This window comes from Bacillus atrophaeus (assembly GCF_039519175.1).
Lineage (GTDB): Bacteria > Bacillota > Bacilli > Bacillales > Bacillaceae > Bacillus > Bacillus atrophaeus.
Window position 1 is genome coordinate 4,024,467 of sequence record NZ_CP154443.1, and the last position, 56,966, is coordinate 4,081,432.

The 56,966-nt window shown below is 39.3% G+C and carries 57 protein-coding genes, 12 pseudogenes and 1 other annotated feature (2 of these 70 cut by a window edge); of the genes and pseudogenes, 21 read left to right on the forward strand and 48 right to left on the reverse strand.

Annotation, left to right across the window (positions count from 1 at the left end; genetic code table 11):
* Positions 1-347, reverse strand: partial view of an SAM-dependent methyltransferase gene (locus AAHT65_RS20285; protein WP_343310727.1) — the 5' portion only. Its footprint begins 112 nt before the window's first position; 347 of the gene's 459 nt are visible here — the first part of the coding sequence; it begins with the start codon at positions 345-347; its stop codon lies off the left edge, out of view.
* 136 nt (positions 348-483) lie between these two features.
* Here AAHT65_RS20285 and AAHT65_RS20290 point away from each other — a divergent pair, with 136 nt between their 5' ends.
* Together AAHT65_RS20290 and sigK are read left to right on the forward strand one after the other, a co-directional pair.
* Complete coding sequence (locus tag AAHT65_RS20290; RefSeq protein WP_063638571.1) at positions 484-1,110, forward strand: TVP38/TMEM64 family protein; 627 nt, start codon at positions 484-486, stop codon at positions 1,108-1,110.
* A 134-nt stretch (positions 1,111-1,244) separates the two neighbouring features.
* Complete coding sequence (gene sigK / locus AAHT65_RS20295) at positions 1,245-1,973, forward strand: RNA polymerase sporulation sigma factor SigK (RefSeq protein WP_174522092.1); 729 nt, start codon at positions 1,245-1,247, stop codon at positions 1,971-1,973.
* A gap of 99 nt (positions 1,974-2,072) precedes the next feature.
* Here sigK and AAHT65_RS21730 read toward each other — a convergent pair.
* Together AAHT65_RS21730 and AAHT65_RS20305 are read right to left on the reverse strand one after the other, a co-directional pair.
* A pseudogene (locus tag AAHT65_RS21730) lies at positions 2,073-2,321 on the reverse strand (recombinase family protein); the annotation flags it as partial.
* Between the two features lie 41 nt (positions 2,322-2,362).
* Complete coding sequence (locus AAHT65_RS20305; protein ID WP_343310728.1) at positions 2,363-3,745, reverse strand: PLP-dependent aminotransferase family protein; 1,383 nt, start codon at positions 3,743-3,745, stop codon at positions 2,363-2,365.
* 348 nt (positions 3,746-4,093) lie between these two features.
* Here AAHT65_RS20305 and AAHT65_RS20310 point away from each other — a divergent pair, with 348 nt between their 5' ends.
* Positions 4,094-4,792 carry a GNAT family protein gene (locus tag AAHT65_RS20310; protein WP_343310729.1) on the forward strand — a complete coding sequence of 233 codons (699 nt, stop codon included), beginning with the start codon at positions 4,094-4,096 and terminating at the stop codon, positions 4,790-4,792.
* Between the two features lie 48 nt (positions 4,793-4,840).
* Positions 4,841-5,233, forward strand: a pseudogene (locus AAHT65_RS20315) (GNAT family N-acetyltransferase); the annotation flags it as partial.
* 315 nt (positions 5,234-5,548) lie between these two features.
* On the opposite strand, the gene AAHT65_RS20320 reads toward AAHT65_RS20315, so the two are convergent.
* The gene (locus AAHT65_RS20320) at positions 5,549-6,718 is read right to left on the reverse strand and encodes an MFS transporter (protein ID WP_343310730.1); all 1,170 of its coding nucleotides are present in this window, start codon (positions 6,716-6,718) and stop codon (positions 5,549-5,551) included.
* A gap of 656 nt (positions 6,719-7,374) precedes the next feature.
* Here AAHT65_RS20320 and AAHT65_RS20325 point away from each other — a divergent pair.
* A pseudogene (locus AAHT65_RS20325) lies at positions 7,375-7,681 on the forward strand (sigma factor-like helix-turn-helix DNA-binding protein); the annotation flags it as partial.
* A 171-nt stretch (positions 7,682-7,852) separates the two neighbouring features.
* Here AAHT65_RS20325 and AAHT65_RS21735 read toward each other — a convergent pair.
* From AAHT65_RS21735 to AAHT65_RS20335, 3 genes and pseudogenes are all read right to left on the reverse strand, one after another.
* A pseudogene (locus AAHT65_RS21735) lies at positions 7,853-7,992 on the reverse strand (recombinase family protein); the annotation flags it as partial.
* A pseudogene (locus AAHT65_RS20330) lies at positions 7,953-8,102 on the reverse strand (hypothetical protein); the annotation flags it as partial. The pseudogenes AAHT65_RS21735 and AAHT65_RS20330, both read right to left, overlap by 40 nt.
* A 1,141-nt stretch (positions 8,103-9,243) precedes the next feature.
* Entirely contained in the window at positions 9,244-10,203 is a 960-nt protein-coding gene (locus AAHT65_RS20335; protein ID WP_395939683.1) for a S8 family peptidase, read from the reverse strand.
* 751 nt (positions 10,204-10,954) lie between these two features.
* Between AAHT65_RS20335 and AAHT65_RS20340 the strand changes: the two genes are divergently transcribed.
* Together AAHT65_RS20340 and AAHT65_RS20345 are read left to right on the forward strand one after the other, a co-directional pair.
* Positions 10,955-11,797 carry a sialate O-acetylesterase gene (locus AAHT65_RS20340; RefSeq protein WP_343310731.1) on the forward strand — a complete coding sequence of 281 codons (843 nt, stop codon included), beginning with the start codon at positions 10,955-10,957 and terminating at the stop codon, positions 11,795-11,797.
* On the forward strand, positions 11,794-12,321 hold the full coding sequence (locus tag AAHT65_RS20345; RefSeq protein WP_061669947.1) for a PadR family transcriptional regulator: 528 nt from the start codon (positions 11,794-11,796) through the stop codon (positions 12,319-12,321). Before AAHT65_RS20340 ends, AAHT65_RS20345 begins: the two co-directional genes overlap by 4 nt.
* 378 nt (positions 12,322-12,699) lie before the next feature.
* Here the strand turns inward: AAHT65_RS20345 and AAHT65_RS20350 are convergent.
* A pseudogene (locus AAHT65_RS20350) lies at positions 12,700-12,786 on the reverse strand (DUF6262 family protein); the annotation flags it as partial.
* Between the two features lie 99 nt (positions 12,787-12,885).
* A pseudogene (locus AAHT65_RS20355) lies at positions 12,886-13,038 on the reverse strand (cytochrome P450); the annotation flags it as partial.
* 97 nt (positions 13,039-13,135) lie between these two features.
* Between AAHT65_RS20355 and AAHT65_RS21740 the strand changes: the two are divergent.
* Positions 13,136-13,348: a TetR/AcrR family transcriptional regulator gene (locus AAHT65_RS21740; protein WP_425524836.1), complete on the forward strand. Its 213-nt coding sequence runs from the start codon at positions 13,136-13,138 to the stop codon at positions 13,346-13,348.
* 31 nt (positions 13,349-13,379) lie between these two features.
* Entirely contained in the window at positions 13,380-13,694 is a 315-nt protein-coding gene (locus tag AAHT65_RS21745; protein WP_425524837.1) for a TetR-like C-terminal domain-containing protein, read from the forward strand.
* A 782-nt stretch (positions 13,695-14,476) separates the two neighbouring features.
* Here AAHT65_RS21745 and AAHT65_RS20365 read toward each other — a convergent pair.
* Together AAHT65_RS20365 and AAHT65_RS20370 are read right to left on the reverse strand one after the other, a co-directional pair.
* Positions 14,477-14,752 (reverse strand): barstar family protein, encoded by a 276-nt coding sequence (locus tag AAHT65_RS20365; RefSeq protein ID WP_106360494.1) that lies wholly within the window; start codon positions 14,750-14,752, stop codon positions 14,477-14,479.
* A 74-nt stretch (positions 14,753-14,826) separates the two neighbouring features.
* The gene (locus AAHT65_RS20370) at positions 14,827-15,045 is read right to left on the reverse strand and encodes a hypothetical protein (RefSeq protein WP_425524838.1); all 219 of its coding nucleotides are present in this window, start codon (positions 15,043-15,045) and stop codon (positions 14,827-14,829) included.
* A 176-nt stretch (positions 15,046-15,221) separates the two neighbouring features.
* Here AAHT65_RS20370 and AAHT65_RS20375 point away from each other — a divergent pair, with 176 nt between their 5' ends.
* The gene (locus AAHT65_RS20375) at positions 15,222-15,428 is read left to right on the forward strand and encodes a chromosome partitioning protein ParA (protein ID WP_412094581.1); all 207 of its coding nucleotides are present in this window, start codon (positions 15,222-15,224) and stop codon (positions 15,426-15,428) included.
* A 120-nt stretch (positions 15,429-15,548) separates the two neighbouring features.
* Here the strand turns inward: AAHT65_RS20375 and AAHT65_RS20380 are convergent.
* The 12 genes and pseudogenes from AAHT65_RS20380 to AAHT65_RS20435 form a co-directional block, all read right to left on the reverse strand.
* Positions 15,549-15,639: pseudogene (locus AAHT65_RS20380) on the reverse strand (hypothetical protein); the annotation flags it as partial.
* A 480-nt stretch (positions 15,640-16,119) separates the two neighbouring features.
* A complete protein-coding gene (locus AAHT65_RS20385; RefSeq protein WP_315915443.1) occupies positions 16,120-16,728 on the reverse strand; it encodes an ABC-2 transporter permease in 609 nt (202 codons plus the stop codon).
* A 1-nt stretch (position 16,729) separates the two neighbouring features.
* Positions 16,730-17,590 (reverse strand): ABC transporter ATP-binding protein, encoded by an 861-nt coding sequence (locus tag AAHT65_RS20390; RefSeq protein WP_327853658.1) that lies wholly within the window; start codon positions 17,588-17,590, stop codon positions 16,730-16,732.
* Positions 17,590-17,967 carry a GntR family transcriptional regulator gene (locus AAHT65_RS20395; protein ID WP_106046778.1) on the reverse strand — a complete coding sequence of 126 codons (378 nt, stop codon included), beginning with the start codon at positions 17,965-17,967 and terminating at the stop codon, positions 17,590-17,592. Before AAHT65_RS20395 ends, AAHT65_RS20390 begins: the two co-directional genes overlap by 1 nt.
* A 301-nt stretch (positions 17,968-18,268) precedes the next feature.
* Positions 18,269-18,463: pseudogene (locus AAHT65_RS20400) on the reverse strand (phage terminase large subunit); the annotation flags it as partial.
* Positions 18,456-19,248, reverse strand: a pseudogene (terS, locus tag AAHT65_RS20405) (phage terminase small subunit). The pseudogenes AAHT65_RS20400 and terS, both read right to left, overlap by 8 nt.
* A 45-nt stretch (positions 19,249-19,293) precedes the next feature.
* On the reverse strand, positions 19,294-21,003 hold the full coding sequence (locus AAHT65_RS20410) for an SIR2 family protein (RefSeq protein WP_343310732.1): 1,710 nt from the start codon (positions 21,001-21,003) through the stop codon (positions 19,294-19,296).
* A gap of 94 nt (positions 21,004-21,097) precedes the next feature.
* Positions 21,098-21,325, reverse strand: a complete 228-nt coding sequence (locus AAHT65_RS20415; RefSeq protein ID WP_343310733.1) for a hypothetical protein — start codon at positions 21,323-21,325, stop codon at positions 21,098-21,100.
* Positions 21,326-21,903: 578 nt separating this feature from the next.
* Positions 21,904-22,389, reverse strand: a complete 486-nt coding sequence (locus tag AAHT65_RS20420; protein WP_343310734.1) for a hypothetical protein — start codon at positions 22,387-22,389, stop codon at positions 21,904-21,906.
* Between the two features lie 113 nt (positions 22,390-22,502).
* Positions 22,503-22,871: a hypothetical protein gene (locus AAHT65_RS20425; RefSeq protein WP_343310735.1), complete on the reverse strand. Its 369-nt coding sequence runs from the start codon at positions 22,869-22,871 to the stop codon at positions 22,503-22,505.
* Positions 22,872-23,036: 165 nt separating this feature from the next.
* Positions 23,037-23,492: pseudogene (locus AAHT65_RS20430) on the reverse strand (sigma factor-like helix-turn-helix DNA-binding protein).
* Between the two features lie 91 nt (positions 23,493-23,583).
* On the reverse strand, positions 23,584-24,342 hold the full coding sequence (locus AAHT65_RS20435) for a hypothetical protein (protein WP_343310736.1): 759 nt from the start codon (positions 24,340-24,342) through the stop codon (positions 23,584-23,586).
* A gap of 209 nt (positions 24,343-24,551) precedes the next feature.
* Here AAHT65_RS20435 and AAHT65_RS20440 point away from each other — a divergent pair, with 209 nt between their 5' ends.
* A complete protein-coding gene (locus tag AAHT65_RS20440; RefSeq protein WP_343310738.1) occupies positions 24,552-24,911 on the forward strand; it encodes a hypothetical protein in 360 nt (119 codons plus the stop codon).
* 150 nt (positions 24,912-25,061) lie between these two features.
* On the opposite strand, the gene AAHT65_RS20445 is transcribed toward AAHT65_RS20440, so the two are convergent.
* From AAHT65_RS20445 to AAHT65_RS20455, 3 genes are all read right to left on the reverse strand, one after another.
* Positions 25,062-25,268, reverse strand: coding sequence for an XtrA/YqaO family protein (locus AAHT65_RS20445; RefSeq protein WP_343310739.1), 207 nt, complete (start codon positions 25,266-25,268; stop codon positions 25,062-25,064).
* Between the two features lie 81 nt (positions 25,269-25,349).
* On the reverse strand, positions 25,350-25,805 hold the full coding sequence (locus AAHT65_RS20450) for a RusA family crossover junction endodeoxyribonuclease (RefSeq protein ID WP_343310740.1): 456 nt from the start codon (positions 25,803-25,805) through the stop codon (positions 25,350-25,352).
* A 266-nt stretch (positions 25,806-26,071) separates the two neighbouring features.
* Positions 26,072-26,956, reverse strand: a complete 885-nt coding sequence (locus AAHT65_RS20455; protein WP_106360493.1) for a LysR family transcriptional regulator — start codon at positions 26,954-26,956, stop codon at positions 26,072-26,074.
* 143 nt (positions 26,957-27,099) lie between these two features.
* Between AAHT65_RS20455 and AAHT65_RS20460 the strand changes: the two genes are divergently transcribed.
* From AAHT65_RS20460 to AAHT65_RS20470, 3 genes are all read left to right on the forward strand, one after another.
* Positions 27,100-27,846, forward strand: a complete 747-nt coding sequence (locus tag AAHT65_RS20460; RefSeq protein WP_343310741.1) for an acetoacetate decarboxylase — start codon at positions 27,100-27,102, stop codon at positions 27,844-27,846.
* A 13-nt stretch (positions 27,847-27,859) separates the two neighbouring features.
* On the forward strand, positions 27,860-28,888 hold the full coding sequence (locus tag AAHT65_RS20465) for a 2-dehydropantoate 2-reductase (RefSeq protein ID WP_343310742.1): 1,029 nt from the start codon (positions 27,860-27,862) through the stop codon (positions 28,886-28,888).
* A gap of 304 nt (positions 28,889-29,192) precedes the next feature.
* Complete coding sequence (locus AAHT65_RS20470; protein ID WP_317615641.1) at positions 29,193-29,324, forward strand: hypothetical protein; 132 nt, start codon at positions 29,193-29,195, stop codon at positions 29,322-29,324.
* A gap of 185 nt (positions 29,325-29,509) precedes the next feature.
* Here AAHT65_RS20470 and AAHT65_RS20475 read toward each other — a convergent pair whose 3' ends face one another.
* Positions 29,510-29,956, reverse strand: coding sequence for a hypothetical protein (locus tag AAHT65_RS20475; RefSeq protein WP_343310744.1), 447 nt, complete (start codon positions 29,954-29,956; stop codon positions 29,510-29,512).
* A 38-nt stretch (positions 29,957-29,994) separates the two neighbouring features.
* Here AAHT65_RS20475 and AAHT65_RS20480 point away from each other — a divergent pair.
* Positions 29,995-30,306: pseudogene (locus AAHT65_RS20480) on the forward strand (sigma factor-like helix-turn-helix DNA-binding protein); the annotation flags it as partial.
* A gap of 282 nt (positions 30,307-30,588) precedes the next feature.
* Here the strand turns inward: AAHT65_RS20480 and AAHT65_RS20485 are convergent.
* Entirely contained in the window at positions 30,589-31,344 is a 756-nt protein-coding gene (locus AAHT65_RS20485) for a metal-binding protein ZinT (protein ID WP_343310745.1), read from the reverse strand.
* A gap of 337 nt (positions 31,345-31,681) precedes the next feature.
* Positions 31,682-32,911 carry an MFS transporter gene (locus tag AAHT65_RS20490; protein ID WP_343311566.1) on the reverse strand — a complete coding sequence of 410 codons (1,230 nt, stop codon included), beginning with the start codon at positions 32,909-32,911 and terminating at the stop codon, positions 31,682-31,684.
* 77 nt (positions 32,912-32,988) lie between these two features.
* Positions 32,989-33,225 (reverse strand) — a binding site (T-box leader).
* Between the two features lie 260 nt (positions 33,226-33,485).
* On the opposite strand from AAHT65_RS20490, the gene AAHT65_RS20495 reads away from it, so the two are divergent.
* On the forward strand, positions 33,486-33,794 hold the full coding sequence (locus tag AAHT65_RS20495) for a YrhK family protein (protein WP_277713646.1): 309 nt from the start codon (positions 33,486-33,488) through the stop codon (positions 33,792-33,794).
* A gap of 33 nt (positions 33,795-33,827) precedes the next feature.
* Here AAHT65_RS20495 and AAHT65_RS20500 read toward each other — a convergent pair whose 3' ends face one another.
* Entirely contained in the window at positions 33,828-34,727 is a 900-nt protein-coding gene (locus tag AAHT65_RS20500; RefSeq protein ID WP_343310746.1) for a LysR family transcriptional regulator, read from the reverse strand.
* A 119-nt stretch (positions 34,728-34,846) separates the two neighbouring features.
* Here AAHT65_RS20500 and AAHT65_RS20505 point away from each other — a divergent pair, with 119 nt between their 5' ends.
* Together AAHT65_RS20505 and AAHT65_RS20510 are read left to right on the forward strand one after the other, a co-directional pair.
* Complete coding sequence (locus tag AAHT65_RS20505; RefSeq protein WP_151290396.1) at positions 34,847-36,043, forward strand: MFS transporter; 1,197 nt, start codon at positions 34,847-34,849, stop codon at positions 36,041-36,043.
* Positions 36,044-36,220: 177 nt separating this feature from the next.
* A complete protein-coding gene (locus AAHT65_RS20510; protein ID WP_343310747.1) occupies positions 36,221-36,847 on the forward strand; it encodes a 3'-5' exonuclease in 627 nt (208 codons plus the stop codon).
* A 194-nt stretch (positions 36,848-37,041) separates the two neighbouring features.
* On the opposite strand, the gene AAHT65_RS20515 is transcribed toward AAHT65_RS20510, so the two are convergent.
* The 8 genes from AAHT65_RS20515 to AAHT65_RS20550 all read right to left on the reverse strand — a co-directional run bounded on the left by AAHT65_RS20515 (position 37,042) and on the right by AAHT65_RS20550 (position 44,209).
* A complete protein-coding gene (locus tag AAHT65_RS20515; protein ID WP_343310748.1) occupies positions 37,042-40,209 on the reverse strand; it encodes a bifunctional cytochrome P450/NADPH--P450 reductase in 3,168 nt (1,055 codons plus the stop codon).
* Between the two features lie 37 nt (positions 40,210-40,246).
* Positions 40,247-40,816 (reverse strand): TetR/AcrR family transcriptional regulator, encoded by a 570-nt coding sequence (locus AAHT65_RS20520; protein WP_003325349.1) that lies wholly within the window; start codon positions 40,814-40,816, stop codon positions 40,247-40,249.
* Positions 40,817-41,074: 258 nt separating this feature from the next.
* A complete protein-coding gene (locus AAHT65_RS20525; protein ID WP_088117643.1) occupies positions 41,075-41,650 on the reverse strand; it encodes a class I SAM-dependent methyltransferase in 576 nt (191 codons plus the stop codon).
* A gap of 210 nt (positions 41,651-41,860) precedes the next feature.
* On the reverse strand, positions 41,861-42,016 hold the full coding sequence (locus AAHT65_RS20530) for a hypothetical protein (protein WP_010789309.1): 156 nt from the start codon (positions 42,014-42,016) through the stop codon (positions 41,861-41,863).
* A gap of 176 nt (positions 42,017-42,192) precedes the next feature.
* Complete coding sequence (locus tag AAHT65_RS20535; protein ID WP_003325347.1) at positions 42,193-42,342, reverse strand: YrzI family small protein; 150 nt, start codon at positions 42,340-42,342, stop codon at positions 42,193-42,195.
* A gap of 148 nt (positions 42,343-42,490) precedes the next feature.
* Complete coding sequence (locus AAHT65_RS20540; RefSeq protein ID WP_262982775.1) at positions 42,491-42,613, reverse strand: hypothetical protein; 123 nt, start codon at positions 42,611-42,613, stop codon at positions 42,491-42,493.
* A gap of 160 nt (positions 42,614-42,773) precedes the next feature.
* Positions 42,774-43,574 (reverse strand): formate/nitrite transporter family protein, encoded by an 801-nt coding sequence (locus tag AAHT65_RS20545; RefSeq protein ID WP_003325345.1) that lies wholly within the window; start codon positions 43,572-43,574, stop codon positions 42,774-42,776.
* Between the two features lie 266 nt (positions 43,575-43,840).
* Entirely contained in the window at positions 43,841-44,209 is a 369-nt protein-coding gene (locus AAHT65_RS20550) for a DUF2294 domain-containing protein (protein ID WP_343310749.1), read from the reverse strand.
* A gap of 315 nt (positions 44,210-44,524) precedes the next feature.
* On the opposite strand from AAHT65_RS20550, the gene fdhF reads away from it, so the two are divergent.
* Positions 44,525-47,467, forward strand: a complete 2,943-nt coding sequence (fdhF, locus tag AAHT65_RS20555; RefSeq protein ID WP_106046793.1) for a formate dehydrogenase subunit alpha — start codon at positions 44,525-44,527, stop codon at positions 47,465-47,467.
* A 20-nt stretch (positions 47,468-47,487) separates the two neighbouring features.
* Complete coding sequence (locus AAHT65_RS20560; protein ID WP_003325341.1) at positions 47,488-47,967, forward strand: DUF1641 domain-containing protein; 480 nt, start codon at positions 47,488-47,490, stop codon at positions 47,965-47,967.
* Positions 47,968-48,008: 41 nt separating this feature from the next.
* Here AAHT65_RS20560 and AAHT65_RS20565 read toward each other — a convergent pair whose 3' ends face one another.
* The 5 genes from AAHT65_RS20565 to AAHT65_RS20585 form a co-directional block, all read right to left on the reverse strand.
* Positions 48,009-48,239 (reverse strand): YrhC family protein, encoded by a 231-nt coding sequence (locus tag AAHT65_RS20565; protein WP_003325340.1) that lies wholly within the window; start codon positions 48,237-48,239, stop codon positions 48,009-48,011.
* 87 nt (positions 48,240-48,326) lie between these two features.
* Entirely contained in the window at positions 48,327-49,466 is a 1,140-nt protein-coding gene (locus AAHT65_RS20570; protein ID WP_003325338.1) for a bifunctional cystathionine gamma-lyase/homocysteine desulfhydrase, read from the reverse strand.
* Between the two features lies 1 nt (position 49,467).
* Positions 49,468-50,391 carry an O-acetylserine dependent cystathionine beta-synthase gene (locus tag AAHT65_RS20575; protein ID WP_343310750.1) on the reverse strand — a complete coding sequence of 308 codons (924 nt, stop codon included), beginning with the start codon at positions 50,389-50,391 and terminating at the stop codon, positions 49,468-49,470.
* Between the two features lie 62 nt (positions 50,392-50,453).
* Positions 50,454-51,149 carry a 5'-methylthioadenosine/S-adenosylhomocysteine nucleosidase gene (mtnN, locus tag AAHT65_RS20580; protein ID WP_343310751.1) on the reverse strand — a complete coding sequence of 232 codons (696 nt, stop codon included), beginning with the start codon at positions 51,147-51,149 and terminating at the stop codon, positions 50,454-50,456.
* A gap of 19 nt (positions 51,150-51,168) precedes the next feature.
* Positions 51,169-51,810, reverse strand: a complete 642-nt coding sequence (locus tag AAHT65_RS20585) for a class I SAM-dependent DNA methyltransferase (RefSeq protein WP_010789314.1) — start codon at positions 51,808-51,810, stop codon at positions 51,169-51,171.
* A 195-nt stretch (positions 51,811-52,005) separates the two neighbouring features.
* Between AAHT65_RS20585 and AAHT65_RS20590 the strand changes: the two genes are divergently transcribed.
* The gene (locus tag AAHT65_RS20590) at positions 52,006-52,209 is read left to right on the forward strand and encodes a YrzA family protein (protein ID WP_343310752.1); all 204 of its coding nucleotides are present in this window, start codon (positions 52,006-52,008) and stop codon (positions 52,207-52,209) included.
* 49 nt (positions 52,210-52,258) lie between these two features.
* On the opposite strand, the gene AAHT65_RS20595 is transcribed toward AAHT65_RS20590, so the two are convergent.
* The 5 genes from AAHT65_RS20595 to AAHT65_RS20615 all read right to left on the reverse strand — a co-directional run.
* Positions 52,259-52,957, reverse strand: coding sequence for a YrrS family protein (locus AAHT65_RS20595; RefSeq protein ID WP_010789315.1), 699 nt, complete (start codon positions 52,955-52,957; stop codon positions 52,259-52,261).
* Positions 52,958-53,029: 72 nt separating this feature from the next.
* Complete coding sequence (locus AAHT65_RS20600) at positions 53,030-54,778, reverse strand: peptidoglycan D,D-transpeptidase FtsI family protein (protein WP_106270889.1); 1,749 nt, start codon at positions 54,776-54,778, stop codon at positions 53,030-53,032.
* Positions 54,779-54,830: 52 nt separating this feature from the next.
* On the reverse strand, positions 54,831-55,307 hold the full coding sequence (gene greA / locus AAHT65_RS20605; protein WP_003325331.1) for a transcription elongation factor GreA: 477 nt from the start codon (positions 55,305-55,307) through the stop codon (positions 54,831-54,833).
* A gap of 248 nt (positions 55,308-55,555) precedes the next feature.
* Entirely contained in the window at positions 55,556-56,191 is a 636-nt protein-coding gene (gene udk / locus AAHT65_RS20610; RefSeq protein WP_003325330.1) for a uridine kinase, read from the reverse strand.
* Positions 56,192-56,197: 6 nt separating this feature from the next.
* Positions 56,198-56,966, reverse strand: partial view of a peptidase U32 family protein gene (locus AAHT65_RS20615; RefSeq protein ID WP_088117649.1) — the 3' portion only. The gene runs 500 nt beyond the window's last position; only the last 769 of its 1,269 coding nucleotides appear in the window; the start codon falls outside the window, past its right edge; the stop codon is at positions 56,198-56,200.

A 56,966-nucleotide genomic window follows, 5' to 3' on the forward strand; every position in this document is an offset into this window, starting at 1 on the left:
ATAGCGTCCAGCCCCTTTACTGTAATAGTCTTTCCGCTAAGCTCCACCAGTTCGACAGTTGTAACTCCTAATTTATTCGGTCTGTTTTTCCCTCTCTGTGCAAATATCCCGATCTCCGGGAAGGCTTTGTTGTTTCTCGGATGCCTCGCTTTATATGTAATTTTTTCATCTGATACACCATGGAAATAAAAGATAATATCCACATGTGAAAACTCTTCTATTCCCTGCCACGCTGTGTCAGTTCCATGAATTAGCTCTATTACTGATATAACGGAACCCCAATGGTCATCGGTTATATTATGAATACTGTTTTGGACATATGCTATAGGGTTTAATTTTATTTCCATTGTTTCACCGCTTCCTATTATTCTTTGGTTTACGTTGGACGGCAAAAAGCAGTCAAGTTATACTATCCTAGATGCTATAGATGGCGGAGATTGCTTGCTCCTGACATCAGCACAAGTGGTAGGAGTGAATATTGATATGCTCAAAAAGACTTTTAGCATTTTAGTGATTATCGGAATAATTGCGATCGGCTTTTTTCATAAAGAAGCTTGGTTAGATGTCATAAAAGAAGGTGGAATGGTTTCCATTCTATTTAGTGTGATGCTTATTGCGGCGGATGTTTTTTTCCCTATCGTGCCGTTTGCATTGATTGCCGCTTTAAATGGCGCTGTGTTCGGAATCGCAAATGGCGTATGGATCACACTGTCAGGATCGATGCTAGGCACCGTGATGTTGTTTTTTCTGGCCAGATACAGCTTTAGAGATTGGGCAAGAAAAAAAGTAAATGCCTATCCGGCAATTCAAGGATATGAAGCTTCCTTTAATAAAAATGCCTTTACCGCCGTGTTATTAGGAAGGCTCATTCCTGTTATCCCTTCTCTTGTCATGAACATTGTCTGCGGGCTGAGTGAAGTGCGATGGGGCGTCTTTTTCACCGCTTCATTACTAGGAAAAATCCCCAACATTCTCGTTGTCACTATAGCCGGAGCCAATTTCACCAGCAACAAATTAATGTCTTTCGGCATTTACGGGGCGTACATTCTGATTCTTATGTTCATCATTTATAAAAAGTTCCCTCATCTTTTGAAAATGTCAAAAAAATAAAATGATACTTGCCGCCTCCCAGATTACTGTTTTTTGCGGTCCGCTTATAAATTTCCCTGTACAGACACAAACAACCCGCCCCCCACATACATTTACATATAGGCTTTTGCCTACATACTTTTGTGGAGGTGTCGATGGTGACAGGTGTTTTTACAGCGCTCGGTTTTGTCGTTAAAGAGCTTGTCTTTTTAGTATCTTACGTGAAAAACAATGCCTTTCCACAACCGCTCTCAAGCAGTGAGGAGAAAAAATACTTAGAACTGATGGCCAAAGGGGATGAGCACGCAAGGAACATGCTGATTGAGCATAACCTTCGCTTGGTTGCCCATATTGTGAAAAAGTTCGAGAATACAGGAGAAGACGCTGAGGATCTCATTTCCATCGGAACGATCGGGCTCATTAAAGGGATTGAAAGCTATTCCGCCGGAAAAGGCACAAAGCTTGCAACGTATGCCGCGCGGTGTATCGAAAATGAAATCCTCATGCACCTGCGAGCATTGAAAAAAACGAAAAAAGATGTTTCTCTTCATGATCCAATCGGCCAGGATAAAGAAGGGAATGAAATAAGCCTGATAGACGTCCTCAAATCAGAGAGCGAAGATGTGATTGATACGATTCAGCTTAATATGGAACTTGAGAAAGTAAAAAAATACATCGACATTTTAGATGATCGTGAAAAAGAAGTCATCGTCGGCCGGTTCGGTCTGGATTTAAAAAAAGAAAAGACGCAGCGGGAAATCGCGAAGGAGCTGGGGATTTCCCGCAGTTATGTGTCACGGATTGAGAAACGGGCGCTGATGAAAATGTTTCATGAGTTTTACAGGGCGGAGAAGGAAAAGCGGAAGAAAGCGAAGGGGAAATGATGTAGAAGAGGCCGGATCTAATATTCCGGCTTTCTCTAGTTCATTAAAGTTTCTTTTAAAAGAAATATAGGAAAGTGTTATTAAAAACATTTTTTGTCATCGATGATAAACTCTCCGAGAAAGTCGGTCAGGATCGTAACAAATGACTTGCTTATAAGTCCTTTACTTGCACCCTCCCTCAAGCGATTCAAAGCCGGACGTTCTAAAAGCTCTCCAGAAAATCCTTCATCGGCATACTTCAGCACATCCTTAGTCCCTGCTTTCTTTATCAGGCCTCGATCTGGCTGTCGATGCTTGACCCCTTGATCGCTTGTTCCTCGGTCGATACCCTACATATATCGCCATCATTCTTTAAGCCAATATGTTTTATTACTTACTGTTCTCCCTCTTCATGGGAGGCAGCTAGCAAGTAATCTGACTCCATTTTCAATTTCTTCAATTGATAATCCACCAAATCCCAACATGATATAGGAATCACCTTCGGGGTTTGGATGAAGCCAAAACCTTGACGGAGAATAAACTTTGACACCTTTTTGGAAACCAGCTTCGATCAACTCGTAGGCTGCTACGCCTTTTAGTTTCAATAAGATATGTAAGCCTGACTTTTCTCCAACAATTTTTACTTGAGTGCCCATATACTGTTCAATGCTCCTTAACAGAGTCTGATGTTTTCTTTGATAAATCTTGCGCATTCTTCGTATATGCCTCTCGAATTCACCGGATTGCATAAACAGGGCCATAGCCCTCTGAATAATAGGAGAGGCAGATTGTTTGTAAGCTGCGAACTTTCGTGAATATTGAATCATTAGAGAAGATGGAAATACAATATAACTTAATCGGGCTGAAGGTAGAAATGATTTAGAAAATGTACCTAAATAAATAACCCTTTCCTCTTCATCCAAGGATTTCAGTGAAGGAATCGGCTGTCCCCTGTATCGAAACTCGCTGTCATAATCATCCTCAATAATGTATCCCCCAGTTTGATAAGCCCATTTTAGTAAACGCATTCTTTTCGATATGGACATAATCATACCAAATGGAAATTGGTGAGAAGGCGTTAAATACGCGGCTTTTGCCTTGCTCATTTGAATATGCTCCATTGACAATCCGTCCTTCTCAAGAGGCACTGGTTCAATTTGGCATCCTTGGTCTTTTAAGACTGATCGAACTCCACTGTAACCGGGTTCTTCCATGGCCACGGTTTTTTCCTGGAGTGCTAAAAGACGGCAGATTAACGCCATGGAGGCTTGTGTTCCGGCCGTTACAAGAATCTGTTCTGGTGTAGAGCGTACACCTCTGGATTGCAGTAGATAGTTTGAAATCTCTCTCCTCAATGCAAAGTCACCCTGATTTTCCCCATAATGAAATACTTGATCAACTGCGTCTGACAGACATTTTTTCCACTGCTTCAAGGGAAACTTGTCAAGATCGATGTTTCCATATTTAAAATCCACAAGGACCTCGTTCGATTGTTTACTTTCCAACCTAATAGGATGTTCCACTACAATCGGGTGTAGTAAAGGTTTCTCAATCTCAGCTACCCATATTCCACTTTTAGGGACACTTTCTAGGTATCCCTCTGATTGTAGCTGCTGATATGCTGTCTCAATCGTGTTTCGGCTAACCTTTAAATGAGCCGTTAGCTGACGAATTGATGGCATCTTCATTCCTGGTAAGAGCCTACCTTCCTCAATTTCATTCTTAATCCAATGATACAATTGACTATATAACGGCTCAGACGACTCCCTATGTAAAAATGGGGTAATTTCCACTGTTAACCCTCCATCTGTCCCTATTGTTTTTTTAAATTTTGTCACTTTTATTAGGTACAGAAATTCTCTAAAATGATTTTATCATTTATAAAGAAAGTTGGGATAAAAAATGCATAAGATCCGCCAAGAAATTTAATATGTACAGATAATAAGAGGATTGATTTTACTCAAGATACGATCGGATAAATTGTTTGGATTATTCTTGAACTAGGTACTTTATTGGGAGAATTCTTACGCTGATGGAATCCCCAAAAGTTATAGAAATCAATCTTATTAAACATTCAATGTAATATTAACAAGCATAAGTTTCCTACTTCGTGGGTTGATCTAAGAAAGGATATGTTAAGTATGCAAATTAACCAATTTGGACAAAAAATCGGTGAGCCAGTTGAGGGGTATCAACACCCGCTAGTTCCAAAAAGAAATACAATAGGAGGGAAATACTGTACGTTAGAAAAGGTATCAATGAAGCATTTTGATGATCTGTACAAAAATGTTTATGGGCCCGATAGTGACGATAAACAGTGGACCTATCTGCCAACCGAAAAATTTACAAATGAAAAGGAATTCGAAATTTTCTTATCAAAATTGATAAAATCAGAAGACCCTTTTTACTATGCAATAGTTGACAATGACACTGACGAGGCACTGGGCTGTTTTTCACTAATGCGGATCAATATCGAAAATAGTTCGGTGGAAGTTGGACATGTAATATACTCTAAAAGACTAAAAAAAACTAGAATTGCTACTGAAGCACAGTTTCTACTGGCGCGTTACGTATTCGAAGAGCTGCACTATAGACGTTATGAATGGAAGTGTGATAGTTTAAACGACCCTTCTAGAAAGGCAGCTCTAAGATTGGGATTTCAATATGAAGGAACTTTTAGGCAAGCACTTGTATACAAACAAAGAAATAGAGATACAGCTTGGTTTTCGATAATTGATAAAGAATGGCCCAATATAAAAAATCGGTTCGAAAAGTGGCTTTTGGAAAGCAATTTTGATGAATATGGAAATCAAATTTCAAAACTAGACAACCAGTTTTGAAACGAGAAATTACTTTATCCATTTTTATGATGTTTCAAAACAGATCCGCGGCTTCTTGCTCTCGAAGTTTTTTCATGGCCACCGGGCGTTGCAAGTGGGACTTCCCCCACAGATTTGACTCCACCAACCGTGGCAGAAATCGGTACCTGGTATGCAGCTTCATATCAACGCACTGGTGTTAATACAGAGTGCAAGCTTTTGATGCTTGCCCATGCATTTGATTCGTGGAATACGATAAGAATCACACTGAAAACTGACGCTCGTAACATACGTTCATGTTCTGCTATACAAAGGCTTGGTGCTACTTTTGAAGGCATTCGCAGGGTACACCTCCCTGCAAGTGATGGTAGCATTAGGGATACAGCTTATTTTTCAATCATTGCCGAAGAATGGCCTGCGGTGCGTACAAATCTCAAAGATCGGCTTGAAAAATATAACTGAGTAAAGCGAACGAGAATCAGAGTGTAATGAACATAAGCCGGAGCCTCTTGTTGAGCAGGAATCCGGCTTTTTTATGAAAAGTGGCTTAGCGTGCGAAATCCGCAATTTTTGTAGGTGGTCCACCTTGAAGAAGTCAAATAAAAAAAGTCACCCACATTTGAAAACGTACAGGAAATTTGACTTTTTTAGTTTGAAGTTAAGCTTTGTGCAAAAAATCCACGTTTCCTAATGTCACTTTTGATATCGTGAAATTTGGAAATAAAAACAATCCTATGACCCGTCTCGGCTGAACCCCAAATAGACCTCGTTCCGTGGTCATGTATCTGTTGAAAAAGCTAATTCTTTTTTGGCTTCTTGTACCTTTTGGTTACTAAGCACAAAACTTACGATTGCTGCAACGCTACAAACATATGGAAGTAAAGAATATCCCCAATTAGATATGACATAACCTCCAATCATTGAACCAATGGTAATACCAATATACAGAGCCGTATTATTCCATGCCATAACAATTCCTCGTTCTTTTGGATATTCCACAGCTAATCGTGCTTGGTATGATGTAAATCCTGCATACCCAACTAAAGCCCACATAAAAAGAAAGAAATAAACCCAATCACCAGATGAGAAGAATATCCCTAAACAAATGAGTATTAAAATTAAGAAAATTAGCGTAGCCTTCGAAATTTTCACTTCTCCGAATTTATCTGTTAATTGCCCACTCGTAAGGCTCCCCAAAACAGCACCGACACCATAAAAAGCAACAGCTAGTGCGATTTCTGATGATGAGAATTTATTTTTGGAGTAAAGAGCTGCACCTAGATAAACATAAAGGGTATACATTGAAATCGCCCAAATGGTAGTAACACTTACAGAACCAAGTATTCTTAGCAGATTTCCTTCTAATAGGTTTCTTGTTAAATCATTTTTAGGAATAGATTCCCATGTTTTAAAATTCACTACCGCCAATATGGCTCCTATGATTGCCATTACAACAAATACTGAGCGCCATCCAAGAAAATGCTCTAATAACGTACCGATTGGCGCACCTGCCCAAAGAGCAGTCAAGTGCCCTGAGACAACAATCGAAAGCCATGTACCTCTTCGATTGGGTGGGGCAGTATCTCCAATGATTGCGTATATCAAAGGAGTGATTGAAGCAACGGATAAACCAGCTAAAATACGGCTAACAATCAGCCATAAAAATGAAGGAGAAAATGCAGTTAGCGTATTAGAAATAGCGAACAGCAATAAGCCAAATGTAATCAATGTTCTCCGATTTTTTATATCTGAAAGCCAACCGAAGAAAGGAGCCGAAAAACCATATGTAACTGCAAAAACAGTTACCATCCATCCAGTGGTCGATGCACTAACTTTATATACCTCTGAAATAAACGGTAATAATGGGGATACCACAAATAAATCAGTACCCATTAGAAACAAAGTTATCCAACCAACGCTTAAACTTATCCTCCCTTGCAACTCCATATAATCCCTCATATAAAATATATTTTTACATGTATATTCTCTAGGGGGCATAAAAGAACTTTATGTAAGTGGAATTACCCCTATAATATGAGACAAAAAAACACCGATAGTTTGAAACCACCAGTGTTTTCTCGGACAATTACTTCTCCCATTAGGCCCTGAGTAAATTTGAAGTCATTCATTACATCCATTTACACAGTTTTATATTCATTTTAAGAACAAAATGGGCACAATTCAGGAATCCATCCAAATAGAAGAGGAAGGTCTAATCACATTCCTCTTTATGCACCAACTCGATCTGCGGCAATTTTGAAACCACCATTTGAAGCACTGTCTGCATCAACAAAGTGAATTTTAATAAACTAATCTCCCAATACTGCTTAATTACCCATTGAGAGAGTTGCCATGCAAATCAAAAAGTTATTGCGGTCTCACTGAAAATTTAAATTGCGATGCCCTATTGCCTTTTTCTGCGAACGAAAACTTGTTAATATTCACATTACTAGTAGAGTGCCGGCTTGGGTATTTCATTCCTGCCTCGTTCAATTATTGTTGCACTAGTGTCTACTGGTGATTCACCTTAAACTTTATTTGAGCAAAAATAGCCAAACTCTTTATCACTTTAATGTAACAAAAACGGATAACCTCTAGGAGTCAATGAAATAAGCCTGATAGACGTCCTCAAATCAGAGAGCGAAGATGTGATTGATACGATTCAGCTTAATATGGAACTTGAGAAAGTAAAAAAATACATCGACATTTTAGATGATCGTGAAAAAGAAGTCATCGTCGGCCGATTCGGTCTGGATTTAAAAAAAGAAAAGACGCAGCGGGAAATCGTGAAGGAGCTGGGGATTTCCCGCAGTTATGTGTCACGGATTGAGAAACGGGCGCTGATGAAGATGTTTCATGAGTTCTACAGGGCGGAGAAAGGAGAAGCGGAAGAAAGCGAAGGGACAATAATGCAGAAGAAGCTGGATCTAATATTCCGGCTTTCTCTAATTCATTTACATGCTTCTTCTAAAACTTTTCGAAACTAATGGAGACAGAATATATGAAACCGCTTATCCCACTATCTCAACTCGCCAGCACTGATAAGCTCAATTATCACCGAGAAAGACGGTCAGGATCTTAGCAAACTTTACTTATAAGTCCTTTACTTGCATCCAAAACTCGCCAGAAAAAAATCTTTCATCAACATACTTCAGGACATCCTTAGTCCCTGCTTTCTATATACAGGCCTCGATCTGGCTGTCGATGCTTGACCCCTTGATCGCTTGTTCCTATTACCCTGGATCGCCTTCCTATAAAGTTTTATTAAGTAATGATAGCAATCGTTAATGCATTTGTCAGCTTGCGGTCCCTCGATGATTATCACCTTCATAAAATGCATCACCCCTTGGGTAATGCTATGTAACAACTGTTTGTCCTAATGAGGTGATTTTCAATGAGTATGAAAACATTATAAAAAACCGATAGTTTGAAACCATCGGTTTTTATCTGACATTTACTAATGCCTAAGTCCCCAATAACGATTTTTCTTTTATAACTAGGCAAATAACATGCACTGGTGCCATGTCCACTAAAATAATCACAATAAAAAACTAGCCGTATATTTTAAATCGACTCAATTCTTTTAAAGTAATCACAGGTTCACCCGTTTAGCTACTTAATGACTTACACTGCCAAGCACCATCTCCCGAAAGAGTTATATCCCCTAATGCCTACTTTGAACATATTTAATTGATTTTCATTTAAGAAACAATTGTGGGTTCTGGTTCTCCGTATTTCATACCATGCGGGATTCTAGATTGCTCAAACTTATGTAGAATATCAAAGCTCATCTTCCACAGCCTCTGCATCTGCTCTTTACTTTGTGATGGTGAAGTTTTTCTTGTAATTAACCACAACAAATAATTACAGAATATTCCCTATTTATTGAATACGCAATATCATCAAGAAGAATTTTGATCGTTATATTACTCCTACATAACATAACATAACATATCATTTTGATTCATAAAGTTCATCACAATTAAGCAATTTATAAAACTAAAAATTAACAGACTTTCTTTTTAATTATACATTGTTAGGTAGAACAATTATTGTTAAAGCAAATATGTAAGCTGCTTATGAACAACAGTGTCCTAAAATCTCGAAGAAATGGGCTGATTTAGGGTACAACTCAATCGCCCTTCAAGTAGACTTTTTTAAAATTTATTCTTTAGAAATGAATACTGTATCAGACACATACAGAGGAAACATTGACATAAATAAAGATGAAAAAGGCTTATTAGACATTAGTGTGACAGGAGAAATTAGAGCAAAAATTAAAGCAGATTACGGGTTTATTCAATCAATAAGTGGCTATATTAACGCAGCTATATGATGATAGACTGCTGAAAACCAGTAAAATAATACCCAAAAAAATATCCCTCTCATTGCGAAAAGGGATATTTCTTATTAATTATTCTTCATATCCATACTAAGACGTTTACTCTTAGTTTACATTATAAAATCAGTAATTACTGTTTATCCAACTCAAGTAGACCATTCCCCTCAATCTTCTTGTCATGTCCAAGAGGTTTGGTTCGCTTTATAAGTTGTGCATAAATTTCCGGTTCTGTAAATTTCCGCCCGAATTCCTTTTCACATTGATTGATTATAAGTGATACACCACCAGCAACATGAGGTGCAGCCATTGAAGTCCCTGAGAACTCTGCATGACTTCCACCAGGAATTGTAGACATAATTTTCACACCTGGTGCAACTAGATCAATCTCGAGATTTGTGTTTGTAAAACAAGGCCAATTACCTTCCAAATCTACAGCACCTACTTCAACAACCTCTTGATAAGCTCCAGGAAAGCTAAATTCATCTTTTAAAGGAGAACAATCTCCTCCGCTACGGATATCGCCTTCGTTCCCAGCAGCACACACAATAAGAATATCTTCGTTTACTGCCTCTTTAATAACATCATGCAATTGCGGATCATCTTGAGGACCTCCTAATGACATGTTAATGACTCGAATTCTTTCTTGATTTGGCCCTCTCCATTTAATACAGTGTTTAATTGCTTTTATGATGTCTTTATTAAAAGCTCCAACATCTCCATTACTATCTTTTGTAAAAACTCTTCCAATAAAAAGACTTACCTCCGGAGCTACCCCTACTACGCCCTCATCATTGATTGTGGCGCCTACCGTTCCCGCAACATGAGTTCCGTGCTGATCAATATCAGAAAAATCATCAGGATCACCTTGATCGGTAAAGTTTTTACCATCTATAATCCTTTCCTTTAAATCAGTATGAGTTGGGTCACAACCAGTATCTAAAATTGCTACAACCACTCCTGATCCCTTATCACTTACGTCCCAAATCTCTGGAGCTTTAATCATTTTAACACCTGCTGGAATTTCTTTCACATCTTCAATAACTGATTCAACAGTATATGGAATAAGACGAAAATCTGCCAAAAAACTCACTCCTTAAAATGTTTTCAAACTATGTATGCCCCTTTCAATTTAACCTATACTTAATTAATTAATTTCTCATTATTTTGAACAATGAAGACGAAATTAAGTACATTAATTAAATGGCACTATCAAGATCCAATTGAATGGGTAGAAAAAGGAATAAATCCATACCTAGACTATAGACTGGAATCGTCTAACTTTCTGATGTTAGTCGATATTTTTGTCAAAGATCGAGAATGCTGATCACTTTAACCATTCTGTCAATTATAGACGAGTTTTGGTCATTTTTTTGGTCAAACATCTCAAACTGAACTAATCGTTCTGATGGTATAATATAGTAACTCAGTTAAAAAGGAGGAATCACAGCAAAATCAAATCAATGCTATATAAAATGGGAGTGGGGAAGGCAAAGATCTTTCCGCTTTGGAACGGGGACGGCACAATAACGCTCATAGGATCTGTTTTCTGTAACATTTGTTCGCTGTTATTTACATGACTAATATGTATCACTCCTTTAGTTCTTGTTCAATAATCGTGCCCGATTGTGGAAGATCGTTATTGAACTAAAGCCCCCGATAGTTGGATAAGAAAAAGCAAAAGAACTTGCTATTTCTCAAATACATCCACCAAATTCAATGTTAGTTTGTTTTTCATACATACTAATAATAAAAGTAAAACCTTATTAAAACTTTACAAGACAAACTGAATTGACTATAGTCTAATTAGACTAAAATATTGATGTAAAGAAGTGAAAAATTAGATGATAAAGTCTTTTTTAATGTTGGGGCAGTCGAATATGGCGGGCCGTGGATTTTTGAATGAAGTAGACCCTATCTATAATGAAAAAATAAAAATGCTGCGCAATGGACAGTGGCAGATGATGACAGAGCCGATTAATTACGACCGTCCGGTTTCCGGCGTTGGCCTGGCGGCATCTTTTGCAGATGCATGGTCGAAAGCTCATCCCGATGAAGAAATTGGCTTGATCCCTTGTGCGGAAGGTGGCAGTTCATTGAATGACTGGCATCCGGAAGGCATCCTTTTTCAGCATGCTTTGTCCGAAGCCCGCTTCGCCCTCCGGTCCAGTCAAATTTGTGGAATCCTTTGGCACCAGGGTGAGAGTGACAGTTATCAGTCGCTACATGAAACTTATTACGAGAAATTAACTCTTATCATCGAGACGCTAAGAAACGAGTTGAAACTTGATGAGATACCGTTAATTATTGGAGGGCTTGGTGACTTTCTTGGGAAGACCGGTTTTGGACAGCACGCGACCGAATTTCGACAGGTTAATGAACAATTGCTGCGTTTTGCTAATGAACAATGGAATTGTTATTTTGTTACTGCATCAGGTTTGACTGCGAATCCTGATGGCATTCATTTAGACGCAGCTTCACAACGCAAATTCGGTTACCGCTATTTCGAGGCTTTTTCGAAAAAGTACCATATCCTGAAACCCATTTCGGGAGAGGAGCAATCACTGAAAGTGAATGGTGACTATTCTAAAACAGAACAGATTTACCTTCATAGTATGGATTTGGCTTCGGGTAAAATCACGTATGCGGAATTTGAGGCGCGGATGGCGAAGGTGATGAAACCATAATTCCCTTACTTATCCTTGGCTTGCTAATCCAAAACCCCGGAGCTCACGGCTATGAACTTCTGGCCTTAATGGAAAAACGTCATTACAAATACATTGTTAACTTCACGAAAGGTTCATTTTATTACAATCTGCAGCAACTTGAAGAAAAGTGTTTTATTGAACAGATTCAGCAGAAACCCTCAACCAGTGGGCGTGAAATCCGTAACTTTAAAGTCACAGAATCGGGAAGGGCAGAATTCGAAAAATTAATGATCAAATACGGCACCAAATCGGAATATGTGAACCTGCAATTTTATGGGGCGTTACTCTTTGCCGATGATTTCGACAAAAATAAATTACTGGATCTGATCCAATCACAAATCGACCAGACTAAAACTCGAATCGAGCTCCTTGATGAATACCTGTCCATCACTCAAGAAATTCCCGGCACAATCAATTACTTTCGCCGTATGAACGAAAATTCCCGTTCACATCACTTGGTTAATTTAGAGTGGTTCGAAAAATTGAAAGCAGAAATAGAGTGAACTATTGCATAATAAAAAAATGTAATGTTAAATATATAAGAATATTAGTTACCTTAATATAAAACCTGTGTCGTAGATATCTAGTAACACCATTGATACAGGTTTTATACTCCTTCTTTAATTAAACCAGCTAATAGAGTTGTCAACACTTGCCCCCCAACAAGAGCAAATGAATCTGCTGCGTGTTCTTCTTTTTCAATCCTTCGTATTAATAACCACTTTTTACACCTATTTAGTATTGAAGTAAGTCAACTGATTTTTCTCCTTCTTCCGCTAAACTGCTGCTTTAGTCGAATAAGAAAAAGTGATCTCCCTTAAGGAAGAATCACTTCCTCTAATTGAACAAGCAGTGAAGGTGAACATCGTTCTTGACATAAATTTTTTATATACCTCTGCGTAAGCAACTTTTAATGGATCCCTAAGTTGCTTGTTATTATCTTCTAATTTCTTAATATTACGTTTCAGTGGTCCATCATCAGTATTTGTATCCCAAGTAACATCTATATCTCTGCCCAAATTCTCAAAAAATGAGAAATGTTTGAAAATTACATATCCCCCAAAAAATTAAAAACTGAGCGGCAGTTCTTCAAGTGCTCTCATCAGAAAATTCCCTTTCCATTTAATTTGTTCCTTTTCGCCTTTTATCTGTATATTTGGACAGCGGCGTAATAAAGTGGAAATAGCAATCTTTGATTCTAAGCGGGCAAGCTGTGCACCAAATAATGGTAAGAAAATTTGAGTATCAATCTGCAATTTAGCTGTACATGTTCATAATGAACAATACATGATAAATTGTATATTAACGGAGGACCCTATGGGGGACAGACGATCAATCAAGACAAAAAGTGCTATAAAACATGCCTTTTTAAAGTTGCTTCATGAAAAAGAAATCAACAAAATAACTGTTTCCGATTTATCTAAAAAAGCCGATATAAGCCGAGGCACCTTTTATCTTCACTACAAAGATGTGTTTGACTTGTATGAGCAGATCGAAGACGAGATATTTGAACAGCGGAAGCTTTTATGATTCATCATTTCCAAGTGAGGATCCACTGAGCATGCTGACCTTTATAGAAAAAACTACAGAATACATATATCAAAACGTCGAAATTTTTACATTGTTAACAAAACCAAAAATGAATGCCCTTTCAACCAACAAACTGAAAGAGTTTTTTAAAACGAAAGTAATTGAGGAATTGAGCATGTTACGACAATCAGCAAATTCAATTACGGAAACTGAGAAATTCGAAACAACATTTATCGTTTCAGGTGTAGTAGGAATTATAGAGGAATGGATTAACAATGGGATGATAAAAACACCTACTTGTATCTCTAATATCATTCATCAATTGTTATTAAAATTTGAAGATTAATATGAAAAGAAGGAGACTTCTTGTAAATCCAATAGATTTTTCACGGAGAAGCCCTGTGTTATTCCACATGCATATAACCTTATGAATTTGGTCTCCTTGGGGGAAGAAGAATTGTTTGCTGAAATGCTCGAGTACCTGTGGATATGCTGGTGGTACCGAACGTGTATGACCTGTTTCTTTCAACTGCTGCATAAAGACAATGAAAAAGCGAATCGCGAAACCTGTTCTCGATATTCTATATAGCTAGCTCGGGTAGCCACACGCATGTGCTATTTGTTTCGGAAGACTGCTTAAATAGGTGAAATACAGATTTTTATAACTTTCTTCATCGATTGTGTTAAAAGAAAATGATCCACCATCAGCAATTGCATATTGCAGTTCAAAACATTTGGGAGTTTAACATATTCACCAATTTTATTAGCACTGACTTTGGATACTTTTAATGTTTTTAAGGCAGTAACTTTTGAATCAGCTTTTGCAATAGTAGATATTTTGTCGATGCCTTTTATTCAACTATTGCAAGAATAACAGTACTACCAAAGCTAAAAAAATGAGCATCTAAACCCCTCCCTGCCAAGCGGAAACGACAACGATCGTAAAAATTGCTTGCTTAGGGCTCGTTAAGAAAGGCTGTAGTGATAGGCCATAGTGCGCCAATACATTATTTCAAAGTAAAAAGTATACTTATGAGGACAAGCTTTCTTGAAAATAAAATACCTCAGCAGCATTCTTGAACTCAAGTAACGCCGCTAAGGTACTCTTTTCAAATTCACAAAAAAAGTCTATTCTACTATTATTTTAAACTCATCCTCTAATTCCTCTTGAGCCTCTTGTAAAACTTCTAATGTATCATCAGCGTATGAACCTAAAAACTTTTTACTAAACTCAAAATTTCTCCAGATTATAGTTAACGGCAACTCTATCCACCCTGTAAGACAATCCCATAAAGCATCTAAATTTTCCCCATAGTAGTCTGGGAAGTCTAATTTATCTTTTAATGCATTATGTAACCCTTCTTTATTTTCAAAATCTTTTCCATCTACAATTATTTTTTTCATTAAAAACTATGTCCTCCATCATTTTATTTTTAACTAACGTTTTAGAATGATCTGTTGTTTTATATATTAATCCATCATTCGAATAGAGTAATCTGACATTCCCTCTGTAACCTGTGATAGTTTATATCAGCTTCACGCCACACTGTATTTTTAGCTTCAGTAAGACGTTTTTCTCTGTTTTTGTAAATATCTCCCCCGATACTTTTCCCCGGTGTTACTTTTGATAAATTTACCTTTTTGCTTTCCTGTCCTAATTTTCTTGCTTCTCCTTTATTTATGTAATTATCCGGCATCGGCCATTGATCGCCATCTCATCCATACTGAGCAACACCCCGATTTTACATTAGAGTTGCTGAACCATAGAGCATTCTCTGCAACTGTTGAACCTCTTTCACCATCCAGTGATAGCTGTTGATTAGATTTTCCGTTATCCTATAAGAACTAATATATTTTTAGCAGGGAGCTAGCCATGATTGAAAAATACACAACTGAAGTTTCTTTAGACTTTTTTAATGGTGATGAAACAGATTTAAAGGATACAATTGAGGAGATTAGACTTTTTGCAAAGACATATGAGAACGATAAAGTAACCGTCCTAAGTGTTACTGAAAACGAATCTTCAAAGGAAAAAACTATAAAGTTCTTTTACAGCACGAAAGAGATACAGATAATCTAGGACGTAAATATGAATATGATGAAGAAAAACTATTCGGTTTCTTTGAAGATGAAGAATAGTTATTACCCCGTTAGCGCATATAAAGAACCCACATTTTAGTGGTTTTTTTCAATTATTCATTTACATAACCTTAAAATCTATCTGATGATTAATCCGCGCGAATCACTGTTCTGCCATGCTCAGGAGCTTCTAAGACATGCGCAGTACCCCGTTTGAACATGTATTACAGGAAGCTGACCCAACATTTATTTAATCAATCAGTGATGGAAAATCTATGCTCCCCCCTTTTGTAATTAATAATGAAATCCTCATCATGCATTAACGCGAAATGAAAACAACAAAAAAGACGTGTCCCTTCATGATCCGATCGGGCAGGATATTGATTACGGAGATAAAAATGATAGCTGCATTCGAAAAAGCTATGTATCACTCAGAAACTCATGTTAAATATGTGGATAGCCCATCTCCCTTCTCATAGAAGGAGATGGGCTCTTTTTCACTTCAATATTTTTTGGATTTCGCTTTTTTGGACCGTAAATTCTATCAGGTAATCCAATGTATGAGTAACACCTAACTTCAAAATACACCACAAACATTGATTTAAGATACCGTTCCTTCTACAACATATGAGAATAGGGATGATTAAACCAATCAGTAAAAATCTCTTTCTGTAGAATTCTACACCCTTCCTTTAAAATACTTTATTTCTATAAATACGTATCGATAGAAGCCAAGAACAAACATATAGAATCATAACCGAAAACAGAATTAACAAATAAACATTAAGATTTTGCAATGATAATAATATTCGAACACATTCTCTCATTATATCATTCAAATTTCGGAACAAGGTATTAACTAATACCATATAAATACCAAGTAAGATAAGTGAGCCTTTGAACAAATATTGGCTGTTAAACTGATAACTAAATGGAAAGATAAATGAAGCAGATACCATCACAAGGCATACGATAAACATTAGATCTATCCATGTTGTTAGTTCTCTATGAATGATCAAGTTCCCTATAAAAATTGTAAAAACTACAATCAAAGTAAAAATAAGTACCCCGATGTACTTTGAACTAACAATTTCCCTTCGTGTATAAGGCAGTGAATTCAGCAGAGTATTTATTCGGGCTTTTTCATCCATTGAAAAAGCGTTCATTATTATGCCAATACTAAATAAAAAACCTGACCAGATATATGATATATTTAACGTTAAATAAACAAATAAAGCAGGCAGTAATATCATAAGAGATTTCTTTTGTAAAATGATATCTTTTCTTATTAAGTGAAACACCTTACTTAGCCCCTTTCTTTGTATAGAACATCAGCTCTTCAATCGTTGGTTTTTCGATCAAAACTAAGTCACCAAACACATCTTCTATACGTGCTTTATTGGCTGTTAATGCCTCAAAACAAGCATTAGATTTCCGAATGGAGATGAACTCCTGTTCTGTATCTCGATCTAATAGCTCCGTGCCTCCTTTTACAATGGCGTACTCTTCTTGAATTTGATACGATTTCTTTGTGAAAATATGCTCGCCATTATGAATAAAAGTAATATAATCTGCAATACGGTCTAAATCTGTTGTAATATGAGTAGAAAAGAAGATCGTTTTCTTTCCATCTTGCATTATATTATGTAGTATATCTAGAAACTCCCTGCGAAATATTGGGTCTAATCCCGATGTAGGTTCATCCATAATAATTAACTCTGCATGATGTGACAAGGCTATTGACAAAGAAGCTTTCATCATCATTCCTTTAGAAAATGATTTGATTTTTTTATTTAACGGCAGTTCAAATTTTTCAACATAGTGATTAAATAGGCTGTCATCCCAATTCATATAGCAGGGCCTTATAATCTCCTTCATTTCTGCTAATGTTAAATGTGCGTAGAAAATATTTTCATCAAATACAAAACCAATCCGTTGCTTTATTTCTTTTTCATGTTCTTTATGATCTAACCCAAATATCGAAATCGATCCGCTATCTGGTTGCAATAAGTTCATAATAAGTTTAATCGTTGTAGATTTTCCAACACCATTACCACCAATAAACCCAGTTATAAATCCTTTTTTAACTGTCATTGAAATATCTTTTAGTTGAAAATCACCAAATGATTTATAAACATGTTTTAATTCAATAACATTTTCCACTATTCTTCCTCCCTATATAACAGTGTAAGTATGTCCTTTAATTCTGTAAGTGAGATGCCAATTTCTTTACTGTTTTGAATTGCCGTCAACAATTGCTCTTCAATTACCTTCATTTTTCTTTCTTTAATCATCTCACTATCCTGCTCCGATACAAAAGAACCTTTCCCAACAACCGAATATATGAATCCGTTCTTCTCAAGTTCCTCATAGGCACGTTTTGTTGTAATAACACTTATATCCAAATCCTTCGCTAATTGTCGCATTGAAGGTAAGGATTGCCCTGCATGTAATTCATTGGTCAAAATATGTTTTTTAATTTGAGCATAAATCTGCTCATAAATAGGTTCTTTTGAATGATTTGAAATGATAATTTGCATATAAAACCCCACTATCATATTGTATATACACTTTATATACAATATACACAAACCAATACCAACATACAACTCTTTTTTAATATTATATTTAAATAAACACACCTTTGAGTTTATCGTATGCTATTGGTAAGTGAAGGGCTATAGCATTACTTCGCTCACTCGTATGGTGGTATAATAGCTGCCAAGATAACAGGGGATAATGGAGAATGAAAAAAGAACCTTCAAAGCTAAGGTTCTTTTTTTCGTTCATCACTTTTACTGCCATGATAGTAAAAGTGTATTTCTTCACAATATTTATTTAAAATGTTGAGTCCCTATGTGTGTCGCATATCTCTCTGATAACGAGTGCAGTACGCTTTTCTTTGAGTAATTTAAGAACAATCTTGAGTGCCACATGATAACTTTTGGATGATCCATAACGACCAACGAGAAACTGAAACTTTTGATTCCAATCAAAGAGAAATTCTTTGAAATAGGGATTTACTTGTTTAATCACTGTCATCACCTTTGTTCACAATGGTGATCTCAAAAGAATTATCTTCTTCCATAAGTTCTTCAATCTCTAATTTTTTCTTGTTGATATTTAAACGCATATGCTCCAATTTAAGGCGTCGTTCGTCTTCTGAATGGGCTAATTCGTCAAACTGCTTTATAAGGTTTCTGAGCTCTGCCATTGCCCGTGATTGAGCGTTCAAGAACGTGGCATGACGATCCCAAGAAAACTGGAATTCATACTCCTCCTCTTCGACTTCGTTCGTCTCAGATAGGACAGACTTTTTCTTTTTCAGTTCCTTAATCATTTCTTCCTTATCAGAAACGAACATGATTTTTTGTGCCCTTAATATTGCAGCATATTGGATCTGTATCTGTCCATATCATATCGACAGGTGAACTTTCTTGAATTCCTTTCATGATGGATAGCGTTTCTTCTGGAATGAATTTAGAGAAGAATCCATGAGTTACAGCGTTTTGATTTCTCAGTGGAGCAACACCACCTTTATTTCCTAATGCATTTTTATTTCCAAGCGGTGCTCTTCCTCCCTTGTTTCCTTTTGCATTTTTGTTCCCTTTAGGTGCGCCTGGACGAAAAGAAGCGCTCCCTTTTGATTTAGGAGCACTCCTTTTCATTTTTTCTTCCCATTTATCGTTGGCCTTCCATTTGTGAACAGTGCTGCTTGTGACACCAATCTTCTCAGCAATGTCTTTTAATTTCTTGCTTCCTCCACTTTCTTCCCACAAACGAAAAGCTTCATCTCTTCGGGGATCACGTGGTCTTGGCATTACATCTCACCCACCTCCGGATCTATATTTGAGTTTGAGTTTGTTTTAAAACTTATCTTTGGCCCTAGACTCTCTCATTTCACTTAGTAGCGTTTGGTTTTTCTCTATTAATTCATTAATATTAGTTTTTATCTCCTCTTGATTTACTTTAATCAACTCATCAAGCCAATACTTCTGTAATCTTGATAACAAGTACTCATCCTCAAGCTCTGACTCTAAATAATCTAAAAAGCATTTTATGTGATATGTCGAAATCTCGTGTAATCTGGATTTTAAAGTTCTTCCCCCAGGGTTTGAGCGCAAATATTCTGTAGGATGACAACGAGTAAACATCCTGTTCATATTTTCTCCTACAATAAGATCGTCCTCACGCGAATAATTTTTTTGCTTTAGTTTACTTGATAATGTTATAAAGTCGATAATCCGATTATTAATTTCATAAAAGTCTCCAGTACTGTTAACAAAATCTAAAGAGTCATTAACAATTTCGATGAATTCTTGTGTATCACTCAAGTATCCATATGAGTTCACTAATTTGTTAGTATAATCAAACATATTACTAGCAATTTTTGATTCCAGAATATTCCCTTCGATAGATTTGTTAAAGGGTCTTTTATTTAATATATATGGACCTTTGTAAATTTTATGTAGAGCTTTTAAAATATTCACATTTAAAGTTCTGTCATCACTTAACTTTATATCTTTATTATTTTCTATTACGTCAAGTAGAGTAGTGGTAAATAACTCATTTTCCTCTTCTTGTTTAAAGAGATAACTCAAGTCTGATGATGCCTCAGCTGTTCTGACTTTTTCTGATAATGCTGCAATAAAATCAGGTAAGGTGCTAACTTCTATTACATTAATTTTATAAGAAGCAAGATATCTTTTATAGTAAGGAAAATAAGACTTCCATTTTTCCTTCTCACGTTGAGTAAGCACCATATAAAATTTCTTCTCGCCAAGGCTAGAATCATTATCATAATCACGAATGAATTGAAAATAAATTTGATGGATATTAATATCGTTAAACCCGTAGCCCATCATCAATATGATATTGCTAGAGAGCAAAGTGTATAGTTTACTTCTAAAATATCCAAATTGATGCATAAATTTATAGTATTGAGCGTGTGTAAATATTATCTCATTTTCATTAGTTACATCACCATGAATTTTATATATTGTATTTGAACTGTCATCCCAGTTTAACTCATCACCGTTTCCAAGAGACAATACTTTAAAGCCTTTATTGCTAAATATCTCTTTTTCAAGTACATTATCGTAATTTGTAGTTAATATCTGTTTAAAATGTAAGTCTCCCAATAATTTTAATTTATTAATTTCAGTTTGATTAATTGAAGATGTATCTTTTTTTATTTGATCAAGCACAATTTTTGAAAACTTTCTTTCTAATCTTTGATCAATTTCTTTTTTTATACTGCTTGAAAGATATTGGTTTAACTTATCTCTTATAGAACTTTGATCTTCTGCTATTCCAATCTCTTGTATTAAACTATCCTCAACACTATCGTGATTTTTTTCTTTATAATAATCTAAAAACGATTGTGCCAATTGTAGAGGGTCGGCCTTATTTATGTCTTCAGAGTTCAAGTCTTCTATTCCAATTTTCTGCATAACTTTTTTAAGGAGGTCAACCCAGCCTGGATAACCGAAGGGTCTACTAAAGCCTGCCCCAATAAAAGGTACAACTCTCCCAGAAATTATTTGTGAAATTAAATATTTATCTATATTTTCCATTGTTCACACTCCCACCTTATTATCGGGGAATTAGGAGTGAAATTCTATAGATTTGCAGAATTTGTCGAACAAAAAAAGCACCCTACAGGATGCTTTATTTTCTGCTCTTTATGTAATCTTCTTTATTGATACCTAAAAGCTCCGCAGAATGCTCATCTGCTGAATGTTCTAAATGATGCATTTGATATTTAACGAATTCTTCTTCAGTAAACACCTTTTTATCGATGAGAATATCAATTAGAGCTTCTATTGTGCATTGACGGTTTACCGATCCGCCTGCTAGTTGTCCAAGCAAATGTTGCTGATTAATGGTCTTTTCCATATTCCCCACCTCCACTAAATCCTTATATTGTAAATAAAAAATGTCACTTTCTATGACTTAGTTTTAATTCTCGACCATATACTCCTTTTCTTTTCTCATCTTAATTAGCTCAAATAATTTTAGGACTGATGCTGCTTTTACTCTTTTTTTTACGTTCAATGCTTACTATCCAAACTATACTGATTAACGTTATCCCTGCATAAAACAGAGCAAAGTAACTTCGTTGAATACTGTTGTAAATCTGTAGATATCCAGCAAACAGTGGAATTAAAGCAGGTAAAAACTTCGAATGGTCATACTTACTTTCTATAGTAGTTAAACGACCTATTGCATACTCGAGACATTCAATGTCTAACTCATAAATCAGTGATTGACTGTCTTTATAATCACTTAAAGGATTACCTAAACCAAATTTTTCTTGAAAAAATTAAGTAAATCTTTTTCAGTACTTGTGTAGATTAAAATTTCTAAATCTTCTTTTGTCATTTTATTCTTCAACTCCTTTCTTTTTTATATCGGGACGAAACCAGTTTTTGAGTATGATCCAAATTAAATCAAAAAAGCACCCCTAAGGAATGCTATCTTAAACGGTTTACAACTCTTCCTTTTATTTTTTTTCTAATCCCTTTTTCGTCATTAAAATAAAGTATATAAGAGACTTTATCCGTTGATGAAATTTGGTTAGAATCTCTCAATATCCATGAACCTTCTTCGCCTTTATGTATATCCCTATTTTCTACTAAGAGTTCGATGTTCTCTTCATCGAAAAATAATGGTTTTGATAAGTTTAATGTTAAATTCAAAAGATCTATATTGGAGTTATTTTTTATAGAAAAACCAACTCCATAACTTGTTGAATAAAGTGAAATTATAACTTTGACTTCTTTTTCTCTAGCTGCTCTTTGAGCCTGTAACACAGAATACCACAAACTAAATATTGCGGTTAAAGATGTGAGATACTTTGCAAATATTAGATCTTTCCCAGTATAAGCTATATAAGATAATGATCCAACTGTTAGGATAGTAAATATCCCAAGAATACTATAATTAATTATCTTAGCCATTATATTCCCTCCCACCTTAATATCGGCCGGAGATTTTGACAAAAAACCCTTCGCAAAATTTGTCGAACGATTGAACATAAAAAAGACACCTAATAAGGTGCCCATTGAAAAAATTATTGATTTATGCTATCTCCAATCATACTTTCCAATTCTTTTTCAATCTCTTCTTGAGTCATGTCTTCAACTGGTTTATATTCTCCGTTGGCATTATAATCAGCTGGGTTATCTGAAACCCCATTCTCTGGTACATACTCTCCATCATCATTGTAATCATTTGGATTTGAAGAAGGTGCTTTTGGATCACTCTCTAATTCTTCTTCAGTATAAATTGAGCTATCAGATTCACCATTATCTGTATCTGATTCATCAGATGTATCGTCCGTTAAATCAACTGTTGATGAATTGACAGAGTTTACCGATGTATCGTCAGTCGGATCTTCTGAAGAACTTGCACCAATTACCGCCACAATGCCAACTAACATAAAACAAACAAATCTTTTTCATTTGTCTCCTCCCCCACCTTTATTATCAGTGAACAAAGAGAACAAAGGAACGCTTTGCAGAATTTGTCGAATGATTTATTATCTTGTGTACTATATGGTTTAGGTGGCTCAATAAAATTGTGCCGCGCCGACCTGCCTCGCATTTTACACTACAGATTTTTTCAGATTCAACAAATTCTCAAAGTGGCAATCTTGGCATAATTGGCTGATGAACTCACCTTTCAATTTGCGTACAGTTTCCCTTGAAATGCCAAGGTGAAGACCAATAGCACGGTAGCTCATCCCCTCCATCATGCAATCATAGATGACTTTATGTTGCTCTCCATTGATTTTTTCTGCTCCTAACTCCACCGCATATACTCGTTCTTCATAATATTTAAGACGTTTGAAAAGACGCTCTTCTCTCATATCCATTTGCCGCAACTCAGCCTGACTCTTCCCAGGACTTCCTTATGGCATAGCAGCTTCTAATCCATATTGTGCAACACCCCAATTCTTCATGGGAATTACTGAACCATAGAGTACCCTTTGCAATCGACGAACCTCTTTCACCATCCAGTGATAGCTATTGATTAGATTTTCAATGTCTTTTGGATTCATGATTGTGTCCTCCCTTTCTAAATAAAAAACGAACACCAAACCAACAGCGTAAATGCTGTAGTTCAGTGTCCGCAGGCTCTCCGTCTTGGACTTAGTTACCTTTAACTTTTAGTAAAATTGGCTCGTTATATAAATCTTCTAGTTTTTTCATCTTAGTTTTTTTGCACATTTTAGGATCGCTATCATCCCCCAATAAAATGATTTCCTTGTTTATTGGATATAAGATAAACCATTTTTTATTATTTTCATCTCTTATATACACAGTTTTTTTAGTAGTCCAATTAATCAATCTTAGTACAGGAATAGATATGAAAGGAATTGCTGAACAAAGGACAAAAAACATAATTATTACTGCAATTAACATTCCAAAATCTTTAAACTGAGGGAATGCTATCAGCAAATAAAATTGAATATAAAAAGTGAATAAAGAAATTAAATATATAGTCACAATTATAATTTTAAATAGTTTTTTTGATTTCAGTTTAAAAAACCAACGATTTGGATTTTGAATTTCATTAACAATTACAAGAAAGAAGAATATTCCTCCCAATATTATTTGTGAACAGATAGACACCGCTTCGTTATAATCCCATTTTAGTTTGTCTCTTAGAGTCTCTGATATTGAATAAAAAATACACATCCATGCTAAAGCATACAGTAAATATTTACAAAACTTCACAAAAAACCATCTTTCTTTGGAGAATAGCTTCTGTTCAAATATGTTCGAAGATAATAAAGTAATTGGTTGGAATACTTTGAAAATGTTTATTACTAAGAACACTATTGAAATAACAACAGTGGGTATCCCAAAAGAACTCAATAATTTGTTAAGACTTTCTCCCAAATTCATCAATAGTCACCTTCTTCTTCTTAATCTTCCTTAATTTTATCAACCTGTAAATTCTTCTTCAATGCATCTAATAAAACGCATTGGGTAACAGAGTTGATTATTAAATCAACTCTTATTTCACAAATAGTTAACATTTATTTACAAGGAAAAACTTTACTAATGGTGAACTATTCAAATGCAACACAAAAAAATTAAAGGAGTGTTTCAGAATGAAATTAAGAAAATCTGTAGCATCCCTGCTCGCGGTCTCTGCTTTATCCTTCTCTATTGGTGGTATAGCATCTGCTCAAGAACCAGTTCAATCTAAACAACCCATGCATTTGAATTCATTATCAGAAGATGCTCCTTTTAAAACGATGGCTAGAAGCGTAACTATTAACGTGGGCAAATCTTATCCAATCGATGATAATGCTTCTTGGGCTGTCGTTGTTAAGGGGTCTCAGTATGTCGAAGTATCTGGTCGTGAAATTGTAGGTTTGAAAGACTCAGGTAGTAATAAAGCAGAAGTTTGGATGTATAAATCAAACGGTGCTTTATTAGGCGCACTTTATGTTACAGTTAGAAAATAGGATCTAAAAGCCTCTTTATAGAGGCTTTTATTTACATTCACTTATTAAAAAACATATAGAGTTCTAATAATCCCAACTTCTAACCGGTTAACTGTTAGCCCCAATCAGTTTTATGCTTATTTATGTTAATAGTTATGTTTCCTTAATTTATTACCTCACCTTAAACCCTATCTCATGATCAACCCGTGCAAAGTTGCCCTTTACCGTCTGGATCACCGTTTTACCATGCTCAGGAGCTTCTAAGACATGGGCTGTACCTTGATTCCCATCTAAAACAATGATTTGAACTTTCCCCGGGTCAATCTTCTGCTGAATAGTGAAGTCATTTTTGATGTTTATTTCTCTTGGATTGTACACTCAAAGCGCCCCCTGTGTTATGATATAAGTACCAGTTCATATCAAGAACACTGAGGCTAAGCGCTTCGGTGTTTTTTATTTTTAGGCAGAAACCTCTTTTATCTTGATCTCCACCCTTGGCTCCTCGCTATAAAACTTACTGACTTTCAAATCCACCACCTGACTATCATCTTTATAAATAAGATGGTTTAGAGCATCTTTCACACCCTTTACATAATTATCAACATCGGGCTTTGTAGTCGGCCGCAGAAGACCCTTTTCAGCTTTTTCTTTCTTCTTTGAAGAGTTTGAAACTGATCTTGGCATTGGTCTGTACACTTTGACATCCATTGAGACAGGACCAGTAATAATTGTTTCTGGACGATGCTGAGACGCAACCAATGCCACATACTGTTTAAAATACTTTGATTTCGCTGGATCACGCATATACACCTTTTCATTTCGTATTGATCCACGCGGCCGTCCTTGTGCGACTGGCTCACCATGCAATCCAACTGTTCTTAACCTCCCGTCTAGCTGTTCAGACCGGAAAGCCATCTAAAATTATTAATTTTATAATGTACATTTTGTTACATGATTTTCTTTTTTTAAGGCAATATCAATCCTTTCGAGGCTTCCGGTAAAGGAGAGAGGGTCAAAAATTCCACAAAAAAAAGGATAACTTTTCGCTATCCCTCTCCTTCATTTTTAAGTAATCTTTTCTGAAATTGCCTTTAGATTTTTTCATTATGACGCCCCTGAACGTGTCGATGATGAAATGAATGCATACTAAAAATTTTCAAAAGTACTAAAGGAAGCCTTTATTAAACCTTGAACATCCCATAGTTATCTTTATAGTATGAAATAATAAAATCACGAAAATTTCTTACCGAAGAAGATAATACTTTATGCCTTATCCAAGATAAGCCGACTGGATATGTAGCAGAATTATCAGCAATTTTTATATAATGTAACCCCAATGTTCTACAAACTGAAATAGGTAGTAAAGCAACACCCTGATCAAGCTTTATAATTTCGACCAGTAAATTAGAGTCGACCTCAAATGCATGATTTGGGCTGAAGCCTGCTTTCTCACAAAGTGAGGTTGTAAAACCACTATACTCCTCATTATTGGCAAGTGAAATAAATGGCTCATCAGCGACTTGGCTTAACGAAATTTCAGTTTTATCTGCATATCTGTGGTTCGAGGGTAAAACCAGAACAATATCTTCATTTATCAGCACACAACTCTCTATCTCTTCATCTTGAATAGGATGACTTGCTATTCCTAAATCGATATCCCCTTTTTTTAAACTCGTCATTATTCCGTTTTTTACTCCAATTCCCTGCTGAATTTTTGATTCAGGAAAGCGGTTAATATATTCACTGATTAGCTTGCTAAGGAATCTAGCATTGGAAATCGATATTCTAATGGCATTAGCAATTTGATGTTCCTCTGATTGAATTTCCATTTGTGCATTTTCGATTTCAGTAAAAATCCTGTTTACATGCTTCAACAGAATTTTTCCTGACGAACTCAATTGGATATTTCTCCCTTTCCTCTCAAATAATTTAGTTCCCAATTCATCCTCAAGTCTTCTAATAGTCAGGCTTAAAGAAGGCTGAGCGATATTTAATAGTTTGGCTGCTTTAGACATGTGTTCTGTAAAGGCAACTGTCTGAAAGTATTTTAGCTGAAGTAATTCCATCTATCTAGACCCCTTATTTATTATAATAAATATATATATACATTATTATGTATTAGATTAAATGTAAATATAGATGTAATCTAATTACGTAAGACATGTGAAAAAAGAATCGCTTTTGAGAGAAAAAAGGAAGGTGTCATGACATGAAAATTGATGTAAATAACATAGCAAAAAACCTCAATACACCATTAACAGCTCCATCATATCCCGTACCAACCTATAAATTTGTTAACCGTGAGTACCTTAATATCATTTACCGAACAGATGAAAAAGCTTTACGGGCGGCAGTGCCAGAACCTCTTGAAATCAATGAGCCTTTGGTTAAATTTGAAGTGATGTGGATGCCCGATGTTTCTGGGCTAGGTGCTTATACTGAGGCTGGACAAGTCATTCCTGTTTCATTTAATGGTGAGGAAGGTGATTATGTGCATTCAATGTACGTGGACAACTTCCCCGCAATCGCCAGTGGAAGAGAGCTTAGTGCTTATCCAAAAAAATTGGGAAACCCCAAGCTATATGTAGATTCCGATACCCTTGTTGGTACGCTTGATTACGGTTCACTTCGTGTGGCAACGGCTACGATGGGATATAAACACGTTGAAATGGATAAAGACCAAGCTAAAAGTGAAATTTGCCGACCTAATTTCATGGTTAAAATCGTAACAGATTATAGTGGTAAATTAAGGGTTTGTGACTTGGTAAGAACACAAATTACAGATATTGAAATTAAAGGGGCATGGACAGGTCCCGCACGACTTCAATTGTTCGAACATGCTTTAGCACCTTTAGCTGATTTACCCGTATTAGAAGTCGTTTCGGCATCACATATCTTAACGGATTTGACCTTAAATAATGTACGACCTGTTTATAATTATTTAGAGGAAAAATAAGGAGGATTTTCTAATGAGAATTGCAGTGTTAGGAGCAGGTTCTTTAGGAACCATAGTTGGAGCGTATCTTGCTGCCGGCGGAATGGATGTTGAATTAATTGATACTTATCAGGCACATGTAGATGCTTTAAATCATAAAGGCGCAAAAGTGATCGGTACAACGGACTTTCAAGCAAAGGTGAAAGCCATTACCCCTGAAAACAAGTCAAAAAAATATGATTTAGTCTTACTTCTAACGAAACAATTATATAACGATTCAGTGCTGCAAGAGTTGCTTCCATTTTTAGGGGCCGATAGCATTGTATGCTCCTTACAAAACGGTATACCAGAAGAAAAAGTAGCATCCATTGTCGGTCGTGAACGTACAATTGCAGGTTCTGTTGAATTTGGTGCTACGTTTATTGAACCAGGCGTGTCTCGTCTTACAACCGAATATACTCACTTTAAGAAGTACGCTTTTCAAATTGGAGAGTTAAACGGTGAAATAACAGAAAGAATCCAGCGAATTAAATCTATTTTAGACCTTGTGGGCGGAACGCATATTTCCGACAATTTAGTTGGAACGAAGTGGTCAAAACTACTTATTAATAATGCGTTCAGTGGTTTATCGGCAGCATTAAACGGAAAATATGGAGACATTCTTGACAATGAAATTGGCATTGTTAGTGCAGTTCATATTGCAGATGAGACAATCAAGGTTGGACACGCAAATGGTGTCACATTTGCTAAAATGGGGGGCCTTGATATAGAATCATTGGAATTAACAAGCGAAAATGACCTTCCTGATCGTATCCAAACGTTTAGGGCAGCAATGGAATCATCAAGATTGTTAAAAGCGAGTATGCTTCAGGATATTGAAAAGAAACGCAAAACTGAGATTGATTACATTAATGGAGTTGTTCCAAGATTAGCAGAAGGGAAAGGCATTTCAACTCCTTATAATGATATGGTTGTTAAATTAGTCAAAACAGCTGAACAATATCAAACTGTTCCAAATTTTGATGTCAACATTAAGTTCTTTAAAGATTTGATTCGTGCTTAAATTTCCCCAGTGAAATTTAAAAATTGCTTTTTTTCTTAGTACAACTTCGCCTTCAAAGGGGTTTTGAGAAACCTTATGATGAATAGACATACGATTATTTAAATTTATTTCCACCCTACAGAATAAACAGTTTGTGAAGGGAAGTATACATCTGTAAAACAACGTTATACGTTACTTAGTTAATTAAATGATTTTGAGTAAGTTATTCTTATTCTTGATATTCAACCAGTCAAAATACCTTGTTGAAGCAGACAATTTAATTGTCTGCTTTTCATTTTGCAAAGGTTTTAAGAGATCATAACCCATCGTTCAAGCAGCCATGCACTGGATCACGGATGCGAACATGGTAGGAGCCGTATCAAATGCAGGAGAAATGGGTGTTTTAGGCCCTAACGCTGGTGCAAAATCGACATCCACCCGCTCGACCTGCCTGTAAATAGTGGATATATCTGCCCGCTTGGGTCAGATTCTTTCAGCCACTTTCCATCAACTTTGATATATTTTGCAAGAAAAGGAAAGACTGCTGCTAAATCAGTTTAAATCAGTACACAAAAGAGCCGCAACTGGCGCTTCATTTGTGCAATCCATACTTTAAATAAACTTATAGAAAAATTTCGTTATTTATTGTACAGTACTATAATCAAAAACAATTTCTTTCTTATCTAAATTCCCCTTAAAATTTTCAGCATATGTCATGGTTAAATGTACGCTTTTATCTATCCACCAAGTACCATCATCAGTACTGGTATCCCAAGTAACATCTATATCCCTGCCAAAATTCTCAAAAAACGCCAAATCCGCAATTGCTACTGTTTTTCCGTTAATCTTGTAATATATGAAAACAATTTTTTTATCAAAAATACCCGATCCGTGCTTTACGATTGTTAAACTGTAAGGCTTATTAGGACATTGCTCTTCAAGAACAATTTCTGGATTTAAGAATAAAACATAAAAAATCAATATAATGGGTATAATCATTAACCTTTTAAAAGTTTTTTTGTCGATATTAAACCCCTCCACTCGAACCATTGTTGCAAAAATCCATTTAACAGGATATTCCCCCATCATTTGGACGTTTTTTCTATAAAAAAAGTTGTATCTTCCCTAAGGATAAAGAAGGGAATGAAATAATTCTGATCGACGTTCTGAAGTCAAAAAATGAAGATGTGATTAATACGATCCAGTTCAATATGGAGCTTGAAAAAGTGAAGCAATACATTGACATTTTAGATGACCGTGTGAAGGAAGTGATTATCGGGCGGGTTGGGTTTGATTTAAAGAATGAAAAAACGCAGCGTGAGATTGCCAAAGAACTTAGTATTTTGCACAGCTATGTATCTCGGATTGAGAAACAGGCGCTGATGAAGATGTTTCATGAGTTCTACCGGGCGGAGAGGGAGAAACGGAAGAAATGTGAAGAGGGCAAAAAGCTGCTGACTAGGAGTCAGCAGCTAACACAGGTGCATCTAATTGTAGGGATCCATATAAATAGTGTGTATTAGTAGTTCGCGAATGATGTATTCAATATTCCGCTCAGTATTTCCAACGTTCAGGGGGAAAAAACTTTGACCAATCTTTAGAAAGGGCCAAGGGTGATGAGAAGACGATCAAGTACAAAGATCGCTATATGTCATACATTCAGTGAATCACAGAGTTCAAGCTTCATAAAGATCTAGGCGCGCCCTTTCCTCACTCCCCATTTAATGCGCCATCATCTCGTGGGCAATATCGTGTCCATCCATTTCTGACGGGTAGAATGTAGGCCAGTTTTTGACTTCTTCAAGTAAAGCTTCACGGTCGTCACCCCAATACAGATGGTAATGACTGGATTTAGTCGGATAGATACTATGATCACTAAACTGAATATACTGAGGAAGTCCTTCAGCCTCTTTAGCTCGTTTGAATATGTATCTTACTCCTCTATTGCCCGCATCGTATGTTAGAATTTCGTACCCGTCATACGTATACTCACCAGAATATTCTTTTCCATTTTTGAAGAATGTTACAGTATCTTGTTGAATTAAGATACGTTCAACATCTGTTTTATACCCTTTTTTGTAATACTCTTTATATTCTTCGGCTGTCATATCATCTTCATGTTCTGCTTTATAAGAAAATACTTCGTCAAGAGTACCATCTTGCAGGTATGGATATACAGATTGCCAGTCTCCTTTCCAATCAGAAAGTGAACGATCCTTTACTTGACTGTTTTTAAAATAGCCCTCATAAATTTTTTCTGTTTTCTCATCATGTGCATGACTATGATCGTGAGCATGTTCGTGTGTGTGGCTTTCAGATGTTGGCTCTTGCGTTTTAGAAGAGTCTTCTGTCGCTGACGAGGATGATGTTGTTTTATTAGACTCACCTTCGGATGAACCTGAAGTCTGACATCCTGCCAATACTAGTAACGAACCAATTGTTAATATACCTAACCTCTTTGCCAATAAAATCTTCATTACACCACTCCTTTTATATAAATCGAAAACATTACGATTTATATTATACATATATCTTGTGCAAACATCAAAGGTAAAATGACCCTAATAGCCCTTTAAGAACTTCAGGCTATCGAGAAAATTTCGACAGCCTTCATTTTTCTTAAATGGAAAACAAAAGAACCAAAAACTGGCGGATCTTTTGGTGTATATATAGCATCTGGTAATTTTCCAATCTCTATTTTGAAATAAGGGAAATTGCCAAGGGGAAATGATAAAAGCGACTTCGCTTCATGTCAGTCATCCTTCAAAAACTTGCAGCAGATTAATTGACGTCATATGCTGCTTTTTGCTCTTTCTAAATGTATGTCTCATTCGTGCCAGCCCTTTTCGGCTGAAACAGAAATATACATAATATGATTGAAAATAAAAACATGATGACAGCTCCGAGAATGACAACATACTGAATGGATATAAACTGGGCACCGATGCCAAAACAGAGTGTGGCAATGATTATTAATGCGGCCTCACTCAGCGCATATATACTGCCTACCCTTCCCATCACTTCCGCCGGTATGTTTTTTTGATAAAAGGTCATAAAGCCTGTGTTAGCAAAGGCTAAGAAAAAAGCGAGAACAAAAAAGCCGCATGCCGCCATGAGAAAGAAATTTGAAAAGGCATAGATGATATAGCCGGCTGAGACAAATAATGAACCCAGCCCCATTAATAAAGAAGTGGACAGTTTTTTTACAAAAACAGAATTCACAAAAGCCCCGACGATAATTCCAGCTCCTGCAACACTGACAAGAAATCCGTAGTCTGTGTCAGATAATTGAAGAATTTCTTTACAAAAAGCGGCTTCAAGCGAATCTATAGCTGTCATCATGACTGTTAACACACAAGTGTATAAAAAATAGATACACATGATATAGCTATTTTTGCGGCTGAATCGGATCACAACATTCCAATCTTTTCTTATCAGATTAACAGAAAGCTTTTCTGTTATTTCAGCCCTTTTTTCGAGCTTGGGCATAAACGAAGTTATGACTCCTGATATCAATAAGGCAAACGCATTGATATAGATGGCAAATATCGGGGTGCCTATTAAAAAGAGCATTCCGGCAATAGACGGACCAAGCAGAAAGCCTCCGGAATCAAGCAAGGCGCGAAGAGAGTTAAATCGCTTTCTGTGATCAGGGGGAATTAATTTTGTGATATAAGCCATAGAGGCCGGTCTGAACATAGAATTTGCCATATTGATGAAAAAGACAATGAAATAAATTGAATAGACAGGCCATATGGAGAGAAGGAGCGGAATCACCGCAATACATACAGCTCTTATGAAATCTAATGCAATCATGAGGTTTCGTTGATGTAAACGATCTATTAAACTTCCGGACCAGACATTTGTGAACAGAGCAGCCAGCGGTTTTAAGATATAAAGGATTGACACCGCCAAAGCCGAACCGGTTTCTTTAAGTACAATGAGATTGAGGGATATAAAATAAATCCATTCACCAATAGTTGAAATTCCAATTGCCCCTAAGAGATACGCGGGATATTTCCGAGATTCTATTAATCTTTTCATATGCATCTTCCTTCCCCCTTACGAAAGCTTTCGCCCTTTATACAAAATAAAAAAAATCCCGTCCCAAGACGTCATGTCTTGAGGACGAGATTTTTCCCGTGGTGCCACCTCAGTTTGTTTATATGTCACCATACAAACCTTAGCAGGTAACTAAGATTACCCTTCTCGATAACAGGAGTACCTGTCACACCATCTTCCTTGTAAGGATTCCGATGTGAAGCTGAGAGGCTTGGTTCAATCCTCATGCTCCTTTCCAGCTTCCGGAGCTCTCTGTAAAGAATTAATGTATTTACTCTTCTCTTCATCGCTTTTATATATGGAAATATTTATATTTTTGATTCATTATAAATTACCTTACTTTCCTTTATACGTCAATACAAATTTCTAACAAATGCGTTTACGTCCCCCCTTGCTGCTTATCCGCAGGAGACTGTGTCACTTTGTTTTGATTAGTAACAGACACTCTTTAATATATTGTTCAAGTAAATATTCATAATGATCAATATATTACAAACTTGTTTGTTTAGCAGCAATTTAAAACTGGGAAACAAAAAAAGAGATTGGAGGAAGGTCAATGAAACACAAAGAAGAGCGTGAAATGAAGGCTCGTATGGAACGATATGAGATGTTTTTCAAAAAAAGATATAAAGTCCTCTATACTGTAAATGATTTTATGATTGGCGTATTATTTCTTGTCGGGAGCTTTTTTTTCTTTTCTGAAAAAATGAAGTCTGCGGGAATATGGCTGTTTGTGACCGGAAGCTTCCTGCTTTTGATCAGGCCTACGATCCGTCTGATCCACGATTTTCATTATCGGAAACATCTTAAAAAACAGTATAAGCCACATAAACAAGCAGCTGATCACAGCCAGTCTTTTGATTGATTGGCTGTTTGTATGGAAAGTCAAGACCAGAGCCTACATGAAGCTCTGGTCTTTGTGCTGTCGGTAAAAATCAATGACAAAGCTTTTAAAACGCTGGGCCGCCGGGGGCAAATCCCGGTCCTTCAGCTGGGCTAAGGCGATGGTGCGCTCGCATTTATAATCAGCGACATGACAAAACACAACAGGAAAGTGCTGGTGTTCCGCAGTTTTTGGCAATACAGCCGCGCCTAATCCTGAGGCTGCCAGGCCAAGTATAGTTGAGACCTCTTCCCCTTCAAAGGCGAGCTGCGGGCTGATTTGCAGCTCATTGCACATGAGATCGAACATATATCTCAGTCCATATCCTGGTTTAAAGCCTACAAAGTCTTCATACTGTAAGCTTTGAATCTCAATTTTCTTTTGCTTTGCGAGCGGATGAGCCTCAGGAAGAACCAAATATAAAGGTTCTTTATCTAAAATCGTCCATTCCAGCAAATCGTTTGGAAGGGGCGGTGAGCTCAGGCAAATATCCGCCTCTCCCGTTTCTACCATTTGATGAAGCGTTTCGTTTGCCCCCTGGTAAAGCCTGAAAGTGACGTGCGGATAATGCTTCTTAAATTCTGCAATGAGCTGCGGCATGAGCCGAGAGCCGAGTGTATGTAAAAAAGAAACCGATATTTCTCCATATTCAAGGCTCATGCTTTTTTCAATTTGTTCAATCCCTTCATTAAGCGCGCGCCGCGCCTGTCTTGCTTTTATCAGAAACTGCTCGCCGTGCCTTGTGAGCCTGACTGCTTTCGATGTTCTGGTGAGTAAAGGAACACCCAGCTCTTCTTCAAGTTTCAGAATGGATCTGCTAAGAGCCGGCTGGGAAATTCTTTGCTCCCGTGCGGCGTTTGTAAAGTGCTGATGTTTGGCTACCGCGATAAAGTTATCTATCTGATGAAGCTCCATTTTTGAATCCCCCAATCATAACAAAAACACATCGTATTGATAGCAATTATAAATTAGACACATAACAATGTGAAGCGTAGGATGGATGGTATAACCAAATCTAAGAAATGAGGGACATCATGGGTTTCATTCAGCCTCATACGAACGATTATCGGAGAGCGAGTTGGGCTCTATTTATCAGCGGTTTTGTCACATTTGCCACGCTGTATACGACGCAGCCGCTTTTGCCCTTGTTTGCAAAGGAATTTCATATATCTGCGGCCGCAGCAAGTCTCACGTTGTCAATTTCAACCGGTGTTTTAGCGTTCTCTTTATTGGCTGCCGCGTCTTTATCAGACGGGCTGGGCAGAAAAAAACTGATGGTGATTTCGATGTCAGCCACGTCGATTCTCGGCCTGCTGACCGCCTTCAGTCCCACTTTTTCAGCATTGTTGGCGATGAGAGGGCTGCTTGGCGTCTTTCTCGCAGGTGTGCCCGCTATCGCCATGACATATGTAGGGGAAGAATTTGATCCTAAAGGGCTCGGAAGAATGATGGGTCTTTATATTAGCGGCACGAGCATAGGCGGTATGAGCGGACGGCTGTTAACGGGGCTGCTGACAGACCTTTTCGGCTGGCGGCAAGCGCTGGGGATCATCGGCATATTATCAATTATTTTAAGCTATCTGTTCTGGATTTTCCTTCCTGCTCCCCGGCATTCGGTTAAAAGGCATATGAGTTTGAAAATGGCGTTTAAGGAATACTGCGCTGTTTTTGCCCATAAGCGCCTGCTGCTTTTAATCTCGCTTGGGTTTATTTTAATGGGCAGCTTCGTCACGTTATATAATTACATCGGCTTCCAACTAATGGGCGCTCCTTATCATCTGTCGCAAACAATAATAGGATTCATTTTTGTTGTCTATCTTGCCGGAACCTTCAGTTCTGTTTACATGGGAAAAAAAGCGGACAGTTTTGGCAGCTCTGGAACGATTAAAGTCTCAATCGCCCTAATGGGAGGAGGCGCATTGATGACGCTTTTCCCCCAGCTTCCTCTGAAGATCGCCGGAATCGCAGTCTTTACTTTCGGATTCTTTGGCTCTCACTCTATCGCAAGCTCATGGGTCGGGCGTGCCGCGGCTGAATATCGCGCTCAAGCATCCTCTCTCTATTTGCTGGCATATTATCTCGGCTCCAGTTTGGCCGGATCAATCGGCGGATTCTTTTGGACCCATTTTCATTGGCTTGGAATCATTGCATTTATCACTGGGTTGCTTCTTCTCTCATATCCGGTTATTTTACTCGCTGAATCTGCACATCACAAAGAAAAGCAGGCATAACAATATGGCTGCTTTTCTGTTTCTATGATCCATTTTTTCTTTTGTTGCACTCAGATATTGTGCAATTTACTGTTTAAAAGCAGCAGCAGCCTGTATACTTATGGCTCAGGCAGTTTTTCTGCTTTAACCGCTCAAACGATAGATTATGAAATAGAGAGCTTACTCAGGAGGATCAAAATGAGAGTTGTATCCATTGATTTTGAAACGGCCAATTCTTCCAGAAACAGTGCTTGTTCCTTAGGAATGACCATATTTGAAAATAACAGCATTGTTATGAATCATGAATGGCTGATTCAGCCCAAACAGAATAGATTTCATTCGTTTAATACCGCTCTGCATGGCATTGATGAAAACATGGTGGCGAATGAGCCGCGCTTTGATGAGCTTTGGTCTGAAATAAATCCGTATTTGACAAACGGTCTTGTCATTGCCCATAATGCGAGCTTTGATATCAGTGTTTTGCGAAGCACACTTGATGACTATGGTTTAGATTACCCGGAATTTGAATATACTTGCACTCTGCAAATGGCCAAAAGACACTGGAAGGAACTTGAAAGCTATAAACTTTCCTTTCTCGCAGATCGAATCAACTTCCGATTTAACCACCATAATGCCCGGGAAGACTCGAAGGCTGCCATGCTTATCTTTTTACATATTCAAGAGCAGTATAAAGCCCTTCATTTTACAGAACTTTTGAATCATCTGGACATCAAAAAAGGCACACTGTATGCGGGTGGTTATACACCTTCCCGTCTGATCAAGCCAAAATCAAAGACTAGAAAACCATCCAAACAGAATAGTTAAGTAAAAAGCACAAAAAAATATTAAACTTTTGTATCTTTTGTACGATAATAATATTAAGGCCGGCGCGATACTCCCTATAACTATCCTTTTAATCAGTAGATTTCAAATATCGCGCCGGTTTTTTTATACTTTATACGATAAAAAATCCCGCCATCTTCATCAGATCGGCGGGTTTTATATTACAAATTACCTATTTATACACCTGTCCAGACATCTTTCACATATCGCCCCTCTTCTTGCAGTTTGCTGATCCATTCTGCTGAGGCTTTACGGCTTTCTCCTTTTACAGCTTCAAAAGCTTCACGGAGCGTTTCTTCTACTTCAGGAGCCATTCGGCTGCCATCTCCGCACACGTAAAAATAAGCGCCTTGATCAAGCAGTGCAATGACTTGTTCAGCATCTTGTTTTAACAGATGCTGGACATACACTTTTGATTCCGTTTCTCTTCGTGAATAGCCGCGGTGCACATTTACTAAGCCGGCATCTTCTGCTTGATCAAGTTCTTCTCTGTAAAGATCATCTTGTTCCGGATGGCGGCAGCCGAAGTACAGATGGGCTTCGCCAAGTTTATTCCCCTTCTGTTTCCATACACCTCTCGCTTGGATGAACCCTCTGTATGGCGCAATTCCAGTTCCGGGACCGACCATGATAAGAGGTGTCTCAAAGCTCTCAGGCAGACGAAAGCCTGATTGAGGCGTTCTGATAAAGCAGGCCACACGGTCCCCGGCTTTTAGCCCGGCTAAATAATTTGAGGCGACACCCCGATATTCTCCGCGGCCGCTCCAAGCCGTGGATGCCACGACTCCCACTGTGATACTGACTTTATGTTGATAAACTCTGGGCGAGCTTGATATTGAATAGTAGCGCGCCTTTAATGATGGCAGCAGCTCCAAAAATCGTTCAAACGGCATTTCACATGCCGGATAATCCTCTAATAGGTCAATCATTGTAATACGTTTTTTCAGCACTTGATCTTTATATGTCTGATCAGAAAGAAGCATCTCAAGCTCTTTCTTATGCGGAGGGCACACTGTATATGCGGCAAGCTCTCGAAGCTGCGCCCGTGTAGCCGGCTCCTGCAGTTCTACATTTGACGATAATAGATCAGCTACATTGATCGGCTGTTCTAAAGGAAGGTGGGATACATTCCGGCCGCCGCTGATTTTAACAAGGCTGTGCGGCGCCAGGCCGAAACGCTTGATAACTCTGCCGACAAGCTCCTTGCTGTTTTTCGGAAGGATCCCGATATGATCGCCTTCTTTGTAGTCTTCGGCAACAGGCACTTGTAATTCGATATGCCGCGTGTCGCGAGGACTGGTATTCGTTTGAAGCTTCCGATTTTCTTCGACAATTGCTTCAAAAGCGTCATATGTTTTAGCGAGCGGGGTACCTATCGTTTCACTCATAAACTCAATCGACAGAGCCGGTCTCTCTTCTTTTGCAGATGACGCTTGAAGATGAAAGGCCTTCAGCGTATCTTCCCAAAACCTTTGCTCCCACTCTTCTTGGCTGCTTTCAAAGTCATCCGCTGCATCGCCTTCACCGATCGGTATCAGCCGATTTGCTCCTTTTGCTTCCAGCGTTTCATCAATGAGCCGGGGAATTCGCTGATATGTGCCGGCCCAGTTGCGGTTTCCGCAGCCAAACACGGCGTAGTTGACTCCCTTCAATTCACCTGCTTCAAGGGTTTCAATCCATTTCACAAAGCCTGCCGCATTATCCGGCGGAGCACCGTTGTAAGAGGCGGTCACAATTACCACAGCACCTTTAGCGGGCAGATTTCCAATATAATCATCCAGCGGCGCCGTCTCAGTTTGAAAGCCTTGATAGCGTCCGATATCTGCAAGCTCCTCCGCCAGTCCTTCCGCCGTGCCAAGATTTGACCCATAAAGCACGAGGAGAGGGGTGCCATGAGATGGTTTGCCTGCTGTCTCCGCCCGTTTATTTGTTTGTTCTGGTTGTTCTGCCGTTTGTTTTGAAAACGACTTCGGTGCGCTTTTCTTCGGTTTTACCCTGATTTTGAAATGATCCGGCTTAATTGTTAACGCTTCTTTTATTTTCAGCTCATAATCAGTGTGATCAATCAATTCAAAATGCTTGAGAACAAGCCCGAGAACCATTGTCGCTTCCTGAAGCGCAAACTGCATCCCGATACAGGCGCGCTGCCCGTTACCAAACGGTTTATAGGCGTGATTCGGTATGTCGGACGGGTTCTCAAACCGTTCAGGGCGAAAATCTTCGGCATCTTCTCCCCAGACGCTTTGGTCACGATGCAATTTCGGGACCAGCACAGAAACGGGCTGTCCTTTGCTGATTTGATACTGTCCTCCTAAAACCGTATCTTCCTTTGCATAGACTGAAAATGCAGGAGCTGTCGGATATAGACGGAGGGCTTCATTTAAAACCATCCGGATATATTTTAAATGTTGAATTTGTTTATAAGTCGGTGCATCTCCAGTTAATACCTGCTCTGCTTCTTGGCAGGCTTTTTCTAGTTTATCGCGATTTTTGAGCAGACAATATATAGCGAAGGAAAGCAAGCCGCTCGTTGTTTCGTGTCCCGCAATCAGGAACGTAATAATTTGATGCCGGATATTTTCGTCATCAAGCCTTTCCCCTGTTACCGGATCTTCAGCATGAAGCATCAAGGATAGAAGGTCATTCACGTTTTCATCCGGATTTTCTTTTCGTTCGGCGATAATTCTGTCCACAAGCGCGTTCATGACTTCAATATCATGCTGAAACTGCTGCTTTGCTTTGACCATCAGCTTATCCTGCAGACTGAGCCTTTGCGTTTGGCGCATGGCCTCCTTCAAAGCGCGAAGCATACTTGTAATAAATGGGTGCTGCGTATCCCGATAAAAGCTGTTGAAACGGTAGTTAAATCCGCACAACCCGATTGTATCAAGCGTCAGCCGAGTCATATCTTCGGCAACATCAATCTCTTCATTCGGGTTGAGCCTGCTCCATTTTTGTATCAGCTGTTCAGCAATATCAAGCATCATCGAATGATAGCCTTTCATCGCTTTTTGGCTGAAGCTCGGCAAAAGGATACGGTGGGCTTTTTGCCAATTGTGTTCATGAGTCCAGCTTGTAAATAGACCGTCTCCGGAAAATTCACGGACTTTCTGCAAACTATTGCTCAGGTTTTTATCGAAACGAGATTCATCACACACCTCGGCAACCAGTTCATGGCCGGAAACGAAAACGCCGACGGCTCCCGGAAATTCAAACCGGAAAATCGGTCCGTATTCATCAGCTATCCGCCAAAGGGATTGCGAGACCTTTTCTTTATCTAACTGCGGCAAATTTTTCAAAGGTCCGTATGTTTTCGGCTGCGGAATTAAGCTTGCTTGTTTCATAACCATCTTCCTTTCCATTTATGCTCTTCGCAGAAAATCAGTGAAGTTTAATAGCGTCCCAGCAGCATTGCTCCAACTCAGTGATCAGTTCAGCGTTTATCTCTACATCACCCGCTTGCACTAACTGATATATATTAAGAAAAGCCCCGAGAACAATTGCTATTAAAACATTCGACGGCAAGGAACGAATCACGCCTTCACTTTTTCCACGTTTAAAAAAGTCATCCAGCATATGAAGCAGCTGATCAAGAAGCTGCCTGCTTGTTTGATTTAAATAATGTGAATTCTTCTTTGTTTCCAGAAAGAATAACGCATACTCGCTTTCTTTTGTAAAATCGATTAAGCAATAAAAAATGTGTTCAAAACCTTCCCGTACCGGGATGCTTGAAAAATCCTTCCTCACTTTTTTTGTGAAGCGCTGCACGCTTTCTTGATACAATACATTTACAAGCGTTTCTTTACTGTCAAAATAACGATAAATAGTGCCTGCTCCTACATCAGCCCTTTTGGCTATCATAGGAATCGTGGCGGCGTCAAAGCCTCTTTCAGTAAATAGAGAGAGTGACGCCTTCAAGATCATGTCATACTTATTAAGTGCAGTTGTCATTGAAACCTCCGTATACGCCATTTACGGAATGAATATTCATTCCGCTTGTTCACAAAATGTTTTATCTGGATCACTATCAAGTCTGCTTCTGCTTATAGTCTATATGAAAAAAACTTATTTTAATATAAATGACGGACAGATATTATCAAATTAAGGAAATATACCCAAACTGGCGCCTGCTGGTCACTCCCTCAATACTCCCAGAAGAAAGAGCTGAATGCTGAAATGCAGTTCGGAATATTTCCCAAGAAATTTTTTCTATTTAACTGCGATAATGCAAAGATAATCATCACGCCGTGTAACAGAAATGTCTCTAAAGTATTGTTCACTCAATAACTGTATGATCTTCTTTTCGTCTAACCCTGCTGCCGGTTTGTCTGCCGCGCTTATGCTGATATAAAAACGGCCGTCAACCTGCAGCACCCGGTAAATTTCTTTTAATGCCAGCTTTACATCTGTACACGATTGAACCGTATGTAAAGAAAACACTTTATTAAAGGTACGGTCTGCAAATGGAATGCTTTCCGGTTTACCATATACGATTTCCCCGCGTCCGTTTTTGCAATCATCTGAATTCCTTAGAGTCGCCCGCCTTACTCTTCTTTTAGAAGGCTCAATGCTTTTCAGGCTTCCTTTGTCTAATTTATCAGTTATTTTTTTAAAAACTTCACCGCTTCCGGTGCCAATTTCTAAAATTCGGTCATTTTCCTGTATATCTATAGAATCAATCATCATATATTGAATGATTTTTTTACGTGTATTTTCACGTGCAAAGCATTTTGCCATAATCGTCTTTAAAGCAGCAGTAGGCTTTCTCATTCTATTTTGCAGCATTTGCAACACCCGCTTTTGGTTTCATTGGTCTATTTACTATTTTTATATAATAAAAACTTCTCCTATCTCATCACTTTTGGTTGAGCATTGATGAAGATAACAACTAGACGGTCACTTTTATCGAAATGTTTCGATCTAAGTGAACATTCGTATTTCAAAAGAAGTGCAAATACAAAAAAAAGCGCAGAAAACAATGTTTTCCGCGCTTTTCTAATACCAATAATATGGAGATATATACATTCTCTGCTGCTGCATTGCCGCTAACCTTTGCCGGCGGTACGGGTTGCCATAACCGTGCTTAAAAGAGTGCGGCATGGAAGCATAGCCATGCCCAATCGAAGGCATTCTCTTTTGATTGTTGTTCATGCCATCACCTGCTTAGATAAAATGATACTGCTTTTTTATCATATGCGGGATGGCAAGATATTGACCGCGGCTCTTTATATCACCAGCTAAACCTGGTCCTTCTCCATCGTGTAATGAATCAATAATTCAATTCTAAACATGTGCCATCTCCTCCTTTTGTTTTTTTTCTTTCCCGCCTAGCGCCAATTGGTCAAGTAAAGGTGTTTCAGCTGGGTTTCCTTCGTTTCGTTGTAAAATCGTTCAATCTGCTGTTCCTGTTCATACTCTTCCAGACTTTTACGTCGCTTTTTAATCGTTAATGTTAAAAAGAAAAGGTTAATGGTCATATCGCTCACCCCCTTTCAGTGTTCGCACAAAGCGAAATAACCCGCGGCATCTATCCTTCTGCTGCGGGCAAAACAAAACCGCAGACGAAAGAAGACAATAAAGCTTCTTCTCCTGCGGGGAGTAGCGTATGGTCCGATTAATCCGAGTTTAAAACGTGCAATAAGCATCGGTTAAGGAAGGACACGTACTCTTCCACAGGCTGAATGTATCATGATCAACTGCATAAATATGTCTTGCGCCTTGCATAGGTTCCCATCTCAGCATTGTCATTTGATTCAACCTCCTTTGCTTTTTTTTCTTACTTTGTAAGTATATCCATCAAATTCCTTTTTGTAAACAATTTTTTCAATAAATGGACTTTATTTGTGCCATTCATTCACTGGCTTTGTCCCTATGCCAAGATGTTTGACTGCCGTGGCTCCTTATATGCTTAAGACACTTTCTTCATTTCTTTTGTTGAGCGGTCCTTTTTTTGATAAGCAATAAAATAAATAAGTCCGACGAAAAGCGCTCCCCCGATAACATTGCCGATAAAGGCGGGGATCAGATTGCCAATAAATTGCGTCCACGTAAAGGAGCCTGCAAAAATAGCGGCCGGAATGATAAACATATTGGCGACTACGTGCTGGAATCCAATTGCAACAAAGGCCATTATCGGAAACCAGATTCCTGCTATTTTTCCTACAGCATCGTCAGCGCCGAAAGAAAGCCATACAGCAAGACAGACGAGCCAGTTACACCCTATTCCGGAAATGAGAACTTGGCCGAAAGATAAATCCAGTTTTCCTTGTGCGGCCGCAATGGTTTTAACTGCATAAGGTCCTGTTTCTGTTAAACCGATCAGATGTCCGAAAACATAAGCGACAAACAGAGCGCCGACCAAATTCATCAATGTCACGATTATCCAGTTGATCGCGAGCTGTGATACAGAAATTTTCTTTGAAAATAAGGCCATTGCCACAGACATCATATTTCCTGTAATCAATTCAGCCCCCGCAAGAACAACAAGTATTAATCCAACGGGAAACACCGCAGCTCCCAGAAAGCTTGACAGGCTTCCCCATTCTTTTGGAAGATCTCCGATCACTCTGATATCAAGCAAATAGCCGAGAGCGATAAACGCGCCTCCTAAAAATCCCAATACAAGCAGTGACGGCATAGGAAGATTTACTTTTTTTGCCCCTGCTTCGATCGCAGCATCTGCTATTTCATCCGGTCTGCGAAAAGCCATACTAAAAACGCCTCCATTATCTCTTCATTTTTGACAGTGCACAAAAGAATCGCAATAAAAAAGGCGGCACTCAAATAACCTGTGTAACACAGGAGTTTTGAATGCCGCCTAACTTGTATGCATACCCATACAACAATATCAAGCAGAATTAAGTTTCTGACATAGAACATATACAGAACGTGCATACATTCCATTGCTTTTTCCTTATATGACTGTAGTACGATTATCATATCAAATGTGACAATTTCGTGTCAACAACATTTTAATCAGCTGTTTACCGCTTCTGTTTGATCATCAATCTTTCGGTCAAATACAAAAACAGAGACTGCTATATTCTCCTCAATCTTAATGTCTGAGAATAAATGGACAAGTTTTGCGCCGATCAGTTCCTCCATCCCCTCAGGCGTGTGTTTCGAATAAAGATCTTGAATAAGACTCGTGCGCGCCGCATGCACCATTTCTTTTCCTTCCGGCGTGCGGGCAATAAACTGTTCACTGGCGCTCAAATTGCCATAAAGAGTTGATACTGCCATATGCTCCACAAATACAGTATGAATTCGCTCAGGCCCTTTTCCGAATAATTCTTTTCTAAGCTTACGAATGATATCGTTAAATTCATGAATTTTTTTAGACATCCTTTACCCCTTCCGATTCAAGCCTTTTGATTAGGCATTTTCCCGGTCCCCTGTTTTTACATTTCACTAGGTTAAAATTTTCCTGCCATATTGTATTATAATAAATATCACATTATAATAAAAGCAGTGTTGATGGATTTGTAATAGGAAACGTGTTATGAATCTATCATTTTATAAAAATCAGGATTGGTCTATTAGTAAGACTTGCTAGTGAACTATTCCGCCATGTGTGTTTATACCGCCTTTTGATTTTGATCAGGACCGGTGTATCTATGCATGGCTTTTTTTGACTTCTTATGAAAGATGGAGGGGAATATGATGGACGCAAAGTCGATCAGCGTCAATATAGACGGCACAGAATATCAAGCATCAGAGGGGACTAAGCTTTTAGACATTTTGAATCAAAACGGGATTGAGATTCCTCAAATCTGCCATGTTCCCGAAGTAGATCCAATCCAAACGTGTGATACTTGTATCGTGGAAGTAAACGGACAATTGAAGCGGTCTTGTTCGACCGTTGCTGAAAACGGGATGTCTGTCAGTCTTTCAGGGGAACGAGTGAAAGAAGCACAGACCGAAGCAATGGACCGTCTTCTTGAAAATCATTTGCTCTATTGTACGGTTTGCGATAATAACAACGGCAACTGTACGCTGCATAATACGGCGGAGATGATGGGAATTGAACACCAAAAATATCCTTATACGCCTAAAGAAGATCCTTCATGCGCGGTTGATATGTCACATCCGTTTTACCGCTACGATCCGAACCAGTGTATTGCTTGCGGACAATGCGTAGAGGTTTGCCAAAATCTCCAGGTCAATGAAACACTATCTATTGACTGGGAACGGGAACGCCCGCGGGTCATTTGGGATCAAGGCGTGGCGATTAATGAATCTTCATGCGTCAGCTGCGGACAATGTGTAACCGTGTGTCCTTGTAACGCACTTATGGAGAAATCAATGCTCGGCCAAGCAGGTTTTATGACAGGCATTAAAGAAGATGTCATGGAGCCGATGGTTGATCTTGTCAAAAATGTTGAACCAGGATACAGCAGCATCTTCGCCATCTCTGAAGTGGAGGCCGCCATGCGCGACACACGGACGAAAAAAACGAAAACCGTCTGCACGTTCTGCGGTGTCGGATGTTCGTTTGAGGTTTGGACAAAAGGACGGGATATATTAAAAATCCAGCCTGTTTCTGACGCACCGGTCAACGCCATTTCCACTTGTGTCAAAGGAAAATTCGGCTGGGATTTCGTCAACTCAGAAGAGCGTATTACCAAACCTTTAATCCGGAAGAACGGAACATTTGTCGAGTCAACTTGGGAAGAAGCGCTTGATGTTGTCGCCAGCAGGCTCGGCGCCATTAAGGAGCAATACGGGAAAGGCTCTGTCGGATTTATTTCTTCTTCTAAAATTACAAATGAAGATAACTATGTGATTCAAAAATTAGCGCGTCAGGTCTTTGAAACCAATAACGTGGACAATTGCTCCCGCTACTGCCAATCTCCGGCGACTGACGGTTTATTCCGCACTGTCGGCATGGGCGGCGATGCCGGAACGATTCAAGACATTGCAAAAGCCGGTCTTGTCATCATTGTCGGCGCCAATCCGGCGGAAGGCCATCCGGTGCTTGCCACTCGCGTGAAACGGGCCCACAAGCTTCACGGCCAAAAACTCATTGTTGCCGATCTTCGCAAAAACGAAATGGCAGAACGCTCTGATCTCTTTATCAGCCCTCAGCAAGGTACAGACCAAGTGTGGTTAATGGCTGTGACAAAATACATAATCGACCAAGGCTGGCACGATCAAGCATTTATTGATGAGAACGTAAACTTCTTTGAAGATTATAAGCAAACTTTAGAAAAATATACACTTGAATACGCGGAAAGCATTACAGGCCTTTCGAAAGAGAAGATCATCCAAATTGCTGAAATGATTCGCGATGCAGACGGCACTTGTGTTCTATGGGGAATGGGCGTTACCCAAAACACAGGCGGCTCCGACACATCCGCAGCCATTTCAAACATGCTTCTCGCTACAGGCAATTACCGACGTCCGGGCGCTGGCGCATATCCTCTTCGCGGCCATAACAATGTACAAGGAGCCTGTGACATGGGCACGCTGCCGGGATGGCTGCCGGGTTATCAGCACATTACAGACGATGAGGCGCGCGCAAAATTTGAAGAAGCTTACGGCGTAACCATTGACGGCAAGCCTGGCCTTGATAATATTGAAATGCTTCATTCCATTGAAGAAGGCGGCATGAAAGCGATGTATCTTGTAGGTGAAGATATGGCGCTTGTGGATTCAAACGCCAATCATGTCCATGACATTCTGTCTAGCCTTGATTTCTTTGTTGTACAGGACATTTTTCTTTCAAGAACGGCACAATACGCTGATGTTGTATTACCTGCCGCTCCTTCTCTTGAAAAAGAGGGAACCTTTACAAATACTGAACGCCGTGTACAAAGACTGTATCAAGCACTTCCGACGCTTGGTGAGGCGAAACCGGACTGGTGGATCATTCAAGAGGTTGCAAATCGTTTAGGCGCTAACTGGAACTACAGTCATCCGAGCGACATTTTCTCAGAAATGGCAAGCCTTTCTCCGTTGTTTGGAAAAGCAAGCTATGATGTCCTTGAGGGCTGGAACAGCTTCCTATGGGGCAGCTTCACAGGCGAAAGCACACCGCTTCTTTATGAAGATGGGTTTAACTTCCCTGATAAAAAAGCCCGCTTTGCGCTGGCCGATTGGGTGGAACCGGCAGTATTCCCTGCAGAATACGACCTTCACATTAACAATGGGCGGATGCTTGAGCATTTCCACGAGGGAAATATGACTAATAAATCAAAAGGAATCCAATCGAAAGTTCCGGATGTATTTGTTGAAATTTCCCCTGAGCTTGCAAAAGAACGCGGGGTTTGCGACGGTACAATGGTGCGGCTTGTTTCGCCTTATGGCGCGGTAAAATTAAATGCGCTGATCACAGACCGTGTTCGTTCGAATGAATTGTATCTTCCGATGAATTCAACAGACAAAGATTCGGCCATTAACTTTTTGACTGGTCCGGCATACGATACACGCACTCACACGCCAGCCTATAAGCAAACCAAAGTCCGTATGGAAGTGCTTGGTTCATGTGAGATTCCGCCGCTGCCAAAAACCAATCCGCGGAACAAAAAACGCTATCCGCAAAATGGGGTCGAAGCGGAACGGAAATGGAACCGTCCCGGATATGTCCATCTTACAGACTGACAGAAAGGAGGAAAACGATAATGGCCATACCTATTTCAACGATTCAAAAAGAAACAAAAACAGAGGAGCAAGTAAAGCTTGAAAAACTTGAAGAACTAAAAGCACTGCTTGCGGAAAACGAAGATTCCGTTTCTAAAACGATGAAATTAATGGGAGAGCTTAACAGCCTCGGCGTGTTTGATGCTGCAAACAGCATGCTGCAAGCGAAGGAAGAAATCGCAAAAATCGCGCTCGGTCAAGTTTCTCGAGAGCCTGTCACAAATCTGATCAATACGATGATGGCAGCAGGCGGGGCTTTAACGAAAGCTGATCCTGCCTTTACAGGGAAGCTCTTGGAGAGTGTCTTGGCAGGTACAGAGCAAGCGCAAAGCTTCTTAAAAGAAGATAAAAAGGTAGGCGTTCTTGACCTGTTAAAAGCGATGAACGATCCGGATATTAATCGTGCGGTCGGCTTCGGCCTTCAATTTTTAAAGGGCATGGGAAAAGAATTGCGCGACTAACAAAAAGAGCCATTGTCTTGAAACAGACAATGGCTCTTTTTTTATTCATCCGCTTGTTCTATACGTTTTTTGTAAATAAGTGAACGGTTCACGCAAAAGAAAGCGCCTGTCAGAAACAAGCAATCCGTTATCATCATGATTGATTTTTGGGCTAAGCTCAAGCCTTGATCAGGAAGAACCGCGCCTATATATAAAAAAGTGCTGACTGCAAGCAAGGTAAACGCAAAATGCTTGTAGTCCTCTTTCAAAGATTTCATTCTTTTCTTATCCATAAAAGCGTCACCTGCCATATTCATAGTATATGAATATTATAATATATCCTGACAGGCGACAGAGAATGTAAATCTATCCATTCCTTATCATATAGAAGCGAGGGCTTGCTCCAAATCTGCTAATAAATCTTCCGCGTCTTCTATACCGACTGAAATTCTGACAAGCCCGTCTGTGATGCCAAGTTCAAGGCGGCGCTCCCGCGGAATAGAGGCATGAGTCATTCTGGCCGGAACAGAAATTAAGCTTTCAACCGCCCCTAAGCTTTCTGCAATGGTAAACAGCTTCAGTTTCCCTAAAAAGGCATCTACTTGCTCATCACTTCCGATGTCAAAGGAAATCATTCCGCCAAAACCTGAACCTTGCGCTTTGGCAAGCTCATGGCCCGGATGGTTAGAAGATCCCGGATAATACAATGTGTGAACAGCGGGATGATTCTCAAGAAAGTCTGCAATCTTACGTGCATTTTGGTCTGTTGCTTCCATTCTGAGCCCCAGCGTTTTGATGCCCCGCATGAGTAGCCATGAATCCTGAGGCCCGAGCACGCCGCCGGTGGAGTTTTGCACAAAATGCAATTCTTCCCCAAGCTCCTTCGATGCCGTCACGACTAAACCTCCGACTACATCACTGTGGCCGCCGAGATATTTTGTCGCACTGTGGAGTACAATATCAGCGCCGAATTGGAGCGGCTGCTGGAAGTACGGAGTGTAGAATGTATTATCCACAATGAATAAAACCCCTGCCTGCTTGGCGATATCGGCGATGAGTGAGAGGTTTGTGACTTTTAATAACGGGTTTGTCGGCGTCTCGATATAAATGGCTTTTGTATTCGGCCTGATGGCTTTTTCCACTTCTTCTCTGCTGCTTGTATCAACGAATGTAGATTCGATGCCAAGACGGTTCAGCACCTTTGTCATCACCCGGTACGTTCCGCCGTAGACATCATCTGTCAAGACGACATGATCTCCGCTGTTAAACAGCATCATAACGGCGCTGATGGCTGCCATTCCTGAGCTGAACGCATAGCCCGCCTCACCGCCTTCAAGATCGGCAATAAGGGTTTCCAGAGCCGTCCTTGTCGGATTGGCAGTTCTGGAATACTCATAACCCGTATGCTGCCCTGCCTTTGGCTGCTTGTAAGTGCTCACCTGATAAATCGGCACCGAAACCGCGCCTGTTTTTTCATCACCAGTAATCCCGCCATGAATCATCAATGTTTTTTTCTTCATATTATATTCCTCCTCCGAAAATGTTTTTACTGATATAACGATCACTGCTGTCAGGAAATATAGTGACAATGTTTGTGCCGGCCGGCGCCCGCTTTGCTTCTTCCAAGGCTGCAAAAAGCGCTGCTCCTGATGAGCTTCCGATCAGCAGGCCTTCTTTTTCCGCCGCTTCTTTAACGAATGAAAACGCATTTTCGTCTGTCACCGTGTAAATTGCATCAAAATGGCTTTTATCCATATAATCAGGGATAAATTCCATTCCGATGCCTTCCGTCTTATGGACGTGAGGCTCTCCGCCATTTAAAATGGAGCCTTCCGGTTCGACGATCACCGTTTTTATGTCAGCATTTTTTTCTTTTAAGAAGGCGGCCGTTCCTGCAAAAGTGCCGCCTGAGCCTGCTCCGGCAACAAAGGTATGAATATTGCCGTCAAGGGCTTCCCATAATTCAGGCCCTAGAGTTTTATAGTAAGTCAATGGATTTACTCGGTTTTTAAATTGCAAAACGCAATAGGAATTTTCAATTTCCTTCTCCAGCAAAATGGCTTTCTCAATCGCGCCCTGCATTCCGTCTTTTTTCGGTGTATGGACGATTTTTGCTCCGAGCGCCTGCATAATCTTTTGTTTTTCGATACTGAAATGCTCCGGCACGCAAAAAATAGCGCGCAATCCGTGTTTTCTGGCATTGAGAGCAAGTCCGATGCCCGTATTGCCGGCTGTGGCTTCGATAATGACGCCTCCGGGCTGAACTCTGCCCGAAGCAAGCGCCTCTTGAATCAGCATGTCCCCGAGTCTGTCTTTAATGCTTCCGCCCGGATTCATCATTTCAAGCTTGGCATAAACCGCAACACCCTCCGGGACATGAAAGTTTGTCAGCCGGAGCAGCGGAGTCTTTCCAATCAGCTCAGTTATGTCCGTTATGACATTCATGTATGTCCTCCTCCTTTAAAGAGGTTCGTTTTTAGGGAAAACGGAGGAGAACGCTCCCCCGTTTAATGAATTCGTTTAATTACTTTTAAAACCAGATCTGTTGAGTGACGGGCAGCCTGATCTAAAAATTGATCAAATGATACATCCGACTCTTTTCCTGCTATATCTGATAAAGCTCTGATGACAACAAATGGCGTTGTGAATTGATGGCAAACTTGAGCCACTGCAGCAGCTTCCATTTCAACCGCATATAAATCAGTGAATATGGCGCGTACCGCTTCCACCCGCTTAGGATCGTTCATGAAAGAATCGCCCGTAGCTATTGTTCCTTTTGCGACTTGAATGCCGTTCAGTTCTGAAGCGGCTTCCTCTGTGATATTTATCAGTTTTTCATCTGCAAGATAGGCGGCCGGAAGCCCTGGAACCTGGCCGTATTCATAATCAAAAGCGGTGACATCGACATCATGGTGGCGCACGTCTGTTGAAATGACCACGTCTCCTACATTCAGTGTATGATGAAATCCGCCTGCTGAGCCTGTGTTAATCACGTAATCGGGCTTATAACGATCAAGAAGAAGCGTTGTGCTGATCGCAGCATTTACTTTTCCGATTCCTGATTTTAAAAGAATAACGTCGATTCCTTCATATTGCCCTGTTGTAAATTCACAATGCGCGATTGTTTCTTGTTTCGAATTTTCAAGCTTGCTTCTTAAAATGGTTACTTCTTCTTCCATTGCTCCGATGACTGCTAGTTTCATCTATAACATTCCCTTCACTTTACCGTTTGATCGCCTCCAATATCCAAACAAAATCGTTTTGCTGAATGAATTGCACGGCAAATCCTTCAGCTGAAAAAATCTCTTTCAACGTATCAAGTGTTGGATAATACTCCGTCTCCAAATCCTGTGCCAAATGATGATAACCTTGATGGCGGGCGTTTTGGATAGCCTGCTTATAAGCATCAGTATGTTCAAAGACGGTATCGGCAAACACTATTTTATCATGCCTTTTAAGGTATTTGCCATAAAGCTTTACAGCCGTCCGTTTTTCTTCGTCTGTTAAATGGTGAAAAGCATACGAGCTGACAATCGTATTGACAGCAAAGGGCGGTTCAGGAAAATCTAAAAAATCACCGTCAACAATGAGAGATTGGCCTGACAGCTTGTCAGCCGCTAATTTCCTCATCGCCGGAGACGGTTCGACACCAAATACTGTTTTTCCTGCCTCTAGCAATTTGGCTGTTAAGTTTCCTGTGCCCGGGCCAAATTCTAAAACGTGTGACCCGGAACGGGTGACAATGCCATTAAGAATCTGCTCGTAGCCTCTGAAGGCTTCTTTATATTCAATATCAAATCCGCTTGCGGTTTGGTCGTAGGTAGCTGCCCAATCCTCAAATAAAGGAATAAATTCACGGCCCATTTTCTTCACTCTCCATATTTTATAATTCCTATAAGCATAGTATGAATTATCGATGGAACAGTTCCTATATTACCATATCTTTTTTGAAGAAGGTACTAAAATATCTCAGGTAATGATAATTAAAATATATTGCTTGAATGAAGCGAACCGTTTATACTTTCATATGATCTTGTAAAAGCTGGAGGGTCTGTTAAGATGAATTTTCAATTGGATCTGATCAAAGATAAAGTAGAGTTTTTTGAAGCCGCTTCATTACAGGAGCTTGAAAAGAAAATCAATACCCAAATCGAAAACAATCAGGCGATCTTGCTTCGGGTGCGCTCTGTCTCTCACCAAAGCGCGGTAGTGGATGACAGAATTTATTATAGCGCAGTTGTACACTTTGCAGCTGAGACGTGAGATTTCGAGAACAAAAAAGCAGCTGAGACATCATCCAGCTGCTTTTCGTTTATTTTAATTTCTCTACTTTTGTCGGCTTCCAGCCTTTTTTATCTTCCCACGTAATCGTTACTTGATATTTAGCGCCGCTCGTTTTGTCCAGAATTTTTCCTTTTGCATCCTGAGGGCTTCCGTTATTGCCAAGCCACAGCACCGTCATCTGATCCTTTGAAACCCCTGTGGCGTAAGAAATGGCTTTGAGCATTTCAGACCAGTCTTGTGAAGAAGAGTCATATGTTGCTGTATGTTCTCCGGACTGCTCTGTTCCGACTGCCTTCCAGTCTTTGTTTACGATCGTTTTTTCCACGTTGCCGGATGAACCGCCTTCTGTTACTGTTGCATCTTTAAATGGGTCATCTGTTGTTTGGTCCGAGTCCGTGTCGGAGTCTTTTTTCGAATCGGAATCATCACTTTTCGATGAATCATCTTGTTTTGAATCGGAATCTTTGTCACTGTCAGATGTATCTTTTTTACTGTCTTTTATATCTTCATCTGATTTTTTTTCCGTCTTTCCTGATGCAGGAGATTTCTTTGTCTGGCTCGTTTCAGTATCCTTAGCAACATCATTGGTTGAAGGACTGTTAATGAAGAGGTTAATCGCCACTACTACAATAAGAATAGAAACGACTGCGATTAAAATGTTAAGCACCAAATTTGCTTTTCTGCGCTTATCACGGTTTTCGAATCGAGATTGTTTATGATTGCTCAATAATTCTGCACTCCTTTATATCCCTCTTGGCTCAGCATATATTTTAACATGGGCTGAGACGTTCTTCTATGTCTAGTTTATTTCATTTTCATGTACTTTTTTAACAATATCATAAAACACTGCATTTGTCAGAGCCTTATCTCCCGGCGTGTCCATGTGCAAAACAACCAAAGCGTATTTAGGATGCTCCGCTGGAAAATAGCCGGCAAACCACTTTTGATAAAGCGTTTTTTTATCCTTTGACATCTTTCCTGTCTGTGCCGTACCTGATTTCCCCGCTACTTCATAAGGCAGATCCTGAAACCTTCTGCCTGTGCCTGACTCAGACGTGACGACTTGCCGGAGCACTTTTTGAAGCTGCTGTGCCGTATATCGGTCAATCGTTTTTCCGCCTATCTTTTGGTCTTTAAAATTCACCATGGTGGTCCCATTTTTATATTCAATGTGATCGGCGATTTTCACTTGTTTTTTTTCACCGCCGCGGGCGATGGTTGCCATCATATTGGCGACTTCGAGCGGAGTGACTTTTACATTTTTTTGCCCGATTGCAGTCTGGGCAATGGCCTTTTTCACAGCTTTATCCTTTTGATCCCCCCATATTACGCCGCTTTGTTCATTATAAAATTGGCGAAAATCTGATTCGTGGTACAGTTTCCCTTCCCAGCCGGCACGATCTGTCAGCGCAAGCTTTTCAGACATGTCTTCAATAACTGTTTCGTCTTTCTTCATAAGCTCCTCGGCCAGACTGGTAAATGTGTAATTACAGCTTTGGGCAAAGCTTTCGTCAAAGGTGAGGCTGCCTTTGTCATCACCCGGCTCGCCGTACAGATTGAGGTTGCAGTTAAAAGTTTGATTCGGTTTGACTGCATCACGTTCAATCGCTGCTGCGGCGATAACTGTTTTGAACACGGACCCCGGATAGATCGGATTCAGCATGTAATTTTGCAGTGTGCTTTGCTTTGATACGTCAGCATTCGGTCTGCTTACCATCCCCAATACACTGCTTTTTTCGATATCGAGCAGGACCGCTCCCCCTTTTTTCAGACCTTGTTTGTCAACAATATCTTCCATTGCCTGTTGGATGTCCTGATCTAGTGTTGTTTTGACTTGCAGCGGATAAAACGAATTGGCTTCCGCTGTATATTTGACGTCCATACCGAACAAAGGGTTTCCCTTTCCATCCACATGATACAAAAGCTTGGTGTCTTTTTCCGGAAGCAAAAATTCATCAAAGGTCCGTTCCAAGCCTGTAGTGCCGATTTTGGTTTGAATCGGCAGGTCATTTTTATCGGGATATTTACTCCTGAGCAGCGACGGGTCCTGATTGGTCATTCCTATGGTATGGGAGGCAAGGCTTGGTTTATCGTCCTCTTCCATATATACGCCGTAAATGCCGGGATATTTCAAAGAATTGATTTGTTTGACAGATTGTTTAGAAAGATCTTTTATTGTCCTTTTACTTAAAATGACTGGTTTTTTTGCCTGTTTCAGTTCGTGTTGAAGCTCATCTTGGGAAATGCCGAGAATATCGGCGGCTTTCTTGATCGGCCAATCCTGCGTAATAAGGAAAGGAAATAAGACGATCGCCGGCTGTTTCTTGCCGGTTAACGCCTCGCCATTCCGATCCAGAAAAGAACCCCTGCCGTCAGAAATCAGAACTTCTTCCGTTCGTTGGTTCACGCTCTCCTGAATCAGGTTAATGTTCAGCTTTGAAAAAGATTCTGTGAAAAACAACTGAATTTCCGCGAGTCTTACAAGAAGAAGAAAAAATACAATAAGAAAACAAACCACAACCCGCTTCATTCTTTTAGATACGTTCATAAAAAACACCTCCCCCACATTGTGGACGAGGTGTTTCATTGTTAAACGGATATTATGAAATTTTCACAATTTTCACTAGCATTTCGCCGCCTGGTGTCTGCACGGTCACTTGATCGCCTACTTGTTTGCCTATCAAACTTTTTGCAATCGGAGAATCGTTTGAAATTTTCCCTTCAAACGGGTCCGCTTCAGCGCTTCCGACAATGGTATAAGATTCTTCATCGCCGTCAGGAAGTTCGATGAATGTAACGGTTTTACCTAAACCGACAATGTTTGAATTGCCGCCGTCATCCTCGATGATTTTTGCATTGCGGATCATATTTTCAAGAGTGGTGACGCGCCCTTCCACGAATGCCTGCTCTTCTTTCGCTGAGTCGTACTCAGAGTTCTCAGAAAGGTCTCCGAAACTTCTCGCTATTTTGATACGCTCGACTACTTCTTTGCGTTTAACCGTTTTCAAATACTCTAATTCTTGTTCAAGTTTTTGTTTTCCTTCTTCTGTCATTGGAAAAACTTTTTCTTGTGCCATGTCCCTTCACTCCTTCTGGATGTCCCTCAACATTATCGATTATGTATGAGAGCATAAACTGAAAAATACAAGAATGAGAACACAGGCAGTCCTCGTTCTTCTCTCCCATATTGGTACTGTTTATCTTAAACTGAATCATGAGCTTCTGCAAATATTTCGCGTTTATAAACAGGGAAAGAAGGGAATCACACATTCCCTTCCAGTCTATACATAATATGGTCAGAGTTGTTTATGTCTATGCTATGGTATTACAAAATTGCGTTTTGTTCAAGAATAGTTTGTATTTTCGTGACCATCAGATCAATTGCAACGTGGTTTTGTCCGCCTTCAGGGATAATAATGTCGGCGTAGCGTTTCGTCGGTTCTACGAATTGGTTGTGCATCGGCCTTACAACGGAAATATATTGCTCGATGACAGAATCAATGGAACGGCCCCGCTCCTTAATATCCCTCAGCATCCGTCTGATAATTCGGAGGTCGGCGTCCGTGTCCACGTAAAGCTTGATGTCCATTAAATCTCGAAGCCTTTTATCCTCTAGTACGAGAATGCCTTCTAGGATAATGACATCTTTCGGGTCTACCGAAACGGTTTCTTCTGACCGTGTATGAAGCTTGTAATCGTAAATCGGCTTTTCAATCGGACGGTAATTCAATAGCTCTTGAATATGCTCGATCAAATAGTCATTATCAAACGCAAGCGGATGATCGTAGTTTGTGTTCAGCCTTTCTTCAAACGGAAGATGGCTTTGGTCTTTATAATAAAGGTCTTGCTGGATCATTAAAATCGAGTGGCCTTTGAACTGTTCATAGATAGATCGCGTGACACTCGTTTTTCCTGAACCAGAACCTCCTGCGATTCCAATGACTACAGGATTCTTACCCATTAGTGATTACTTCCCCTTTCTCATCATGTTGCTCGGATAAATCGTTTTGTCCAGTTTAAATTTGACAATTTGAAGGGGATGGCGGGCAGCGTCAAGCTCATTTCCGTCTTCGTCCCAAATGTTTTCTATTTTGTGTGTAAAGTTTTCAATTTCAGGGCCGAAGAATTCCACTTCATCTCCCTGTTTGAAGAAATTGCGCTGTTGGAGCGTGACCATTTTTGTTTCTTCATCATAGTCGAGTACCAAGCCGACAAAGTCATATGTCGTTTTCTTTCCGTGCTCGCCGAACATTTGCTCCTCATAACCCGGTGTTCCTTCAAAAAAGGCTGTCGCCGTGTCCCTGTTGGCGCATTTATCAAGTTCAGTCAGCCATTCGTCTTGAATGACAAAGTTCTCCGGATCAGCGCAGTACGCGTCAATTACTTTGCGGTACACGCTGACGACTGTCGCCACATAGTGAATGGATTTCATCCGGCCTTCGATTTTTAAGCTGTCAATGCCCATTTCGATCATTTGCGGAATGGACTCGATTAGTTTTAAATCCTTAGGGCTCATGGCAAACGGAGCATCTTCCTCATCATATAAAGCAACCGCGTTCGCGCCGTCAGTTTGATATAAATCATAATCCCAGCGGCATGACTGGCAGCAGCCTCCGCGGTTTGAATCTCTTGCCGTCATGTGATTGCTCAATACACAGCGTCCGGAGTACGCAATACACATAGCGCCGTGGATGAAAGATTCGATTTCGATATCAACTTTCTCTTTCATTTCTCTG

Bases quoted from the DNA above. Each gene is read 5' to 3' on its own strand.
- AAHT65_RS20485 (WP_343310745.1), bottom strand. From the start codon at position 31,344: ATGAAGATTTTATTGGCAAAGAGGTTAGGTATATTAACAATTGGTTCG.
- AAHT65_RS20310 (WP_343310729.1), top strand. From the start codon at position 4,094: ATGCAAATTAACCAATTTGGACAAAAAATCGGTGAGCCAGTTGAGGGG.
- AAHT65_RS20510 (WP_343310747.1), top strand. From the start codon at position 36,221: ATGAGAGTTGTATCCATTGATTTTGAAACGGCCAATTCTTCCAGAAAC.
- AAHT65_RS20435 (WP_343310736.1), bottom strand. From the start codon at position 24,342: ATGAATTTGGGAGAAAGTCTTAACAAATTATTGAGTTCTTTTGGGATA.
- AAHT65_RS20290 (WP_063638571.1), top strand. From the start codon at position 484: ATGCTCAAAAAGACTTTTAGCATTTTAGTGATTATCGGAATAATTGCG.
- AAHT65_RS20560 (WP_003325341.1), top strand. From the start codon at position 47,488: ATGGCCATACCTATTTCAACGATTCAAAAAGAAACAAAAACAGAGGAG.
- mtnN (WP_343310751.1), bottom strand. From the start codon at position 51,149: ATGAAACTAGCAGTCATCGGAGCAATGGAAGAAGAAGTAACCATTTTA.
- AAHT65_RS20520 (WP_003325349.1), bottom strand. From the start codon at position 40,816: ATGACAACTGCACTTAATAAGTATGACATGATCTTGAAGGCGTCACTC.
- AAHT65_RS20570 (WP_003325338.1), bottom strand. From the start codon at position 49,466: ATGAAGAAAAAAACATTGATGATTCATGGCGGGATTACTGGTGATGAA.
- AAHT65_RS20395 (WP_106046778.1), bottom strand. From the start codon at position 17,967: ATGCAAATTATCATTTCAAATCATTCAAAAGAACCTATTTATGAGCAG.
- AAHT65_RS20565 (WP_003325340.1), bottom strand. From the start codon at position 48,239: ATGGATAAGAAAAGAATGAAATCTTTGAAAGAGGACTACAAGCATTTT.
- AAHT65_RS20375 (WP_412094581.1), top strand. From the start codon at position 15,222: ATGATTGAAAAATACACAACTGAAGTTTCTTTAGACTTTTTTAATGGT.
- AAHT65_RS20365 (WP_106360494.1), bottom strand. From the start codon at position 14,752: ATGAAAAAAATAATTGTAGATGGAAAAGATTTTGAAAATAAAGAAGGG.
- AAHT65_RS20515 (WP_343310748.1), bottom strand. From the start codon at position 40,209: ATGAAACAAGCAAGCTTAATTCCGCAGCCGAAAACATACGGACCTTTG.
- AAHT65_RS20575 (WP_343310750.1), bottom strand. From the start codon at position 50,391: ATGAATGTCATAACGGACATAACTGAGCTGATTGGAAAGACTCCGCTG.
- AAHT65_RS20425 (WP_343310735.1), bottom strand. From the start codon at position 22,871: ATGTTAGTTGGCATTGTGGCGGTAATTGGTGCAAGTTCTTCAGAAGAT.
- AAHT65_RS20535 (WP_003325347.1), bottom strand. From the start codon at position 42,342: ATGACCATTAACCTTTTCTTTTTAACATTAACGATTAAAAAGCGACGT.
- AAHT65_RS20320 (WP_343310730.1), bottom strand. From the start codon at position 6,718: ATGGAGTTGCAAGGGAGGATAAGTTTAAGCGTTGGTTGGATAACTTTG.
- AAHT65_RS20465 (WP_343310742.1), top strand. From the start codon at position 27,860: ATGAGAATTGCAGTGTTAGGAGCAGGTTCTTTAGGAACCATAGTTGGA.
- AAHT65_RS20525 (WP_088117643.1), bottom strand. From the start codon at position 41,650: ATGCTGCAAAATAGAATGAGAAAGCCTACTGCTGCTTTAAAGACGATT.
- AAHT65_RS20475 (WP_343310744.1), bottom strand. From the start codon at position 29,956: ATGATGGGGGAATATCCTGTTAAATGGATTTTTGCAACAATGGTTCGA.
- AAHT65_RS20340 (WP_343310731.1), top strand. From the start codon at position 10,955: ATGATAAAGTCTTTTTTAATGTTGGGGCAGTCGAATATGGCGGGCCGT.
- AAHT65_RS20600 (WP_106270889.1), bottom strand. From the start codon at position 54,778: ATGAACGTATCTAAAAGAATGAAGCGGGTTGTGGTTTGTTTTCTTATT.
- AAHT65_RS20455 (WP_106360493.1), bottom strand. From the start codon at position 26,956: ATGGAATTACTTCAGCTAAAATACTTTCAGACAGTTGCCTTTACAGAA.
- AAHT65_RS20460 (WP_343310741.1), top strand. From the start codon at position 27,100: ATGAAAATTGATGTAAATAACATAGCAAAAAACCTCAATACACCATTA.
- AAHT65_RS20585 (WP_010789314.1), bottom strand. From the start codon at position 51,810: ATGGGCCGTGAATTTATTCCTTTATTTGAGGATTGGGCAGCTACCTAC.
- AAHT65_RS20530 (WP_010789309.1), bottom strand. From the start codon at position 42,016: ATGAACAACAATCAAAAGAGAATGCCTTCGATTGGGCATGGCTATGCT.
- AAHT65_RS20590 (WP_343310752.1), top strand. From the start codon at position 52,006: ATGAATTTTCAATTGGATCTGATCAAAGATAAAGTAGAGTTTTTTGAA.
- AAHT65_RS20500 (WP_343310746.1), bottom strand. From the start codon at position 34,727: ATGGAGCTTCATCAGATAGATAACTTTATCGCGGTAGCCAAACATCAG.
- AAHT65_RS21740 (WP_425524836.1), top strand. From the start codon at position 13,136: ATGGGGGACAGACGATCAATCAAGACAAAAAGTGCTATAAAACATGCC.
- AAHT65_RS21745 (WP_425524837.1), top strand. From the start codon at position 13,380: ATGCTGACCTTTATAGAAAAAACTACAGAATACATATATCAAAACGTC.
- AAHT65_RS20420 (WP_343310734.1), bottom strand. From the start codon at position 22,389: ATGGCTAAGATAATTAATTATAGTATTCTTGGGATATTTACTATCCTA.
- fdhF (WP_106046793.1), top strand. From the start codon at position 44,525: ATGATGGACGCAAAGTCGATCAGCGTCAATATAGACGGCACAGAATAT.
- AAHT65_RS20545 (WP_003325345.1), bottom strand. From the start codon at position 43,574: ATGGCTTTTCGCAGACCGGATGAAATAGCAGATGCTGCGATCGAAGCA.
- AAHT65_RS20540 (WP_262982775.1), bottom strand. From the start codon at position 42,613: ATGACAATGCTGAGATGGGAACCTATGCAAGGCGCAAGACATATTTAT.
- greA (WP_003325331.1), bottom strand. From the start codon at position 55,307: ATGGCACAAGAAAAAGTTTTTCCAATGACAGAAGAAGGAAAACAAAAA.
- AAHT65_RS20505 (WP_151290396.1), top strand. From the start codon at position 34,847: ATGGGTTTCATTCAGCCTCATACGAACGATTATCGGAGAGCGAGTTGG.
- AAHT65_RS20450 (WP_343310740.1), bottom strand. From the start codon at position 25,805: ATGGCTTTCCGGTCTGAACAGCTAGACGGGAGGTTAAGAACAGTTGGA.
- AAHT65_RS20490 (WP_343311566.1), bottom strand. From the start codon at position 32,911: ATGAAAAGATTAATAGAATCTCGGAAATATCCCGCGTATCTCTTAGGG.
- udk (WP_003325330.1), bottom strand. From the start codon at position 56,191: ATGGGTAAGAATCCTGTAGTCATTGGAATCGCAGGAGGTTCTGGTTCA.
- sigK (WP_174522092.1), top strand. From the start codon at position 1,245: ATGGTGACAGGTGTTTTTACAGCGCTCGGTTTTGTCGTTAAAGAGCTT.
- AAHT65_RS20415 (WP_343310733.1), bottom strand. From the start codon at position 21,325: ATGGAAAAGACCATTAATCAGCAACATTTGCTTGGACAACTAGCAGGC.
- AAHT65_RS20550 (WP_343310749.1), bottom strand. From the start codon at position 44,209: ATGTCTAAAAAAATTCATGAATTTAACGATATCATTCGTAAGCTTAGA.
- AAHT65_RS20410 (WP_343310732.1), bottom strand. From the start codon at position 21,003: ATGGAAAATATAGATAAATATTTAATTTCACAAATAATTTCTGGGAGA.
- AAHT65_RS20440 (WP_343310738.1), top strand. From the start codon at position 24,552: ATGAAATTAAGAAAATCTGTAGCATCCCTGCTCGCGGTCTCTGCTTTA.
- AAHT65_RS20370 (WP_425524838.1), bottom strand. From the start codon at position 15,045: ATGCCGGATAATTACATAAATAAAGGAGAAGCAAGAAAATTAGGACAG.
- AAHT65_RS20495 (WP_277713646.1), top strand. From the start codon at position 33,486: ATGAAACACAAAGAAGAGCGTGAAATGAAGGCTCGTATGGAACGATAT.